The sequence below is a fragment of the Nocardiopsis codii genome (assembly GCF_036327455.1).
Taxonomy (GTDB): Bacteria; Actinomycetota; Actinomycetes; order Streptosporangiales; family Streptosporangiaceae; genus Nocardiopsis; species Nocardiopsis codii.
The window spans coordinates 1-55,230 of sequence record NZ_JAUZMY010000019.1 but is presented as its reverse complement, the minus strand read 5'-3'; the positions used below and the strand labels follow the sequence as shown (position 1 = coordinate 55,230).

The following is a 55,230-nucleotide window of genomic DNA, read 5'->3' as shown; positions in this document are numbered from 1 at the left end:
GGTCGGCGACATTCCACCAGCCGGATGCAGCGCGCCTCCGGCATGCTCGCAACACGTACGGGGAAGCGGCGACCAATGACGGCGAAGAAGAGCAAGAAGGGTCCGACCAAGGGCAGCGGCGGCAAGGGCCGCAGGTCCCTGGAGGGCAAGAGCGGCACCCTGCCCGCGGAGCAGCGGCACTGGTACGACGGCAAGCAGCGCCAGCGTTCCGCCCAGCGCGGCCAGGGGCCCGGCGGCCAGGACGGATCGCGCTCGGAGCGCCGGCCGGACGGCTCCGACCTGCTGGTCGGGCGCAACCCGGTGGTGGAGGCCCTGCGTGCCGGGATGCCCGCCACCCGCCTGTTCCTGGCCAACAGCCTCGACCCCGACGAGCGGGTCAACGAGGCCGCCAAGATGGCCGGTGCGCGCGGCATCGACATCGTCGAGGTCACCAAGACCGAGCTCGACCGGCGCTGTGAGAGCAACGGGCAGCCGGGCGCGGCCCACCAGGGGCTCGTCCTCCAGGTGCGCCCGTACCAGTACTGGGCCCCTGAGGGCCTGCTGGACGCCGCCAAGGGTTCCGACACCCCGCCGCTCATCGTCGCCCTGGACGGGGTCACCGACCCGCACAACCTGGGCGCCATCGCCCGGTCCGCCGCCGCGTTCAACGCGCACGGCCTGGTCATCCCGGAGCGGCGCTCGGCCAGCGTCAACATGACCGCGTGGAAGACCTCCGCGGGCACCCTCGCCCGGCTCCCCGTCGCTCAGGCCACCAACCTGACCCGGGCGCTGGAGGGCTTCAAGAAGGCCGGTCTGTTCGTCGTCGGCCTCGACGCCGACGGCGACGCCCAGATCCCCGACCTGGACCTGGCCACCGGGCCGCTGGTCATCGTGGTCGGCTCCGAGGGCAAGGGCCTGTCCCGCCTGGTGCGCGAGGCCTGCGACGTCGTGGCGAGCATCCCGATCGGCAACGCGGAGTCGCTGAACGCGTCCGTGGCCGCCGGCGTCTCCCTCTACGCGGTGTCCCGCCGCCGCGCCGAGGCGCTCTGACCCGAGAAGCGCACGACACAGGGCCCCCGATCGTTCCGGTCGGGGGCCCTGCGCGTCCAGGGCCGTCGGCGCCCGCGCGTGCGCCCACTGTCCCGCACCCGCTCGCGGGGCACGCCACCGGTCAGACCGCGAGGCTGCCCAGGTACCCGTTGGGGTCGAGCACGTACTTGCTCGCCGCCCCCTTGTCGAAGGACCGGTAGCCCTCCGGGGCGTTGTCCAGCGGGATCGCCACGGCGTTGACGGCGTCGGCGATGTGCACACGGTCGTTCAGGATCGCCGCCATCAGCTCCCGGTGGTACTTCATGACCGGGCACTGGCCGGTGAAGAACGCGTGCGACCTGGACCAGCCCAGTCCGAACCGGATCGACAGCGAACCCACCTTCGCGGCCTCGTCGGAGGCGCCGGGGTCACCGGTCACGTACAGGCCGGGGATGCCGATCGACCCGCCGGCCTTCGTCACCTCCATCGCGGTGTTGAGGACGCTGGCGGGAGCCTCCCGGCCGGAGTCCGCACCGGTCCCGTGGGCCTCGAAGCCGACCGCGTCCACCGCGCAGTCCACCACGGGGGCTCCGAGGATCTGGTCGATCTGGTCCCCCAGGTCGCCCTCCGCGACGTTGATCGTCTCGCACCCGAAGCCTCGGGCCTGGGCCAGCCGCTCCTCGTTCAGGTCGCCGACGATCACCACCGCGGCCCCGAGGAGGAGCGCCGACGCCGCCGCGGCCAGCCCCACGGGCCCGGCGCCCGCGACGTACACCGACGAACCCACGCCGACGCCCGCGCTGACGCAGCCGTGGTAGCCGGTCGGGAAGATGTCCGAGAGCATCGTCAGGTCGAGGATCTTCGCCATCGCCTGGTCCCGGTCGGGGAACCTCAGCAGGTTCCAGTCGGCGTAGGGCACCAGCGCGTACTGCGCCTGCCCTCCGACCCAGCCGCCCATGTCGACGTAGCCGTACGCCGAACCGGGGCGGTCCGGGTTGACGTTGAGACAGATCTCCGTCCGCCGCGCCTTGCAGTTCACGCAGCGGCCGCACGAGATGTTGAACGGAACCGAGACGAGGTCGCCGACCTTGACGTACTCGACGCCCGGTCCCGTCTCGACGACCTCGCCGGTGATCTCGTGGCCGAGGACCAGACCCTGCGGAGCGGTCGTGCGACCCCGCACCATGTGCTGGTCGCTTCCGCAGATGTTGGTCGCGACGACCTTCAGGATCGCCGCGTGGGGGAGTTGTCGTCCGACGTTGGCGGGGTTGACGCCGGGGCCGTCCCTGAGGACGAAGTCCGGATAGGCGATGTCCGATACCTCGACCCTGCCGGGGCCCTGGTACACGACGCCTTTGTTGCCAGCCATGTCCTACCCACCTCTCCGCCCCGCGTGAGGGGCATGTTCCCCCTGTCGTTTCCGGAGAAGGCGCAGGCTAATCGGACATATGCCTCGACAGGTACCTTTTTGCCCGAGTGCTTGCGGGGCCCCGGGGAGTGGGGGCGGGTGTCCGGCCCGTCGCCACGGGTGACCAGGTGGGGACGGTGGGATCCGCGCCGCGGGACTTCGCGGTCGCGACCCATCCGAGTACGCCAGGCGCCCTCCGAACCGGTACCATTCGGGTGGACACACCCGGGGCCGGCGGTTCCGGGGGGTCGGCCGACGTAGCTCAATTGGCAGAGCAATCGCCTTGTAAGCGATAGGTTAGGGGTTCAAGTCCCCTCGTCGGCTCTTTTCGTGCCCGAACGGGGCATCCCCGGGCGCGCTCCCGCGGACGGCCGGGGAACCCGCGGGGTCACACGTCGAGGGCGGTCTGTCCCGGGGTCTGGCGGTCGCGCTCGCCCCGGCCGCGTCCCAGGCACCGGCGGCACGTGACGGGACCCGACGAGGCGGTCAGCCTGAGCGGGTCGACGGCCGCGTGGCAGGCGATCGCGGGCACCGCCACCCCGGCCCACATGTGCGTGGCGAGCTTGTGCACCACGTCGCCGCGTCCGATCCGGACGCCGGAGGCGTCGGCGAGCTCCTCGCGGCGCCGCCGGAGCGTGGCGGCCAGGTGCTCGACGTCGGGTTCGGGGGCACGCGGCTGGTCAGGGTCGGTCATGACTCCAGGATCGCCCACGGCCGACACTGCCGGCGACGTCCCGGCCCTCACCCGGCCGTCGGAGCGCCCCGGGGGGAGTCGGCACACCCGGGCGAGGACCGGACGAGCTCGTCGGGAGCGGGTCCGGTCGCGGATCCGACGCGGTCGCGGACGCGGCGGCCCTACCGTTCCAGAAGGGCGATCACGGCCTCGATCGCCGCCCTCTGCCCGTCCAGGGAAGAGCCGTCGGGCAGCCTGGCGCACCCCATCCAGAGCCCGTCGATCACCACCAGCAGCAGTTCGGCGACGGCCTCCAGATCCTTGCCCGGGGCCAGTTCGCCCTGGTCGCGTGCGTACTCCAGGAGCTGGACGAAGCGCGTGCGGGTCTCGTCGTCCAGGGCGGAGAGCGTCTCCGCGAACAGGGGATCGATGGCGGCGTGCGCGTAGAAGGCGGCCCAGATGCGGGTCCGTGCCAGCCCCCGCTCGTCCGTGGGCAGCAGCCCCAGGAGCACCTGGCGGAGGGCCTCCACGGAGGTGAGGTGCCCCGGTCCGATCCGGACGTGTCCGAAGCGGTCCGCGACCTCGTCCACGGCCACCTGGAAGGCGAAGCCGAGCAGCTCGTCCTTGGTGCCGAACTCCCGCTGGACCGCGCCCGCCGACATCCGCGCCTCGGCGGCGACGGTCCGCACGCTGACCCCTTCGAGCCCGTCCCGGGCGGCGATCCGGTGCAGCGCCTCCGCGATCTCCCGGCGCCTGCTCTCTCTGTCCACTGCTTTCGGCACCCGTTCATTCTGGCACACCGGGCGAGCGAATGATACGGTCGTATCGATACGACCGTATTTAGGAGTGTCGAGATGACAGCAGCCGCGTCGCCCCGCCCCCGCATCCTCCTCCTCACCGCGTCCGTACTGTTCACCCTCCCCTCCCTGGCCGCGTTGGGGCTGATCCTCCTGCCGCCCCCCTCCTGGCCGGCATGGCAGTACGCGCTCCTCGCCCTCGAGTTCTCGGTCCTGTTCGCCCTGCTGTCGCTGCTCGGGCTGGTGCTGGCCCTGTCGGCCCGGCGCGGGGGGCGCGGCCGGGGACCTCTGCTCCTCGCCGGCGCGAACGCCCTCCTGCTCGTCCTGGCACTGGTACCACCCGCCTCCCTCTGGGCGACCGCCCGTGCGGAGGGAGCGCGGCTCGACCCGCTTCAGTACACAGCCGGCCTCGCCACGACCACCGACCGGGAACCGGTCACCGTGGAGTACGCGAGGGTCGGCGGCGAACGCCTCCACCTCGACGTGTGGCAGCCCTCCGACCGGGACGCCGGGGACGCCCCTCACCCGGTGGTGGTCAACGTGCACGGCGGTGCGGAGGAACTGCCCCAGAGCCTGCTGCCCCGCTGGGACACATGGCTCGCCGACAGCGGGGGGTCGCGGGTGGTGTTCGACGTGGACTACCGGCACTTCCCCGACGGGAACTGGTCGGCCTCCCTGGCCGACGTGCGCTGCGCCCTCGGCTGGGTGCGCGAGCACGCGGCCGCGTACGGTGGCGACCCCGACCGGATCGCCCTCGCCGGCCAGTCCGCGGGGGGACTCCTCGTCCTGTTGGCCGCACACGCCGAGGGGCCGGATCCCAGTTGCGACACCACGGTCCCCGAGGTCGACGCGGTCGTCGCCTGGTACTCGGCGACCGACGGCACGGCCGGCGCCCCGCCGGTCCCCTGGCGCCAGCGGCACTCCCCGGTGGGCGACGAGCTGTTGGAGTCGAGCGAGCGGATGGTCGGCGGCACACCGCAGGAGTACCCCCGGGAGTACGAGGCGATGTCCCCGATCCTCCACGTGGACTCCGACAGCCCGCCGACCCTCCTGATCACCGCGGGTCACGACCTCTTCGTCGACCCCGAGGACAACCGCCGCATGGCCGCCCGCCTCACGGAGGCGGGAGTCCCGAACCACCACCTGAGCCTGCCGTGGACGGAGCACATGTTCGACCTCAACTGGGGTGGCCTGGCGAGCCAGGTGGCCCGCCACAGCATCGAAGAATTCCTGGCCGACCACCTGTAGGCGGCTCCCTGCCGGAGGCCTGAGCGCAAACCCCGCGTTGCCGTGTCGTCACGAGGGCCGGAGGGGAGGCGGAGCCGACCGCACGGTTCATGCGCCTCCGGGCCGGTCCGCGTCGACGGCGGGAGGGCACCCGTCGCGGGTGAGGACATCCCCGCCGTGTCCGCCCCCGACCGCGCCGGTCGCCTCAGCCCCGTGAGTGCAGGCCCTCGTTGCGGGCGACCATCTCCCGCCACCCCGGTAGGCTCTCCGGCGCGACGCCGACCTCGCCGACGTACTCGGCGGACGGGCGGACGAGCTTGCCGAGCCGCTTCTGCTCCACCACGTGGGCGCTCCAGCCCGCCATGCGCGCACAGGTGAACAGCGGGGTGAACATGGCGCTCGGGATCCGCGCGAAGTCCAGGACCACCGCCGCCCAGTACTCCACGTTGGTGGCGAGCACGCGGTCGGGCTTGCGCTCCGCGAGCTGGGCCAGGGCCTCCTCCTCCAGGGCCCTGGCCACCTCGTAGTGGGGCGCGCCGAGTTCCCTGGCGGTCCGGCGCAGGATGCGCGCACGGGGGTCCTCCGCCCGGTAGACGGGGTGGCCGAAGCCCATGAGGCGCTCGCCGCGGTCGAGCAGCCCCTTGACGTAGCCGTGGGCGTCGCCGGAGCGCTCGACCTCCTTCACCATGTTCAGCGCCCGGGACGGCGCGCCCCCGTGGAGGGGGCCGGACATGGCGCCCACCGCGGCGGAGATGGTGGCGGGGACGTCCGCCCCCGTGCTGGAGACGACCCGGCTGGTGAACGTGGAGGCGTTCATGCCGTGTTCGGCGGCGGAGATCCAGTAGGTGTCGACGGCCTTGACGTGCTTGGGATCGGGGTCGCCGCGCCACTCGACCATGAAGCGCTCCACGACGCTGTCGCAGCGGTCGATCTCGTCCCGGGGGACGCTCGGCCTGTCCTGTCCTCGGGCTGCCTGGGCGACGAAGGAGAGCATGACGGCCGTGGTCGTCGCCAGGTCGTCCCGGGCCTGGTCGAGGTCGACGTCGATCAGCTGGCGGAGGCCGAGCAGCGGGGCGATCCCCACGATCGCCGACTGCACGTCGACGCGCACGTCACCCGTGTGGACGTCCAGGGCCAGCGGCTCGGCGGGCTGGAGGGGGCGGGTGAAGTCCCCGTCCACGAGCAGCGCCCACACGTCCCCGTAGGACGCGGTGCCGATCAGCGACTCGACGTCGGTGCCCCGGTAGCGGAGGACGCCGCCCTCACGGTCCGGCTCGGCGATCTCGGTGTCGAAGGCCACGACGTCGGCCAGTCCGGGCTTGCCTTTGATCATCACTCATCCGTTCGGTCGTCGGCCTCGGGGGAGCGGGCGCCGCAGCAGGACTGCCCGCTCGTCCCGGGCGCCGCTCATCCTCGGCGTCCGGGTTCCTCCGCGACGAGGCCGGAGAAGGTGTGCGTCTCCGGGCGTCCCGGCCGGTCCCGCCCCCTGTCGACGTGTTCCGCGTTCGCGATCCCGGGACTCCGATTATCCCGACGAACGTGCTCCGAGCTCGCATTTCGCCCCTTCCGTGGGTCGGTGTCCCGAGGAGGGGGTCGTCCCCCGCAGCACGCGGAAGGCCCCGCGTCCGGCGGACGCGGGGCCGTGCGGGGTCCCGGTCAGTCGAGGACGGCGTACGCCTCGACCTCGACGAGCACGTCGGGCTCGAACAGGTAGTCGACGCCGATGAGCGACACGGGGGGAAACGGTTGCGGGATGCCCAGTTCGGCGGCGACGTTCCCGACGCCCGCCATGAAGGCGTCCATCTTCTCGGGGCTCCAGTGCGTGACGAAGAAGCGGAGGCGTACGACGTCGGCGAAGGTCGCTCCGGCGCCGGCCAGGCCGCGCGCGGTGTTGCGCAGGGCCTGCTCGACCTGGCCGGTCAGGTCGCCCGTCGCGACGGGGTTCGCCTCGGCGTCGCGCGCGATCTGCCCGGCGACGTGCACGTGGCGGGCGCCGGTGCTGATCGAGACGTGGTTGTAGGGCACGGGCTGCATCATGCCCTCGGGGCTGAACAGCTGCACGCTCATCGGATGTCCCTCCGGTTGTCCCTGGGTGGTATCCAAGGTCTACTAGGTACACAAAGGGAACTTCAACGAGACCAGGTGTCATGCAGGAAACCGGCCTTGCCGCATCCGAACGCCCCAGGATCACCGCGCCGCACCGCGAACTGCTCGACCAGGTGCTCGACAAGTGGTCGCTCCAGGTGCTCGAGGAGCTCTGCGAGCAGCCACAGCGCTTCAACGAGCTGCGCAGGGCGATCCCCGTCGTGACGCAGAAGTCGCTGACGGCGGCGCTGCGCCGCCTCGAACGCAACGGGATGGTCGAACGTGTCGTCACGAGCACGCGGCCCCTCGCCGTCCAGTACCGCATCACGCCGCTCGGCACGACGCTCCAGGGGCTGCTCGACGCGCTCCTGTGCTGGACCACCGTCAACATGGCCGATGTCGAGCGGGCACGCGAGCGGTACGACGACGAGGTGTAGCGGGGCGGCGGACGGTTCGGGCGGGGACCGTGTCCCGGGGCCGCCGTGCGGCCGTCCTCAGAGCTGGCCGGTGGACTCCCGCCAGGCCCGCTCCTTCTGGATCCACTCGTTGTCCTGCGGGAACTCGTCGATCGTGCTGACGCGGCGGATCTCGTTCCTGACACCCGGTCCGGTGAGCGGCATCCGCAGGGCCCACTCGACCGCTTCCTCCTTGGAGGCCACGTCGAGGATGTAGAACCCGCTGAACCGCTGCTCGGCACTGCCGTAGGGGCCGTCGGTGACCACGGGCGGATCGGAGGAGTAGTCGACGACCGCGCCCTCGGAGGCGTCGGCGAGCCCTTCCGCGGCGAGCAGCACCCCGGCGCTGATCAGCTCCTCGTTGTACCGGCCGATGGTGGAGAGCAGCTCGTCGAAGCCGATCTCCTCCATCCTGGCGAAGGCCTCTTCGGTGGCGCGCATGACCAGCATGTACTTCATGGCACTGTCTCCCTGGGCGGGTGCTCCGGGGGCCTGCGCGGCCCCTCTCCACCCTAGGACGGGCGGTGCCTCGGCGGGCTGTCCGCCGTCCCGGCGCGTCGCCCCGGAACGCCGCAGGGGCCCGCGCGACGTCGCGCGGGCCCCTGCGTTCCCCGCTGCCCCGTCCCCGAACCGGGCGGGGCCGCGGGACGGGGTCAGCCGGAGAGGGTGGTGCGCCCGTCGGCGTCGACGCGGACGCTCTGGTCGGTCCAGGCGCGCGCCTGGTCGCTGATCGTGAAGCCGAGGCCGGGCCGGCCGGGCACGAGCATGCGGCCGTCCTCGATCTCCAGCCGCTCGTCGAACAGCGGCTGGAGCCAGTCGAAGTGCTCCACCCACGGGTCGATCTCGTAGGCGGCGGCGAGGTGGAGGTGGATCTCCATCGCGAAGTGCGGAGCCATCCGGATCCCGGCCTGCTGGCCGCGGGCCATGATCTTCAGGAACGGCGTGATCCCGCCGACGCGTGCCGCGTCCGGCTGCATGAAGTCCACGGCCCCGGCCCGGATCAGCTCCTCGTGCTCGGCGGCGCTGGTCAGCATCTCGCCGGTCGCGATCGGCGTCGCCAGCTCCCGGGCGAGGTCCGCGTGGCCGGTGGCGTCGTACGCGTCGAGGGGCTCCTCGATCCAGATCAGGTCGAACTCCTCCAGGACCCGGCCCATCCGCACGGCGGTGCTGCGGTTCCACTGCTGGTTGGCGTCCACCATCAGCGGGAAGTCGCCGAGCTCCTCGCGGACGGCGGCGACCCGGGCCAGGTCGGCCCGCCAGTCGGGCTGCCCGACCTTGATCTTGATGCCGCCGATCCCGCTGGCCCGTGCGGCGCGGGTGTTCTCCAGCACCTGGTCGAGCGGTGTGGACAGGAACCCGCCGGAGGTGTTGTAGCAGTCCACCGCGTCGCGGTGGGCGCCGAGCAGCTTGGCCAGCGGCAGCCCCGCCCGCTTCGCCTTGAGGTCCCACAGGGCGATGTCGATCGCCGCGATCGCCTGGGTGGCGAGTCCGCTGCGGCCGACCGAGGCGCCCGCCCACACCAGCTTCGTCCAGATCCGCTGGATGTCGCTGGGGTCCTCGCCGATCAGCTCCGGGGCGATCTCCTGGGCGTGCGCGTACTGGCCGAAGCCGCCCGCGCGCTTGGAGTAGGTGTAGCCGACACCCTCCAGCCCCTCCTCGGTACGGATCTCGGCGAACAGCATCGACACCGACGTGAGCGGCTTCTGCCGCCCGGTCAGCACCTTGGCGTCGCTGATCGGGGAGGCCAGGGGCAGGTCGACGCGGGAGAGCGTGACCTCACTGATCCTGTCCGCGCCCGCGGCGGCCCGTGTGGGGGCGGGGCTGGGGCGCCGGCTCGTCTCGCTGTCGGATGCGGGCTGGGCGGTCATCGTGTCTCCAGGGTGTGGGTGTGCGGGCGGGCTGCCGCGGCGGGGAGCCGGGGCGCGGACACGCCCCGACCGTAGCGGGCCGGGGTCGCGCGGGACGGCGACAGGGGGCGCGGAAGGCCCCGGGGGAGCGCGGCGTTCACCGGACCATCGCCGGCCTCTTGGGATCGAAGGTCCACCCCGGGACGAGGTAACGCATCGCCGCGGCGTCGTCCCGCGCCCCGAGCCCGTGTTCGAGGTAGAGCTCGTGCGCGGCGGCGAGGGCGTCCCGGTCGAGCTCCACGCCGAGGCCCGGGGCGGTGGGGACCTCGATGGCGCCGTCCGCGATCCGGAGCGGGTCACGGGTCAGCGCCTGTCCGTCCTGCCAGATCCAGTGCGTGTCCAGGGCGGTGATCGACCCCGGTGCGGCGGCGCCCACCTGGGTGAACATCGCCAGGGAGATGTCGAAGTGGTTGTTGGAGTGCGAACCCCAGGTGAGTCCGAAGTCGTCGCACAGCTGGGCCACGCGCACCGACCCGCGCATGGTCCAGAAGTGCGGGTCCGCGAGCGGGATGTCCACCGCGTGCGAGCGCACGCTGTGGGCGAGCTGCCGCCAGTCCGTGGCGACCATGTTGGTCGCCGTCGGCAGACCCGTGGCCCGGCGGAACTCCGCCATGACCTCCCGGCCCGAGTACACCCCCTCGGCCCCGCACGGGTCCTCGGCGTAGGCGAGCACCCCGTCCAGCCCCGAGCAGAGCCGGACGGCGTCCTCCAGCAGCCAGCCCCCGTTGGGGTCCAGGGTGATCCGGGCGTCGGGGAAGCGGTCGGCGAGGGCCCGCACCGTGTCCACCTCCTCCTCCCCGGAGAGGACCCCGCCCTTGAGCTTGAAGTCGCGGAAGCCGTACCGCTCGCGTGCCGCCTCGGCCAGGGCGACCACCGCGTCGGGGGTGAGGGCGGGTTCGCGCCGGAGGCGTTCCCAGTCGTCCGCGGGGTCGGCCTCCGCCAGGTAGGGAAGCGGTGTCCGGGACCGGTCGCCGACGTAGAAGAGGTAGCCGAGCATGGGGACGCGGTCCCGTTGGCGGCCCTCCCCCAGGAGGTCGCAGACGGGCACCCCCAGGTGCTGGCCGAGCAGGTCCAGGAGGGCGGACTCGACGGCCGTGACGGCGTGGACGGTGGTGCGCAGGTCGAAGGTCTGCTCGCCGCGTCCCCCCGCGTCCCGTCCGGCGAAGGCCTCGGCGACCTCGCGGAGCACCTGGTTGTACTGCGCCACCGAACGGCCTACCACCAGGTCGGCGGCGTCGGCGATGGTGCGCCGGATCGGTTCGCCGCCCGGCACCTCGCCGACGCCGGTCCGGCCCTCGCTGTCGGTCAGGATCGCGATGTTGCGGGTGAAGAAGGGCCCGTGGGCGCCGCTGAGGTTGAGCAGCATGCTGTCGTGCCCGGCCACGGGCACCACCTCGACGCTCACGACGGTCGGTGTCCGGGAGCTCATGCTCGGTCCTCCGCGGGTGCCACGGTGCCGTCCACGCGGCGGTTCAGTCCCCACGGGTTGGCCTCCTGGAGGGCGGGCGGGAGGAACGCGTCGGGCACGGACTGGTAGGCGACCGGCCGCAGGAACCGGTGGACGGCGAGGCTCCCGACGGAGGTGCCGCGCGGGTCCGACGTGGCCGGGAAGGGGCCGCCGTGCACCATCGCGTGGGTCACCTCGACCCCGGTGGGCCAGCCGCCGAAGAGGATCCGGCCGACCTTGCGCTCCAGGACGGGGAGCAGCCGCCGCACGACGACGGCGTCGTCCTCGGACCCGGGGCCGGCGTGCAGGGTGGCGGTGAGCTGCCCCTCCAGCGCCTCCAGCGCCTCGGCGAGCGCGTCCGCCAGGGCCTCGGCCGACTGCCCGTCCGCGGGGTAGCGGACCAGCAGGCCGACCGCGCCGAAGACCTCCTGCTGGAGGCGGGGGCGGGTGGTGAACGACTTCAGACCGGTGGCGAGCAGCATCGGAGCGAGCGCGTTCGGCCCCGGGCCTGCGGACCCGGTGGCGACCGTGTCGACGTCGGGCTCGGCCGCGAGGGAGTCCGCGCCCGCCGTGCGGGCGGAGGCGATGGGGCCGGTGAGCATGGTCTGCCCGGTGGCCTCGGAGACCAGCCGCTCGGCGGCGGCGAAGAAGCGGTCGCCGTCGGGTGTGGCGGGGACGAGGACGAGTCCCGGGTTGGTGCAGAACTGGCCCGCGCCGAGGGTCAGCGAGCCCACGTACGCCCGTGCCAGGTCCTCGGCGGCGTCGCCGGTGAGCGCGCCCGGCAGGATGACCACCGGGTTGGAGGAGGACATCTCCGCGAACACCGGGACGGGCTCCGGACGCGCTGCGGCGGTGCGCATGAGCGCGAGGCCCCCGGCGCGGGAGCCCGTGAACGCCACGGCCTTGACACGCGGGTCGGCGGCGAGGGTCTGCCCGATCTCGTTGCCGCCGCCGAACAGCAGGGAGAACACGCCTCCGGGGAGGCCGCTGTCCGCGACCGCCCTGGCGACGGCCTGGCCGACCAGCTCCGCGGTGCCGGGGTGGGCGTTGTGGGCCTTCACCACGACCGGGCAGCCCGCCGCGAGCGCCGAGGCGGTGTCACCGCCCGCGGTGGAGAAGGCGAGGGGGAAGTTGCTGGCGCCGAAGACCACCACGGGGCCCAGCGGGACCTGTGCCTGACGCAGGTCGGGGCGGGGGGCGGGCAGCCGGTCGGGAAGGGCGGGGTCGATCCTGGCCTGGAGGGCGTCGCCCTGCTCCACCACGTCGGCGAACATCCGCAGCTGGCCGACGGTCCGGCCGCGCTCGCCCTCCAGCCGCGCCTCGGGAAGGCCGGTCTCGCGCACGGCGCGCGCGGTCAGTTCCGCGCCGATCTCGTCGATGTTGTCCGCGATCCGGCGGAGGAAGGCGCCCCGTTCCGCCGGGCTCTGGGACCGGAAGGCGTCGAAGGCGGCCTCCGCCGCCCGCGTCGCGGCCTCGATCTGGGCGGCGTCGACCAGGCCGAAGGCCGGACCGACCTCCTCACCGGTGGCGGGGTCGGTGGCGAGGAGGGAACCGGTGGTTCCCTCGACCGGTTCCCCGGCCACGAGTGATCTTCCTTCGACGGGCACTGCGGTACCTCCTGGTGTGGGTGCGGCTGGCTCTGGGCTGGGTCCGGGCTCAGGAGACCTTGGCGATGAGGGCGGCCAGCTCGTCGGTCTCGGCGGGGCTGAGGTCGCTCAGGGGCGGGCGGACCCGGCCGCCGTCGCGGCCGACCGCGTTCAGCCCGGCCTTGACGATGGACACGGCGTAACCGCGCGTCCGGTCGCGGATGTCGAGGTAGGGGATCACGAAGTCGTTGAGCTTCTGGTAGACCGCGGTGCGGTCCTGGGCCCGGACCGACTCGAAGAACCCGAGCGCGAACTCGGGGAGGAAGTTGTACAGCGCCGAGGAGTAGGTGCTCACCCCGAGCTGGAGCAGCGGCAGTGCGAAGGTCTCGGCGGTGGGCAGCCCCCCGACGTAGATGAGCCGGTCGCCGACACGGGCGTAGATCCGGGTCATCAGCTCGACGTTCCCGACGCCGTCCTTGAGGCCGATGAGGTTCGGGTTCCGCTCGGCGAGGACCGCGACGCTCTCGTCGGTGAACACCGCGTTCGCGCGGCTGTAGACGATGACGCCCAGGTCGGTGGCCGCGCAGACCGCGCTGACGTGCTCGACCAGCCCCGCCTGCCCGGCCTCGGTGAGGTAGGGGGGAAGCAGCAGGACCCCGTCGGCCCCGGCCTCCTGGGCGGCCCTGGCCTGCGCCGACGCCGTCGCAGTCCCGCCGGTCGCGGGTGCGAGCACGGGCACCGCACCGGCGACCTCGTCGACCGCGGCGCGCACCACGCGGTCGATCTCCGGTGAGGTCAGCGAGAAGCCCTCGCCCGTGCCGCCGGCCGCGAACAGGCCGGCCACGCCGAACCCCGACTGCCAGGCGAGGTGCTCCCGGTAGCGGGTCTCGTCGAACGCGAGGTCCTGGTCGAAGTGGGTGACGGGGAACGAGAGGAGGCCGGACTTGAGCCGGGTCGCCAGCTCACCGGGGTGCATCAGAGTCACACGTCATCCTTAGGTCGGCAGGTCTGGGGTCTCCCTGACAGGGGCCCGGGCTGTGTTGCCGTTACCGTACGGAGAAGCGATCGATGCTGTCCAAGAGTTGTTGTGCATTAACTGATACCGGGAGGGTATTACGGCGACGCGGCCCCCTGTGCGGGCCAGGCTTCCAGGGCCCGCAGCACGGCGGGGTTGCGGGATTCCCGCAACCACAGCAGGTGGAGTTCGACCGGGTCGCCCGACAGGCCCGCGATCTCCAGGTACGTGACGCCGTCGATGCCCAGGCCGGTCGCCGACTGGGGCACGAACGCGACCCCCCGCCCCGCCGCGACCAGCCACACCATCGTCAGGACCTGGCTGACCGTGTGCACCACGTTCTGGTGGGAGATGGGGACCAGGCGGACCACGAGGTCGTAGAAGTAGCGGGCCCTGGTCGGCGAGTGCATGATCAGCGGGACGTCGACCAGCTCCTCCGCCGTCACGGGGCCTCCGCGCCGCGCCAGGGGGTGGGCGTCCGGCACGGCGACCAGCATCCGCTCCCGGTGCTGGACCCGGGAGCCGAACAGCTCGGTGTCGAAGGGCGGCCGGGCCAGCCCCAGGTCCACCTCCTCGTTGAGGAGCGCGGACACCTGCTCGCGGGTGACCATCTCGAACAGCTCGATCTTGATCTCCGGCAGGACCTCCTCCAGCCGGTTCAGGAGGCCGCCGAGGGGGCCGTAGGAGGACGCCGCGGTGAATCCGATCCGCAGGGTGCCGCTCGCCCCGGCGGAGATCCGCCTCGCGAGGTCGGGCGCGCTGTCCGCCAGGGTGAGCAGTCGGCGGGCCTCGATGAGGAACGCCTCGCCCGCCGCGGTCAGGGAGACCCGACGCCGGTCGCGCTCCAGGAGTTGCACGCCGACCGTGCGTTCGAGCTTCTGGATCTGGCGGCTCAGAGGGGGTTGCGTCATCGAGAGTCGCTCGGCAGCCCGCCCGAAGTGCAGTTCCTCGGCGACGGCGACGAAGCCGCGCAGCTGGTCGAAGGAGAACATGATGCCCGAAAGGTATCATCTTATGCCGTATTTGCCTTGGACATGCATGGATAAATCCTCCTAGGCTGCCAGTCACTCACGAACGTGACGGCACTCACAGTGCACGGAGTGGCGGACGACCGCCAGATCGAAGGAGTTCGCATGACCCAGGCGCCAGGGAAGAAAATCGCACGTCCAGGGGCTGTGCTCGGGCTCACGGCGGCTCTGTCCCTGTCGGTCGCCGCGTGCGGGGGGAACCTGTCCGGAGGCGGAGCCGGGGGCGAGTTCCCCAGCGGGCCGATCACGATCGCCGTCGGCCAGGACCCGGGCGGCAGCACCGACCTGATCGCCCGTGCCCTGGCGGAGGGCCTCACCGACGACCTCGGCGTCGCCACCCCCGTGGTCAACACCCCCGGCGCCAACGGCGCCCTGGCCGCGAACGAGGTCGCCGGCCAGGAGCCGGACGGCCAGAACCTCCTGGTCATCAACGCCTCGCTGACCGCGATCACCCCCCTCGCGGTGTCCGAGGACGAGGCCGTCGACATCAACGGCTTCGAGGTGGTCACCGGGATCTCCCGCGACGACTACGTACTGGTCTCGTCCCCCGCCTCCGGCCTGGAGACGCTGGCGGACCTGGAGGACGCCGAGGGCAACCTGAAGTTCGGCACCACCGGAGTCGGCACGGGCAGCCAGCTCGCCCAGGAGCTGCTCTTCAACCAGGCCGGGGTCTCCGGGACCGCCGTCCCCTTCAACAGCGGGGCTCCGACGCTCACCGCCGTCCTCGGCGACCAGGTGGACGTCGCCGCGATCCAGCTCGGTGAGGCGATCGGGCAGATCGAGGCGGGCGAGCTGAACGCCCTCCTCACCTTCTCCGCGGAGCGCAACGAGTTCCTGGAGGACACCCCCACCGCCGTCGAGGAGGGATACGAGGTCGAGGTCGCCCAGTACCGCGCGGTCGTCGCCCCCGAGGGCACCCCCGACGACGTCCTGGAACGCCTGCGCGAGGCGTGCGAGACCGCGTTCGCCACCGAGCAGTACCAGTCGTTCAACGAGGACAACCTCCTCACCCCGCACGAGATCGCCGGCGACCAGGTGATCGAGGAGTGGACGGCGTCCCTGGAGTCGTACCGGTCCATGACGGAGGAGTACGGCATCGACCTCGGCGGGTCGCAGTGATCACCTCCTGGCGCAGGCGCCAGGAGAGCGAGGAGACCCGGGAGGAGACCGCCGCCGTGCCGGGACGGCCGGAGGGGACCGGGCGCCCCGAGGGCACCGGAACCCCCGGCGGGCCGGGCGACGACGAGGCGGTGACCGGTGAGCCGACCGGCCCCGGTCCCGGCGAACCCGACACGGCCGAGGAGCCCGCCCCGCCCCCCGCGGGACCGGTGACCAACCTCGTGGTCGCCCTCGTGATCGTCGCCCTCGGCGCCGCCGGACTGGTCGGCTCCTGGTCGCTCGGTCTGGGCGGCGCCTCGGCGCCCTCCGCGGGGATGTGGCCCTTCCTGGTCAGCGCGGCGATCACCTGCCTCGGCGCCGCCCTGCTGTTCCAGGCGAAGCGGACCGGCGACGCCGAGACGTTCTCGTCGTCCAGCTGGCTGGTCCTGGGCGGCCTTGCCACCATGGCGGCCTTCGCCTCCCTGATCGGGGTGATCGGCTTCGAGATCCCGGCCGCGCTGCTGGCCTTCGTGTGGCTGCGGTTCATCGGCCGCGAGTCGTGGCTGCTGTCCACCCTGACCAGCCTCGGCATCGTGGTCGCCTTCTACCTGCTCTTCGTCGCTGTCCTGGCAGTGCCGATCCCCCATCTCTTCTAGGAGCGACGATGGATTTCCTGACCCCCGTGGTCGACGGGTTCGGCGTCGTCCTCGAACCGACCAACCTCCTCTACTGCCTCCTCGGCGTCGTGGTCGGAATGCTGGTCGGCGTGCTCCCCGGACTCGGCCCGGCGGCCACCATCGCGATCCTGCTGCCGCTCACCTTCGGGGTCGAGCCGGTGACCGCGATCATCATGCTCGCGGGCATCTTCTACGGAGCCCAGTACGGCGGCACCATCACCTCGGTGCTGCTCCGGCTCCCCGGCGAGGCCTCCTCGGTGGTGACCGTCTTCGACGGCCACGCGCTGGCCCGCAAGGGCAAGGCCGGCACCGCGCTCGGGATCGCGGCGATCGGGTCGTTCGTGGGCGGCACGGTGTCGATCGTGGCCCTGTCGCTCCTCGCACCGGTGGTCGCGGGGTTCGCCCTGGACTTCGGCCCCCCGGAGTACACGGCGCTCGCCCTGCTCGGAATCCTGCTGGTCGCCACGGTCAGCAACGGCGGGCGCACGAAGGCGATCATCGCCGCGTGCCTCGGACTCCTGCTGGCCACGGTCGGCCGTGACATGTTCACCGGCGCCGAGCGGTTCACCTTCGATTCCCTGTCTCTGGCCGACGGACTCGACTTCGTCCCGATCGCGATGGGCATCTTCGGGCTCGGCGAGATCCTCTACAACCTGGAGGAGCGGAGGAAGGGCGCGACGGCCCCGGCCAAGGTCGCCAACGTGTGGCCCTCCCGCGCCGACCTCCGCCAGTCCTCCGGGGCGATCGGCCGCGGCTCCGTGCTCGGCTTCTTCCTCGGCATCCTCCCCGGCGGCGGCGCCACGCTGTCCTCCCTCGCGGCGTACGCGCTGGAGAAGCGCCGGTCCAAGACGCCCGAGCGCTTCGGCCAGGGCGCGGTCGAGGGCGTCGCCGCGCCGGAGACGGCGAACAACGCGGCCGCGACCTCGTCCTTCATCCCGCTGCTCACGCTCGGGATCCCCGCCAACGCGACGATGGCGATGATCTTCGGCGCGCTCATGATCCAGGGGGTGACCCCCGGTCCGCAGCTGGTCACCGAGGAGCCCGACCTGTTCTGGGGCGTGGTGAACTCGATGTACATCGGGAACATCCTGCTGCTGATCATGAGCATCCCGCTGGTCGGGCTGTTCGTGCGGATCCTGCGGGTCCGCGGGACGATCCTCGCCCCGATCACCGTGCTGATCACGCTGGTGGGCGTCTACACGGTCCGCAACAGCGTCTTCGACATCGCCCTCGTGGTGGTGTTCGGCCTCATCGGCTACCTGATGAAGAAGTTCGGCTTCGAGCCCGGTCCGCTGGTGCTCGCGTTCGTCCTCGGGTCGCTGCTGGAGACCTCCCTGCGCCGGTCGCTCCTCGTCTTCGAGGGGGACCCGACCGGGTTCCTCACGCGGCCGATCTCCGGCACGCTGTTCCTGCTGCTGGCCGTCGTCATCCTCCTGCCGCTCGTGCAGAAGCTGTTCAGGGGACGGCGCGGAGCCGCCCGGGCGGAACGCGAGAAGACCGACGCCTGACCCGTCGGCCCCCGCGGGCGCCCGGACGGCCCGGGGTCAGGCCGCGGGCTCGGTGTCGACCACCGAGTCGGGGCACTCGGCCGCGGCGGCCGTGAGGGTGTCCGCCTCGGCCTGGTCGACGGTGAGGGACCAGCGCGTCTTCACCGTGGTCCACTCGGTGACGTACCTGCACAGGGCGGCCTCCGACGGGGGCAGCCACTGGGCGGGGTCCTTGTCGGCCTTGGCACGGTTCTCCCTCGCGGTGACCGCGACCAGGGCGACCTCCTCGCCGAGGTCGTTGGCGTAGTCGCGGCGCCGGGCGGTGGTCCACTCCGAGGCGCCGGAGTCCCAGGCCTCCGCGAGGGGCACCATGTGGTCGATGTCGAGCCCGCGCGCCTCGGTGTGGACGCGGTCGTCGTAGTAGCTCAGCCATTCGCCCCCGGTGAGGCGGCACCGCTCATCGGCCTCGGGGGCGACGGTGGCCTCGGCGATCAGGACCTCCATGCGTGTGTTGCAGCCGTCCCCGTCCTCGTCGATCCAGTGGGGGAACAGCGACCGGTCGTAGCCCTCCCTGCTCTCGGCGGCGACCGGCAGGGCCGCGACGGCGTCGGCGAGGGGAACGGGGGCTGTCGCGTGGGCGGTGGCCGGCGCGATGACGAGGACGGCGAGGCTGAGAGCGCCGACTGTTGCGGTGAGAGCTGACGGGCGCAAGGGCTTCCTTCACGTCGGTTGCTGTGTGTGAAGGGTCTGCGCCGTACGGTGTCCACGGAAACGCCGCCCTCCGGCAGGGGGTCCGACGGCGGGGTGCAGACCCGTGGAAGACGGGGCAAGGGGTGCGTTGTGCGCGGCGTATCGGTCATGCTCGTGGTGCGACCGTGGTGAGTCCGATATTCGAGGCCGTGGAGGGGGCGCACACGGGCGCGTGTGACACGGAGCCGGAGGGAGCGGGATGGGCGCGCGGGAGCACAGGTTCGACGTGGTCGTGGTCGGCGGGGGACAGGCAGGGCTCGCGGCCGGGTACTTCCTGAGGCGCGCGAAGGCCGACTTCGTGATCCTGGACGCCGACACCCGGCCGGGAGGGTCCTGGAACGAGTACTGGGGGTCGCTGCGGCTGTTCTCCCCGGCCGCGCACAGCATGCTGCCCGGCTGGTGGATGCCGGAGGAGGAGGGGCGGGAGTACCCGTCGGCCCGGCACGTGGCCCGGTACCTGTCCGAGTACGAGGACCGCTACGGCCTGCCGGTGCGCCGCCCGGTGACCGTCACGGGGGTGGAGCGCGCCCCCGGCGGGCTGGCGGTCCGCGCCGGCCCGCGGACCTGGCACGCCAGGCACGTCATCAGCGCGACCGGGACCTGGAGGGCCCCGTACACCCCCGACGTCCCGGGCCGGGAGGCCTTCGGCGGCACGCAGGCGCACACCGCGGACTACCGGGGCCCCGCCGACTTCGCCGGGCTGCGGGTGGTGGTCGTCGGCGGCGGCAACTCGGCCGCCCAGATCCTCGCCGAACTGTCCGAGGCGGCCTCGACCACGTGGGTCACCTCGCGCCCGCCCCGGTTCCTGCCCGACGACGTGGACGGCCGGGCCCTGTTCGCCATCGCCACCCGCCGACACCGGGCCCTCCGTGACGGCCGGGAGGCCGAGGGCGTCGGCGACCTCGGCGACATCGTCGACATCGTCGCGGTGCCGCGCGTCCGCGAGGCCCGCGAACGCGGCGCGCTCGAGGCGGAGCCGATGTTCGACCGCATCACCCGCACGGGCGTGGCCTGGGCCGACGGCACGACCCTGGACTGCGACGCGATCCTGTGGTGCACCGGCTTCCGCCCCGTGCTCGACCACCTGGCCCCGCTGGTGCCGTCGGCCGGGGAGGGGCGGATCGCCCTGGAGGGGACCCGGTCCGTGGACGAGCCGCGCCTGACCCTGCTGGGCTACGGCGACTGGACCGGAGCCGCCTCGGCCACCCTCATCGGCGCCGGACGCACGGCCAAGGCCGCCGTCGCCGGGATCACGGCCGACCTGGCGGCCGGAGGGCGGTAGCGCCCGACGGCGCGGCCCGCCGCGGCCCGGAAGGAGGCCGGGACGCGACCTACGCGTCGGCGACCTCGGGCAGCGCCGAGGCGAGCAGGTCCACCGCGCGGCGGGGCTCCGAGAACCCCTGGCCGAACGCGTACGCCACCGTGAAGCCGACCCCCCGCAGGTCCAGCAGCTGCCCGACCAGGTCGCCCCGCGTCGCGTCGGGTGTGAAGGAGAACGTGGTGGTCTTCTCGACGGCGTCGTAGTCGCGGCCCACCGCGTCGCAGTGCCCCCTGAGGACGTCGAGCTTGTGCCGCGCCTGGGGGCCGCCGAAGACGTTGCAGGCGTCCGCGTACTGGGCGACCATCCGCAGGGTCTTCCGCTCGCCCGTACCGCCGACCATCAGGTACGGGTGCGGGACGGAGAGGTTCTGCGGCGAGTTCAGGGTGCGGTCCAGCTGGTAGTGCTCACTCTGGTAGGCGCCGTCACCGTCGTCCCACATCTGGAGGCAGATCTGGAGCGTCTCCTCCAGGCGTGTGAACCGTTCCGCGGTCGGGGGGAAGGGGATGCCGAGCCCGCGCGCCTCGTCCTCGTACCAGGCGGCCCCGATCCCCAGTCCGGCCCTGCCTCCGGACAGTGCGTCCAGCGTGCTGACCTGCTTGGCCAGGACTCCGGGCTCGCGGTACACGACGGCCGTGACCAGGGTGTGCAGCAGCACCCGCTCGGTGTGCGCGGCCAGGAACCCGAGGGTGGTGTACGCCTCCAGCATGGCGTTCTCGCGGGCGCCGGTGGCGTCGCCCATCTGCCAGAGGTGGTCCATCACGGTGATGCGTGCGATCCCCGACGCCTCGGCGTGGCGGGCGGTGGCGGCGAGCTTCCCGGCGATGGCGGGCGTGCCGCCCTCCCAGGTGAAGTCGGCGATGTGCAGACCGAGTTCCATGTGTCCTCCTCGACGCGGGCCCGGCGGCGTCCGGACCCGTGCCCAGTGTGCTCCCGCGGCCCCGGCCGTACCAGGGTGTGACACGGCCGGGACGTGTGTCGTCCCGGCCGTCCGTCACCCCGGGCGCCGTGCGAGCCCGTCGTGGGGGCGGCCGTCCGCGATCGGGACGGAGGCCAGGACCTGGTCGGGGACGTGGAACGCCGCGACCAGGTCCTGCGCGCGCGGTGCGAGGGCCGTGATCAGGTCCTCCACGAGGTCGGGCAGAGCGGTGACCTGTCCGGCCGACATGTATCCCTCGGCGAGGAGGTCGCCGGTGTGGGGGGACAGCCGCTCCAGGGCGAAGAGCCGGAACAGGTCCGTGAGCTCGGGCGGGGCGGCCTCCCCGTCCGGGCCGCCCAGGAACTCCTGGGCGGCACGCCGCTGCGCGTGCGCGTCGACGGCCCCCAGCGCGTGGGAGGTCGCCCGGTTCCAGCGGCCCAGCGGGTTGCCGGAGGGGGCCTGCCGCAACCGGTGCCGGGCCCGTGAGAGGTGGAGGTGCTCCACGGCGGTCAGCAGCTCGACGAGGAACGCGGGGTCGGCCAGGTCGCGCCCGGCGGGTGCGGCCGGGGGAGGCGTCAGCGGGTGGTCGAGCAGCATCTGCGCGCCCGCCTTGACCCAGACGGCGACGTTGTCGCCCTCGGCGGTCACGAGCCCCTCGATGTCGGCGCGCAGGTCGGCGAGGCGGTTCGCGGGGAAGAGGCCGCGTGCCCCGGCGCGCTCCCGGCACTCCGTCGTCACCTCCCGGGCACGCCAGGTGGTCCACCCCTTGGTGATCGCGGCGAGGCGTTCGGCGTGCTCCGCGCCCTCCCGGTGGGCCCGGCACGTCGCCCGGTGGAGCAGGGTCATGGCGTAGGCGGTGGCGATCGCGCCCACGATCGGGCCGTGGTGGCTGCGCATCGCGAACACCGGGACCCGCGCTCCGCCGTGCGGGGCGGTGATCTCACGGGCGAGGCCGTGGGCGACGGCGATCGCGACCGCGGCCCTGGCGGCGCCGCCCGCCGCGGCGCTCATGCACAGCTTGCCGACGGTGACCCGGTCGATGGCGCGGAGGAACCTCTGTCGCCGGTTGCGCGTGTCGCTCTCGAAGGCGTCGCCCTCGAAGCGCCCGTGGTCGCCGGAGAGCAGGGAGCCCGCGGGCAGGGGGACCCCGTCGAACGAGGTCAGGCAGTGGTCGACGGGGCTGCCCGACTTGTCGTCCAGGGGCTCGACGGTGATGCCGGGCAGGGGGCCCGCGGCACCGGTCAGCGGGACGAGGAACAGGAAGACCCCGTGGTCCTCCCCGTCGGCGACCAGTCGCGCGGCCACCACCGCGGACTTGGGTCCTCCCGGAGAGCCGGTGTTGGGCATGAACTTGCGGGCCCCGGGACCGGGGGTGCTCAGGACGAACCCGCCGGTCCCCGGAACCCGGGTGGCGGTGGTGCGGAGTGCGGCCGCGTCGTTGCCGTGGTCGAGCTCGGTGCAGAGGAACGTGCCGATCCGGGGCATGCCCTCGAAGTCGGCCAGGGCGTCGTGGTCGTGGTCGAGCAGGCTCCCGAGGAAGAGGTTGTAGTGGATCCCCGCGACGGTGGTCAGCCCGCCGTCCACGGAGGACGTCCACTCGTGGAGGGCCGCCAGGCGCTCCGGGCAGGAGGCCAGGTCGCGCGCCGACTCGAAGGAGGCGTCGACCAGCCGGAGCCGCTCGTAGGAGAGCTCGGTGCGCTCCTGCGGGCCGAGTCCCTGTACGGGGCCGAACGCGGGGGTGGACATCAGGGCCCGCCACGGGGCGTGGACCCGGTCGAACTCCGGGCCCGAGCCGTAGAGGGCGTCGGTCAGTCGCGCGCGCAGCTCCTTGTCGGGCTCGTGGGAGGTGGAGGAGGGATCGTCCGCCGGGATCGAGGGGGCGGGGAGACCATCATGGTTCATGACTATGAGTATCCATGCATACTCATAGAGCAATGAGGAGATTGCAGATGTGGCACGTGTGACCTGTGGCACTGGAGGGGAAGTGGGGGGTTCGGGGCGTGCGGAGTGCGGTGTGGGGCGGGTTCCGGAGTGCGGGCCGGGGCCGGTGGTCCCGGCCTGCGCCGATCGCGCGGTGGTGATCGCGACCCGTCGGGCGCGACCACGCGCAGTGTCGCGTCGATGATCGGCGTCAGCGTCGGAATCGCCCCGTTCCGGCACCCGGCGGGCCTTGGGTAGGGTGTGGGCCGTGCCGGCACCGGCACCCGAGAGTGGGGAGCAGCCCTGGTGAGGATCTCCTCCGTCGTTTCCTTCGCGGTCTTCGTGCTCGTGTTCGTCCTCTCCCGGGAGACGACGCGCCGCGCCCTCGCGGAGTGGGTCGAGCTGGAGGGCGTCGTCCTCTGGGGCGCCTCCTTCGCCGCCTCGCTGGCCCTCGCGGCGCTGGCCTCCGGCGCCGTGCTCCACATCGCCCGGCTCCTCCGGCGGGACTGACCGGCGGACCGGACGCGCCGCCCGGCCGCGGAGGCGGGCGCCGGGCCCGGCCTGTCGCCACGAACGTCGCGGGACAGGGGCCGCCGCAGGAGTCCGGCGCCGAGCGGTACCGGGGCCGGTGGACGGGGTAGTCCCCCGGACATGGGCAAGAAGGCACAGGACTACAGCCAGGAGTACACCGACCCGGAGCTGCGGGAACAGCTCAAGGAGCGGATCAAGGCATCGGACCGGGGCGGGGCGGCCGGGAAGTGGTCGGCGCGCAAGAGCCAGCTGCTCACCCGGGAGTACGAAAGCCAGGGGGGCGGATACCGGCATCCCGACCGGTTGAGCCATGAACAGCGCGACCTTCGGCGCTGGACCGAACAGGAGTGGCAGACGGCCTCCGGCGACACGCGTGCCCGCGATGCCGGGGGGACGGACCGCTACCTGCCGCGCCGCGCCTGGGAGCAGCTCAGCCCGCGGGAGCGGGAGGACGCACGGCGCAGCAAGCGCCGGGACGACCGGCGCGGCCTCGGCCACTCGTCGAACCCGCCGGCGGCCAGAGCGGCCCGCAAGTCCGTCGAGCTGGACCAGATGCCCGCCGCCGAGGCCGCCAGGTCCGCACGGAAGCTGTCGTCGGACCAGGCCCGCCGTGCCGCGGAGCACGAACGCGAGCACAAGGCCCGTAAGACCGTGTTGCGAGCACTCGCCAGGCGTACCGGGGACTGACCTGGAACACGGGTACGGGTTCCCGGCAACGGAGGGCCGTGACGCCCGGGCGGCCGTCGACGGAGGCGACACTAGGCTGGTGCGCCGAGACGTCGGATGAGCGGAACGGTCGGGGAACACGGGCATGGAACCGGATCTGGGGACGAAGCTGGGGCGCAGGGTGGCGGACGCCGCGACGGGCGCCGTCGCACGGCGCGGGGCGGTGTCCGTGCTGGACGCGTTCACCTCCCTCGGATGGGTCACGGACAAGGCCCTCGACACCTGGCGGCAGGGGCGCGCCGACTCCCTCGGCGCACTCGTCCAGGCGCCCGCCGAGCGGCAGCGCGACGCCGTCGAACTCCTGCGCGCGTGGGCCGAGCGGCGGGACATGACGTGCGAGGAGGGCGAGTACCTCGCCGCGTCCCGCGAACGGCGGGACCTGCGGTTCACCCCTGACGGGGACCCCCGGTGGGAGAGGGCCTTCCGCGCCCACTGGGTGTCGCCCACCGCGACCGGGGCGCAGCGCAGGCGCGAGGAGAAGCGGCGCACCAAGGCCCCCGACCTCGTCGTACTGGAGTCGACGGGACCGTGGGAGTGCGCCTCCTGCGCAGAACCCGGAACGGACCTGCTGTGCATGGAGGACGACGCGCCGCACTGCCTGACCTGCACCGACATGGACCATCTCGTCCTCCTGCCCGCGGGCGACGCGGCGCTCACCCGCAGGGCCAAGAAGGAGAGCGGGCTCTCGGCGGTCGTCATGCGCTGGGTTCCCTCCCGCCGCAAGTACCGGAGGACGGGCCTCCTCGTGGAGGAACCCGCCCTGGAGGCGGCCGAGGCCCAGTGCCTCGCCGACGAGGACGTCAGGGAGCGCCGCCGGGAACGGGACGCGGTGCGCCGGGCGGCCCAGGACGTGGTGTTCCAGGGGCGCTTCGCCGAGGAGATCACCCTCCGGTTCCCGGGGTGCCCGGACGGGCGCGCCCAGCGGATCGCGGAGCACGCGGGAACACGCGGCAGCGGAAGGGTGGGGCGTTCGGCGGCGGGCCGTGCCCTGGACCCCGGAGCCGTGCGACGCGCGGTCGTCGCGTCGATCCGGCACGAGGACACCGACTACGACGAGATGCTGATGGCGGGGGTGCCCCGGGAGGAGGCCAGGTCCCGCATCGCGGACCGCATCGACCAGGTGCTGGCGGAGTGGTCCTGACCCGCCCGCCGAGGACCTCCGCCCCGCTCCGGGCGGGGCGCCCGCCTTATCCCGTTGCCGGAGCCGCCCGCGCAGGTCTAGCGTCTTCACCATGAGAGCTGTGAGTGAGAAGGAGATCCGTGCGTCGTTCGTCAACTGCTCCAAGGGGGAGGCGACGAGGCTGGCCCTGCCGCGCGACCTCGCCACGCGCCCGTGGGAGGACCTGGACTTCCTCGGTTGGCGGGACCACACCGCGCACGAGCGCGCCTACCTGGTCACCGAGCGGAACGAGGGCCTCGTGGGGCTGGCGTTCCGGTTGCCGAGCGTGCGGACGGGCCTGCGCCGCAGCATGTGCTCGGTGTGCCTGACCACGCACCCCGGCCAGGGGGTGACCCTGATGGCCGCGCCGCGGGCGGGGAAGGCGGGGAGGGAGGGCAACACGGTGGGCCTGCACATGTGTACGGACTTCGCGTGCTCGCTGTACGTGCGCGGGAGGAAGGAGCCGGAGACCGGCGGACGGTTCGAGGAGTCCCTCACCGTGGACGAGCAGATCGAGCGGGCCGTGACCAACCTCGCGGGTTTCCTGGACCGCGTGACCGCGTGACCGCGTGACCGAGTGAGGGTGTGACGGAGTCCCCGGGGGGCTGGCCGAGGGCGTGACCGGGGGCGGTGCGCCCGCGCGGCGGGCACCGTCCGTGCACGCGGCGGGGGTCCGCACCGCTGTGCCCGGCCGACCTGCCGTGGCACGTGCCCGTGGAGGCGGACGGGCGGAAAACCGCCCAGACCCCTCCAGGGTCCCCGCCGGACCGGCGCCGACCTGCCGACGCGGCCCTCCGCAACCGCGCACCGGCCCGCACGGGTGGCACCCTGGGCCCATGAGGAGCATGCGCGCGATCAGCCAGGACACCCTCGGCGGCCCGGAGGTGCTGCGGGAGGTCGAACTGGAACGCCCCGAGGCGGCGATGAACCAGATCCTCGTCCGGGTGCACGCCGCCGGGGTCAACCCGACCGACTGGAAGCACCGCAGAACCGGGCTGTTCCTGGGCGAGCCCCCGTTCGTCCTCGGCTGGGACGCCTCGGGTGTGGTCGAGGGGGTCGGAGCGGGGGTGACCCTGTTCAAGCCCGGTGACGAGGTGTTCGGGATGGTCCCCTACCCGTACGGCGCCGGGACCCACGCCGAGTACGTGGTGGGACCGGCGCGGGCCTTCACCCGCAAGCCGGAGGGGATCGACCACGTGCAGGCGGGCGCGCTTCCGCTCGCCGGGCTCACCGCCTGGCAGGCCCTGGTGGACACCGCCGGGGTGTCCGAGGGACAGCGCGTGCTGGTGCACGCCGCCGCCGGGGGAGTGGGGCACCTGGCCGTGCAGATCGCGAAGGCCCGCGGAGCCCACGTCATCGGCACCGCCAGCGGGCACAAGCACGAGTTCCTGCACAGCCTGGGGGCCGACGAGGCCATCGACCACTGGACCACCGACCTCGCCGACTCGGTGCGGGACGTGGACGTCGTCCTGGACGCCATCGGCAGCGACGAGCAGGTGACCCGCTCCGTCCCGACACTGCGCTCGGGCGGTGTGCTGGTCACTCTGTGGCCGGTGTTCAACGCGCCGGACGCCCGCCGGGAGGCGGCGGCGCGCGGCATCCGGCTGGAGGGCATCGGGGTGGAGGCCGACCACCAGGGGATGCGCGAGATCGCGGCCCTGGCGGCCGGGGGGAAGCTGCGGGCGGCGATCGCGGGGGTGTTCCCCCTGGAGGAGGCGGCGCGGGCGCACGAGGTGGGCGAGAGCGGCAGGGCGACCGGAAAGCTCGTGCTCACCGTGGACTGAGCTCCCCGGAGGGGCCCGCGGCGGCGGGCGCCCCGCCCGCCGCCGCACCCGGACCGCCGTCAGTCCATGGGTTGCCGGGGCTCCACGACGGTGTGCGGCCCGGGGTAGATCAACCGCTCCTCGCCGTCCGGGAACCGCACCAGGTACGGGGGGCCGTCCTCGGCCCCGCGCACCTCGACGATCTCCCCGGTGTGCTGTCCCTCGCCGCTGGCGACACCGTGCGTGTGCACGAGGTCGCCGATGGAAGCCCGCATGTCCTCCCCCGTTCCGGCCGGGTCGGACCGGCCTCGAACGGTGCCTACCCGGGAGTCCGGCCCGGTGAAACGGGCCGGTTCGGAGCGCCCTCCCGACACCCCCCGCGCCCGCGGGGCGCGGATGGTTCAGCGCTCGATGAGACGGCCGTCGTACCCCGCGCGCACGAGCGCCTCGAAGGCCGCGCGCACGTCGTCCGGCACCGGCTGGGGGATCGAGAAACCGCGCGCCGGGTACTCGATCACCCGCTGCGTGTCGCCCACGACCATGTCCACCACCAGCTTCTCGTCGCCGATGTCCGCGACGTACTCCTCCAGGGAGAGCGGCGCGGAGGAGCAGACGGGCTCGACCGAGGGCCACAGCCTGCGGACGGTCGCGTACGCCCGCCGCTCCATGTAGGGCTTGCAGACCACCAGCACGGTCTTCGGTGCCAGTCCGCTCCGGGCGACGAGGTCACGCGTGAACGCGAAGTTCTCCCCGGTGTTGGTGGAGTGCGGCTCCATCAGGACGGCGGCCTCGGGGACGCCCAGGGAGAGCACGTGCTCGCGGTAGTGGACGGCCTCCCCGCGCGGGAACCGGGCGAGGGTCGAGGGGCTGTTGCCACCGCTGAGGACGAGCACGGGGAACAGGTCCCGGTGGTACAGCTCCGCCGCGTGCGAGGCCACCCCGAGGTTGGTGCTGCCCAGGGCAACGGCGATGTCGGCGGCGCGCAGCTCGTGTCCCATCAGGTGGTGCTCCCACAGCAGTTCGGCGTTGCGGCGGTCGGTCTCGTGCATGGGCGCCTCCGGGGGCTAGGTACAAGTGCGTAGACGGGCCCCGACGAACCACAGATGTGGCGCGGGGCCCTGCTTCCTAGCGTGGTGCACCGGCGATCCGGAGAGAAGAGAGGGGACGCGGTGCTCACGGTACGAGACCTGACCAAGCGCTACGGAGGCGGGAACGCGGTGGACGGGCTGACGTTCACGGCCGAACCCGGACGGGTGACCGGATTCCTTGGGCCCAACGGCGCCGGGAAGTCCACCACGATGCGGCTGCTCCTGGGCCTGGCCCGGCCCACGTCGGGGGAGGCCCTGGTCAACGGCCGGGCGTACGAACGGCTGGCGCGTCCCGCGCGCGAGGTCGGCGCCCTGCTGTCACCGGACGCGGCGCACCCCGGGCGCACCGCCCGCGCGCACCTGACCGCGAAGGCGGTGGGCGCGGGCATTCCCCGGCGCCGCGTGGACGAGGTCCTGGCCGAGGCCGGGCTCGCGGAGGCCGGCCGCAAGCGGGTCGGCGGGTTCTCGCTCGGCATGCGGCAGCGGCTGGGCGTCGCCGACGCCCTGCTGGGGGACCCGGGCGTGCTCCTGTTCGACGAACCGGTGAACGGGCTCGACCTGGACGGCGTGCGCTGGATGCGCGACCTGGTGCGCGGGCTCGCGGACGAGGGACGCACGGTGTTCGTCTCCAGCCACCTGATGAGCGAGATGGAGATGGTCGCCGACCACCTGGTGGTCGTGGGCCGCGGGCGGCTGATCACGGACGCGCCGCTCGGCGACGTGATCGCGGCGTGGTCGCGCAAGCACGTCCTGGTGCACACCCCGGACCCCGGGCGGCTGCGGGAGCGGTTGGAGCGGGCGGACCCGCGGGTGCGGGTCGAGGACGCTTCGCAGGACGACGGGGCCGGGGGCCATCGGGGCGGGGGCACAGGCCTTCGCGTGTTCGGCCTCGGTGCGGAGGAGGTCGGCGACCACGCGCACTCGGTGGGTGCGCGCGTCCACGGCCTGCGGGTCCTGGAGGCCTCCCTGGAGGAGGCGTACCTGGAGCTCACCGGTGACGCCGTCGAGTACGGCTCCCGCGCCGGACGCGCAGGGGAGCGCACGGCGGCGGACGCCGACGCGGGGGCGTCCGCCGCCGCGGAGGGGACGGCGGACTGATGCCGACGGGACGGCCGCGGGACAGGGACGGGACAGGGACGGGGACCGGTGGGATGCGCGGGTGGGACGGGATGAGCGGAACGCACACGGGCGGACGGGCACGGAGGACGGGGCCCGAGGGGCGCGGAAGCGGCACGGCACGCCCGGGGCGCGCCGCCCGGACGGGTGTCGCTGGGGGCGCCTCGGCGACCGGGGCCTCAGGATCCCCGCGGACCCCCCGGGAGGCGGGAGCGCCCCGGGCCGGGGCCGACCTGCTCAGGGAGACCGGCGCAGAGTGGATCCGCCAGTCGTCGCTGCGGTCCACGTGGTGGGTGGTCGCGGTGGCGATGGCGGGCATGGCCGTGTTCGCGGCCATGATGGGGTACACCGAGCTGTCCAGGATCCTGGAGAACCCGGACGAGGCGGACCCCGCCGCGTTCATGCGGCTCACCTCGCAGGGCCACTACTACCTGGTGCAGTTCGCGGTGCTGGTCCTGGCGGCGCTCGCGTCGACCGGCGAGTTCGGCAACCGCAGTGTCACGAGCACCCTGCTGTGGCGGCCGAACCGGGGGGTGGTGCTGGCGGCCCGCACGGTGGTGTCCGCCGGGCTGGCCTTCGCGGTGGGCGTGCTGTCCACCGTGGTGGGGGTGGCGGTGCTGGCCGGGTTCGTGGCCCCGTACGCGGGTGTCGACGTTCCGGAGGCTGCGGTGAGGGCACTGAGCGCGGGCCTGTGCATGGCGCTGTTCGCGGTGCTGTTCGTGGGGGTGGGCACGGCGCTGCGGAGTATGCCGGGCACGTTCACCCTGGGGTTCCTGTTGCTGTTGGGGCTGCCGATGGTCATGCAGCTGTCGGAGGTGCAGGTGATCGGTGACGCCGCGGCGCTGATGCCGGGCCTGGCCGGGATCGAGTTCTACGCGGGCGGTGACGTGGGGTTCTACACGGCGCCCCACGACGGGCCGGTGAACCTCCTGGCGGTGGTGGGCTGGGCCGTCGCCGCGCAGGTCGTGGCGCACACCGAGCTGCGCGTCCGCGACGTCTAGTTCCCCCTGGCCGTAACCGTTGCCGGTGTGACATGAGGGCCCCTGACCCCGGTGATCTTGTACTTGTAGCCGATTTCGGGCGCCCAACCTCGCTATAAGTACAAGATCACGGGGAAGGGCGGGGGCTCGCTCCCGCCTCGCTCCTGCCCCGGGCCCGCTCCTGCCCCGGGCCGCGCGGGCCCGGGGCGGGGGCGGCTCAGGGCTGTTCCACGAACTCCACCGCCGGGAAGTCGGCGGAGGGCCCGTCGAGCAGTGGGACGTCCTCGCCGCGCAGGTGGGCGTCGAAGAACGCCGTGATGTAGGCCCGCTGCGTCCGCACCGACTCCTCGGGGTCGATCGAGCCGATTCCGTCCCCGGTCGCCTCGTGCCACGCGTTCGAGTCCGGGCGGTGGACCTCGGCGACCGCGGGGAGGATCCACTGGTGGTCCGTGTAGCCCATGTGCTCGGCGTCGGCCGTGTACAGCTCCAGGACGGGGGCGGACGACGCCCGGACGAACCGCCGGAACGCCTCGTTGTGCTCGCTGTTGTGCGGCAGCCGCCGGATCCCCGCCAGGCCGGCGCCGAGGATCGCGAACGGCCGGTCCGCTCCCTCCAGGGTGGAGTCGGCCCACACCCCGTCGCCCGTGTGGAACGAGAGGGAGCCGTCCAGGTCGATGCCCGCGTCGATCCGGTCGTCCACCAGCATCGCCTCGGCCGTGGTGAGCCCCCCGGCGGAGTGGCCGAACATGCCCACGGCGTCCGTGTCGAGGGCCGCGCCCAGGCCGGCGGGCAGGGCGCGGCCGTCCACGTCGGGGTTGCCTCCCCCGGCGAGCTCGGCCACCCGGTCGAGGACGAAACGGGTGTCCTCCGTCCGGACCGCGATGGCCTCCCGGTAGGTCGCGGTCTCCGCGTCGGGGACGCGCGTGCGGATGACGCGCCCGTCCGGGAGGTCGACGGCGGGCGTCTCGTAGGTGTGGTCCACGGACACCACCACGTAGCCGCGGGAGGCGAGCTCCTCGGCGTTCGAGGTGTTGAGGAACCGGGTCGTCCTGAACCCGGGGGAGAAGAGCACGACGGGGAACGGGCCCGCGTCGGCCGCGGCGTCCGCGTCCAGCAGGGCGTTGGCCCGGGAGTTCTCGAAGTCCACGGTGTCGCGGTGGAGTCCGAGCTGCTCCAGTTGGCTCCGCAGCGGTCCGCTGGGCGACCCGGTCATGTAGGGGGCCCGCTCCTCCCCGGCGTCCACGGCCGGATACCAGACGCTCACCGCCAGGTCCCGGTCGTCGGAGGCCTCCACCCACGGGTGCCCCCGGCCCGGGTCGAGGAGGTGCAGGTCGGTACGGCCGACCGTGTGCGGGCCGGTGGGCTCGGGAGGGGCGAGGAGCACGCTTCCCGGGTCGGTGGCGGCGGTGATGGAGGCGGGGGCGGAGAACGCCGCGGCGAGGACGAGCGCGGCGGACCCGTAGGCGAGCGCCCGCTTCGTCCCTGCGGAGGTGTTTCTGGTCATGTGCGGCATCGTCGCCCGTCCGGACGCGTGCGCACATCGCCTGGACGGCAGCGTCGGGGTAGGCACAAAGGGGTAGGAGGGCGCGGTCCGGCGGGCCCTCACCGTCCGGTCCGGCGGTCCCGCCACGGCCGTACCCGCACCGGCCGTGCCCGCACCGGTCGCACCCCCACCGGCCGTGCCCGCCGGGTGGCCGCGGGGCAGGCGCGGCGTCCCGGGGACACGGCCCCGCGGAGGGCGAGGCCGCCCGCGGGACGGGCGGGAGGGTGTCAGCGCCCCCGGACCAGCCCGGCCTCGTGGGCGAGGACGGCGGCCTGGACCCGGTTGCGGACGCCGAGACCCGCGAGGATCGCCCCCACGTGCACCTTCACCGTGCCCGGAGCGATGGCGAGGCGGCGGGCGACCTCGTCGTTCGAGCAGCCCTCGCCGACCAGCGCCAGCACCTCGCGCTCGCGCGCGGTGAGACGCCCGACCCGCTCCCGTGCGGCCGACGCCCGGGACAGGCGGGGACCGGAGGCGTCGAGTTCGTCGAGCACCCTCCGGGCCACCTCCGGCGACAGGTACGCCCCGCCGTCCGCGACCGCTCGCAACCCCGCCACCAGCTGCTGCGGGTCGCCGCTCTTGAGGACGAACCCGTCGGCGCCCCCCGCCAGGGCGCGGCTGATGTAGGCGTCCTCGGAGAAGGTGGTGAGGATGACGACCGCCGTCCCGGGGTGCTCCGCGGCGATCGCCTCCGCCGCCGCGAGCCCGTCCGTACCGGGCATCTGCACGTCGAGCAGGGCGATGTCGGGACGGTGCTCCGCGACCAGCGCCACGGCTGCCGCACCGTCGGCGGCCTCGCCCACCACCTCGATGCCGGGCACCGAGGACAGGATCGCGCGGATGCCCGCGCGCATCATCGCCTCGTCGTCGGCGAGGACGATCCTCAGCACCGGTCCCGTCCCGCCCGCGTCGCGGTCACCGCCTGTCGCGTTCACCCGGACACCCTACTGGCGGCGGCTCCCTCACTCGGAGCGCCGGACCTCGTCCTTGGCGACCAGGACGCCGTCCGCGAAGCACAGCCGGTAGACCGGCGGCAGCCCGTTCTCGTAGCGCACCAAATAGTAGGAGCACTCGGAGCCGGCCGGGTCGGGGGGCCGGTCGCCGACCGACCGCGGGGGATACGCGAAGCGGGGCAGCTCCCGTTCGACCAGGGACCGGTCGTCGCCGACGGAAATCCGCTCGTACCGCTCCGGAGGCAGGACGCTGCTCGTCCCGATCCACCACAGCAGGGCGCCCCCCGCCAGGACCACCCCGGCCCCCAATGAGGCGGGGACGGCCACGGCGTCCACCAGCCTCCGGCGGGCGCGCTCCCGGACCTCGGTGTGGGCGCGCCTCGTCTCCGACGTCCCGGACGCGGGGCCGGCCGGGGATGCCTCGGAACCGCCCGCCTCGGAACCCCGGTCGGGAGGGGCGTCCGGGACGCTCGCCCGGACGGAGAACCCCCGGCCGGGCGCGCCCTCCGGGGCCGGCCCGGTGTCGAGGCCCCCGCCGAGCCCCTCCACGAGGGAGCGCAGCCCGGGCAGGCCGGAACCGTCCGCCCCCCGTCCGGCGGGGAGCGCGGACCGGCCGTCCGGCGCTCCCGTGTCGAGGACGGACACCCGGGTCAGATCCCCCTCCCGGACGATCCGGACGGTCACCTCGGCGCCCGGCGCGTACTTGGCCGCGTTGGTGAGCGACTCCTGGACGACCCTGTGCACGGCCGCACCGCCCGGGGTCGCCGGGTCCGGGTCGGGGCCCTCCCGCAGGAGCCGGACCGACATGCCCGCGTCGGCGGCGCGCCGCACCAGGGCGGCCACCGGTTCCGCGGTCCCACCGCCGTCGCCCTCGCGCAGCACGCCGATGACCTCCCGCAGGCGGAGGTTGGCCTCGTGCGCGGCCGTGCGCAGTTCCCCGGCCGCGCTCCGCCGGTCCGAGCCGTCGGGCGCGGACATCTCCAGGGCCGCGGCGCGCACCGCGATCAGTGCGAGGTCGTGCCCGAGGGAGTCGTGCATCCGCGTGGCGATCCGGGCGCGCTCCCGCAGGCGGGCGCGGTCGGCGTCGGCGGCGCGGGCCCTCTCCATCCGTTCGGCGATCGCCCAGCCGTCCTGCGACAGACGGCCGTGCAGCAGCCGGTAGCGGCCCAGCAGCAGCGGCGTGAGCGTCGTCAGGGCGATGGCCAGCGCTCCGCCCAGCCAGTCCACGAAACCGGACAGGAAGGTCCGTGTGTCGTGGCCCGACACGAGGCCCAGCGTCACGGACACGGCCAGGGTGAACGCGCACGCCACCGCCGCCATGACCGTCACCGGGCGCACCCGCGCGGAGCGCAGGCCGGCCAGGAACCCGAGCGGCAGCAGCGCCAGCCACGGCGTGATGACGAAGGTCTCCACCAGCAGGGACGCGGACGCCGCCATCTGGAGGACCGACGCGGAGAGCATGACGCCCAGGGCGGTCAGCGGGTGCGAACGGGACAGGAGCGCGGCCGAGGCCAGGGCCAGGACCAGTACCGACGCCTCGAACAGAGGGGGCCGGTCACGGGAACCGAACAGCTCCACGACGGTGGACACCCCGAGGAGCGTCCACAGGGCGGCCCCGGCGGCCGGGCGCACCCACCGGAGCGCGGTCTCGCGTGTGCCTTGCCGCATGCGCACAGGCTAGCCGGACGGGGCCGCCCGGGCCCCGGCCGTCCGACCTCCGGGACCCGGAGACCGGACGGTCGGGGCCGGCCGGTGAGTGTTTCTCAGGAGACTCCCGGGTCGGCGAGCGGCCGTCCGGGCAGTCTCTCGCAGGACGATCTGCGACGTTCGGCCCGGTCGTGCCCCCCGGGCGCGGAGGCGCGGCGGGAGGAGGTCCGGCGGACGCGAGCCCGGAAGGATGCAAAAAACACGACCTAACCGCAGCCCCCCGCCGTGTCGGTGTCGAGGTCGGCCAGGGGCGGGGACAGGTCCGGGACGGGCACCCGGGCGAGGGACGGCGGATCCGCCGCCCGCGCGTCCCGCTCCAGTTCGAGCGCGTCGCCGACCGCGTCCAGGCGGTCCAGCCCCCAGAAGCGGTGCCGCCCCACCCGGAAGTACGGCACCCCGAACACGTCGTCCTGGTACAGGTCGTGCAGTGACCTGAGCCCCTCCTCGCGCAGGTCCGGGTCGTGGGCGGCGGACGCGGCCGTGTCCCCGTCCAGCCCGACCGACGCGGCCAGGTCCTTGACCAGGGCCGGGTCGCACACGTTCTCGCCGCGCTCCCACCTGGCCTCGGTGACCGCGCGGTAGAACGCGCGCTCCCTGCCCTCCCGGCGCGCGTACAGCCACGCCAGGTGCGGGACCTCCCACCACGGGTCCACGTCGACCGGCCACGACATCCTGTACCCGAACGAGGAGGCCAACCGCTTGGTGTCGTACAGGATGTACAGGTGTTTGGCCTTGCTCATCGGCGTGTACAGGAACTCACCGCCCTCGGCGCGCAGCCGCGACAGCAGGTCGGCGTCGGGTTCCCAGAACGGCCGGTACTCGACGGTGTCCACCGCCTCCGGGTACAGCTCCTCCAGCCGGCGCAGCGCCATCCACGAGAACGGGCTGCGGAAGGCGAAGTAGAGTCTCGGCGGCTTCCTCACGCCACGGCCTCCCCGTCTCCGTGCGGTCCCGCCGGAGCGGACGGGCCCGGCAGGCGGTGTCCTCGGACGACCGCAGCCCCCGCCGCACCGTCGGACGAGACCGAGGTCAGCACGGCCACCCGGCCGTCCAGGCCCGGGTCGGACCGGTGGTGCGCCAGCAGCGCGGCCAGCTGGAACGGGCCGGAGGCGCTGTTGCACTCGCCGACCAGCCGCTTGACGCGGACCCGGACCGGCCCGTCGCCCAGGGCGGCCCGGACGCCCGCGTCCTCGGCCCCGTCGAGCCCGGCGACGCCGTGCTCGCCCGTGGCCACGCCCCACACCTCGTCGGCGTCCACGCCCGCCAGGCGCAGGGCCCGCACGATGCCCGCCTCCAGGGTGCGGGCGGTGTCCTCGGGGGCGCCGGTGCCGAACGCCGACGCGAGCACCTCCGCCTCCGGCGTCCGCCCCCGGGCGCGGACCCGGTCGGCGTCCTCGACGACGAACACCGCCGCCCCCTCGCCCAGCGGCACGTCGTACCCGTCGGTCAGGGCGCGGTGACCCCACGCCATGTGCGGACTGAACTCCTCGACGGCCCCGGCGAGGAGCACGTCCACGTGCCCGCTCCCGATGAGGTTCGCGCCGTAGCGCAGCACGTTGAGCCCGGCCATCTGGCCGCCCGCGACGGTCGCGTTCACGCCGCGCAGGCCGTGCCAGATGGCGCTGCGCCCCGCGGGGCAGTTGATCGTCGCGCTGGGGAACATCACCGGGTTGACCAGGTAGGGGCGCTCCTCGACGAGGGTGTCCCGGCTGAACTCGCTGGTGGTGCGGATGCTGCCCGCCGTCGTGCCCAGCACGAGCCCCACGCGCCCGCCGGTGTCGTCGTCCACGGCCGCGTCGGTGGACTCCAGCGCCAGCTTGGTCGCCACCAGCGCCAGGGCGGTGCTGCGGTCGAGGTGGCGGGTGCCCTTGCGGCCGAGGTGGTCCGCGGCCCGGAAGTCCGGGATGGCGTGCGCCCGGTCCGAGGGCAGCGGGGCGTCGAACATCCCGCTGACGTCGGCGCCGCCGGCCCGCCCCGCCCGCACGGCCTCGGTGAACCCGGCCGCCCCGGTGCCGACCGGCGACACCGCGGACCAGCCGGTGACGGCCAGGACCGGAGCCCCGGCCCGTGTGCTGCTCATGAGACCCTCCCGAAGACGGTGATGGCGTTGTTGCCGCCGAACGCGAACCCGTTGTTCTGCACGATCCGCACATCGGCCGGGCGCGCCTCGTTGGGCACCGGGTCGATCCCGCCGAGGGCCGGGTCGTGGGTGGAGAAGTTGGTCGTGGGCGGCAGGAACCCCTCCCGCATACCGATCAGCGAGGCGATGGCGCCGAACGCGCTGGACGCGCCCATGGTGTGCCCGAGCATCGACTTGACGGAGCTGATCGGCGGCGGTGAGTCCCCGAACACGTCCAGGACCGCCGTCGCCTCCGCGAGGTCGTTGGCGGGGGTGCCGGTGCCGTGGGCGCAGATGTAGTCCACGTCCCCCGGCTTGATCCCGGCGTTGGCGTGCGCGCGGCGCATGCACTCGGCGATGCCCGCCGGGTTGGGGGACACCATGTGGTCGGCGTCGCAGTTGAGCCCGTAGCCCAGGACCTCGGCGTAGACGCGCGCACCGCGCGCCAGCGCACCGTCGAGGCTCTCCAGGACCAGCGCCGCCCCGCCCTCGGCGGTGATGATGCCGGAGCGGTCGCGGTCGAAGGGGGAGCTCACGTCCTCCGCGACCGCGCCCAGCCGGAAGAACCCGGCGTGGGCCCAGCGCAGCACCGAGTCGGCGCCGCCCGCCAGCATGTAGTCGGCCGCGCCGGAGCGGACCAGGTCGTAGGCGTACCCGATGGCGTAGTTGCCCGCCGAGCACGCCGTGGCCAGGGTCATGGCCTCCCCGGTCAGGCCCAGCTCCCGGTTGACCGCGTAGGCCAGCCGGGACGCGGGGACCTGCCGCGGCAGGTGGGGGCTGAGGCTCTCCCAGCCCCCGGCGACCTCTTCCTCGGTGAGCCGTTCGATGATCTGCGACTCCCCGCTGGTGGTGCCCATGACCGAACCGGACTCGGCACGCGACAGCGTGTCCGGGTCGAGCCCGGCGTCGGCGACCGCGAGCCGTGCGGCGGCCGCCGCGAACAGGCTGGAGCGGCCCCACTCGGCGGTGTCGAGCCGCTCCACCAGCTCCTCCGGCGCGAAGTCGCGCACCTCGCCCGCGTTGCGGTGCGGGAACCCCGAGGCGTCGAAGGAGGTGATGGGGGAGACGCCGGACCGTCCGGCGCGCACGGAGGCGCCGAACGCGGCGGCCCCCGTCCCCACGTTGGACACGGGCCCCAGGCCCGTCACGACGACCCGGCGCATCAGGCGTTCCCCTCCGTGTACTGGGAGACGACGCGGTACACGCCGTCGAGGCTGCCCATGTTGGGCAGTTCGGTCTGGGGGACGGCGACCCGGAGGGTCTTCTCGATCCGGGCCAGGACCTCGATGGCCTGGAGCGAGTCGGCCTCGTGCTCCTCGGAGAACAGGCCGGTCTCGGTGATCTCCTCGGGCTCGACCTCCAGGACGTCGGCGACGATCTCGCGCAGTTCGTCGATGAGGGCGGTGTCGGTGGTGGACATGTCGTTTCTCCTTGGTGTGGTTGCGGTCCGCGGTGGCCGCGACGTGGTCGGAACGCGTTCGGGTCCGGTGGGGGAGCGTGGGCGGCGCGGCCCGGGGCGCGCGCCGGGGTGTGTCAGATGACGACGCCGCCGTCCACCTGGACGATCTGGCCGGTGATGTAGGAGGCCCGGTCGGAGGCCAGGAACGACACCAGGTCGGCGACGTCCTCGGCGCTGCCCAGGCGGCGGAGGGGGACCTTGGCCAGGGCGCTGGCGCGCACCTTCTCGCTCAGGCCCCGCGTCATGTCGGTCTCGATGAAGCCGGGGGCGACGGCGTTGACGCGGATGCCGTAGCGGGCGACCTCCTTGGCCATGGCCTTGCTGAGTCCGTTGATCCCGGCCTTGGCGGCGGAGTAGTTGCCCTGCCCGGCGTTGCCGTAGACCCCCATGACGGAGGAGATGTTGACGACGCAGCCGCGGCGGTTCTTGATGAAGTCGAAGACGGTGCTGCGGCAGAGGTTGAAGGTGCCGGTGAGGTTGGTGTCGATGACCGCGCTCCAGGCGGCGGCGTCCATCATCGCCACCGGGGCGTCGCGGAGGATGCCCGCCGAGTTGACGAGGAGTTCCGGGTCGCCGAGCGCGGCCTTGGCGTCGGCCACGAACCGCTGTACCGCCTCCAGGTCGGCGACGTCGCAGGCGGCGCTGTAGCAGGCGGCGCCCGTCGCGCGGATCTTCTCCGCGGTGCTCGCGGCGGCGTCCCCGGCGCTGTGGTAGCAGAACGCGATGTCGTAGCCGTCGTTGGCGAGGCGCAGGGCGACGGCGCGGCCGATGCCCCGGGAGCCTCCGGTCACGATCGCCACTGGTCTGTCCGTCATGTCAGGTCCTTCCGGTTCGCTGGGGGCTGCGGGTGGTGCGGGGGGGGGCGTGCCAGGGGAGGTGCGGTGGTTCCGGGCGCTCGGCCAAGAGGCGCGCGGAACCCGTCGGGGTCAGGAGGGCCGGGCGGGGCCCGGTGCGGGGGCGGGCGCCGCGGGGGCCGGGGCCTCCGCCGCGGTGGGGGCGACGGGGTGCGGGGTCCGGTCGCGGCGGATGAACAGGGCCGCCACCGCTCCGGCGGCGGTGACCACCGCGCCCGCCAGGACGGCGGGGCGCATCGCCTCGACGAAGGCGGCGTCGGTCTCCGCGCCGACCGGGTGGAACACCACGAACACGGTGCTGATCGCGGCGATGCCCAGGGCTCCGCCGAACTCGCGGACGGTGTTGTTCACGCCGGAGGCGGTGCCGTGCCGGTCCTCGCTCACCGAGGCGATCACCACCACGGGGTTCGCGGCGAACACCACGCCCATGCCGACCCCCGCGACCACCAGGGCCGGGAGCATCGACGCGTACGCCATGTCGGCCGTGGCGGCCAGGGCGAGCCAGGCCAGGGCGGCGGCCTGCATGGCGCAGCCGAGCGCCTGGAGGCGCCCGCCGCCGACCCGGTCGATGAGCAGGCTCACCACGGGGACGACCACCATGGGCGCCGCCGTCCACGGCAGCGTCCGCAGGCCCGCCTCGAACGGCGCGTACCCGAGCGGCCCCTGCATGTACTGGGCGAGCAGGAACACGGACCCGAACACCCCGAAGTACATCGCCAGCGACACCACCAGGCTCAGCGCGAACGGGCCGTTCCGGAACAGGCCGAGCGGGACGAGCGGCGTGGGCGTGCGGCGCTGCCACAGGACGAAGCCCGCCACCAGCGCGACCGCGCCCGCCAGGGCCGCGACGGTGAGGGGGGAGGACCACCCGGCCTCGGCCGCGTTCACGACGCCCCACACCGCAGCCACCAGGCCGCCGGTGACCAGGAGTGCTCCCGGGACGTCGAACACCCCGGCCCCGCCGCGGCTCTCGCCGACGGTCCACAGCACGGCCGGCAGGACCAGGAGGCCCACGGGCACGTTGATCCAGAACACCCAGTGCCAGCTCAGGGTCTCGGTGACCACGCCGCCCACCAGCGGTCCGAGCGCGATCCCCAGGCCGTTGATCCCGCCCCACGCGCCCACGGCGGCGTTGCGGTGCGCGGCCGGGACCGCCGCGGCGGTCAGCGTCAGCGACAGCGGGAGGATCGCCGCCGCGCCCGCCCCCTGGGCCACCCGGGCGGCCATCAGCTCGCCCAGGGACGACGCCGTCGCGCACCAGGCCGAGGCGAGGGTGAACAGCAGCACCGCGACGACGAACACCCGGCGGCGGCCGAAGCGGTCGCCCAGCGCGGACGCGGTCATGAGGAGCCCGGCGAAGGCCAGGACGTAGGCGTTGACCACCCACTGGAGCTGCGACTGGCCGCCGCCGAACTCCGCCCGGACCTGGGGCAGGGCGTGGGTGACGATCAGGTTGTCCAGCGCGACCATGAACATCGGCGCCGCGATCGCGGCGACCGCGGCCGCACCTCCCGTCCTGCGCGTCATCGGAACGTCCTCGGGGTCGTGGGGGAGAGGGCCCGGGCCGGGACCGGCTCGGTGTCGAGGGCGGCGGTCGCCAGGGCGACCTCCTCGGTGATCGCCCCGACCACCGCGTCGCGGGCGGCGTTCAGGTAGAAGTGGGAGCCGGGGAAGCAGCGCAGCCCCTGGAAGCGCGGGGCGAGCTCGGCCCACCCCCGCACCTGTCCGGGGCCCGCCACCGGGTCGGACTCCCCGGCGAACACGGTCACCGGCGCCGGTTGCCGAGCGGGGGGACCGGCAGCCCGCCATGCCCGCACCAGGGCCAGGTCCGCGCGCATGCGCGGCTCGAACAGGGCCCACAGCGCGTCGTCGGCCAGGACCTGGTCGGGCATCCCGCTCAGAGCGCCCACCCGGGCGCGCAGCTCGGCGGACGGCAGCAGGTGGGGGTCGCCGTCGGGGGCCGCCCCGGGCGCCGGGTAGCCGGACATCCCCAGCCACGCGGCGCGCGCGGTGCCCGCCTCCGCCAGCACCCGGACCAGCTCGTACCCGACGGCCGCGCCCATGCTGTGCCCGAACACCCCGAAGGGGACGTCCGTCAGCGGTCCGACGGCCTCGGCCACGCGGTCGACCAGCGGCGCCATCCCGGCCGCGAAGGGCTCGTGCAGCAGCCGGCCGCGACCGGGGGCCTCGACGGCGCACACGTCCCAGCGGCCCGGGAAGCGGCGGCCCCACCCCCGGAAGGCGGTGTGGGCGCCGCCGGCGTGGTGCAGCAGGAACAGCCGGAACTCCGGCGACTCGACCCTCCGGGTCCGTACCAGGGGGGAGGCGTGCGTGGTGCCCTGTGCGCTCATCGGCCCGTGACCACCACGGCCCGGGCCCGCGCCAGGACGCGCTCCCCGCCGCACAGGGCGGTGAGCACGACCCGGGTACGGGCACCGTCCAGGACGGCGTCGACGCGGCCCGAGACCACCAGTTCCACGCCCTCGCCGGGCGGCACGACCACGGGCCGCGCGAACCGGGTCTCGTACTCGGCGACCTGTGCCGCGGGGCCGAACCAGTCGGTGACGGCGGTCGCGGCGAGGCCCATCGTGAGCATGCCGTGGGCGATGACACCGGGCAGGCCCAGGGCTCCGGCGACGCGCTCGTCGTAGTGGATGGGGTTGAAGTCGCCCGAGGCGCCCGCGTAGCGGACCAGGTCGGCGCGGGTCAGGGTGAAGCGCCGCTCGGGGAGCTCCGTGCCCGGCGTGCCGGTGGCGGCGGTCGCGGAGGACGTGGCGGGGCGGGGTGCGGTGGGAGTCGTCATGGGGTGTCCGCCCAGGTGATCAGGGTGGTGGTCGCGGTGCACACGTCCTCGCCCCCGGCCGTGCGGATGTCGCTGCGCAGCGCCACCAGGTCGTTGGCGCCCAGGGTCTCCACCCGGGTGACGTGGACCTCGACGGTCAGCACGTCGCCGGAGCGGACGGGGCGGGTGTGCCGGAAGGACTGGTCGCGGTGGATGACCCGGGAGAAGTCGAAGCCCAGGTCCGGGTCGAGCACCGCCGCCTCCTGCGCCTTCATGGCCAGGACGATGGGGAAGGTCGGCGGTGCGTCGTCGCCCTCCGTGGCGCCGACCGCGGCACGGAACTCGCGGATCTTCTCGCGGCCCACCTCGTAGGTGTCCGGGGACCGGTAGACCCGGCCCACCAGCGCGCTGTTCAGACCCATGCCGTTCCTCCTCTCCTGTCGTGGTGTCGGGCACCGGCGTCCCGGGCGGGGACCGCCGGGCCGGTCGGGGACGCGCCCCGGGTCCGGGTACCGCCGGAGCGCATCAGGACCCACCGCCCTCGCGGAGGACCAGCGCGCCGATGTTGCCGTCGTGGCCCACGGCGGTGACCAGTGCCAGGCGCGGGCGCTCCGACGGTTCGTTGCGCCACGCCGCGAGCAGTCCCGCGACCTGCATGGCGCCGGCCGCGCTGTAGCACTGGCCCACGGCCCGCGTCACGTCGCGGACGGGCGGGGTGCCGCCCAGGGCCAGGGAGATCCCCCGCAGCTCGGGGCGCTCCACGCCCACCAGGCCGGTGGACCCGGGGGAGATCTCGGTGACGTCCCCGGGGGCGGCGCCGCTGCGGTCGAGGGCGCGGCGCACGTGCTCGGCGACGGCCCCCGCCCTGTCCCCGCGCGAGGCGGGGTGGAAGCCCACCTCCACGCCCAGGACCTCGGCGGCGATCTCCGCGCCGTCGGCGCGCGCCGCCTCGGAGGTGGTGACCACGAACGCGGCGGCGCCCTCACCGATCGGGGTGCCGTCGGCCAGGGTCCCCGAGGCGTGCCAGCCCCACGCGAGCGGGGCGCTCAGCTCCTCGACGCCGCCGACCACGAGGCGGTCCGCGCGGCCCAGGGACAGCACCATCCGCGCGTGCCGGAACGCGTTCATGCCCGAGGCCTGGCCCGCGGCGAGGGTGACGTTGGCGCCGCGCAGCCCGTTCCAGATCGCGATCTGCCCGGCGCAGCAGTTCAGCACCGTGTTCGGGAAGCGCGACGGGTTGACCAGGTAGGGGCGCTCCTGGAGGAGCGTGTCGCCGGCCAGGTCCATGAGGCTCTGGGTGCTGCCGGTGCTGGTGGTGACGACCACCCCGGTGCGGTCGGTCCCCTCCGTACCGGGGGCGCCGGCCAGGGCGAGCTTGGCCGCCACGAGGCCGAACCCGGTCAGCCGGTCCAGGTTGCGGGTGCCCTTGCGTCCCACGTGGTCGCGCAGCCGGAAGCCCTCCACCGAGCGCACGCCGAGCGGCGGGTAGTCCTCGGCGTCGTCGCCCACCGGGGCGGCGTGGCCGATGCCGCCGGAGGCGAGCAGGCCGCCGAGCGACTCCAGGCCCAGCCCGGCCGCCGACACGACGCCGACGGACGTGATCGCGAGCGGGACGGCGGCGGGGAGCGCGGGCCGGTCCGCGGTGTCCGGCCCGGTCGCCAGGACGGTCATGAGGGCCTCCCGAGGATGGTGATGACGTTGTTGCCGCCGAAGGCGAAGCCGTGGTTCTGCACGATCCGGGGGTCGGCGTCGCGCCCGCGCCCCGGGACCACGTCCAGGTCCGGCCCCAGGGCCGGGTCGACCTCGTCGACGTTCGCGGTGGGCGGCAGGAACCCGTCGTACAGGGCCTTGCAGCACACGACCGCGCCGAACCCGCTGGCCGCGCCCATGGTGTGGCCGATCATCGACTTGATGGAGCTGATCGGCGGCACGCGCTCGCCGAACACCTCGCGGACCGCCTGCACCTCGGTGGCGTCGTTGGTGGGGGTGCCGGTGCCGTGCGCGCACACGTAGTCGACCTGGTCGGGGGTGATCCCCGCGGAGGCGTGCGCGTCGCGGATGCACGCGGCGATGCTCCCCGGGTCCGGGTGCACCATGTGCTTGGCGTCGCAGTTGACCCCGTAGCCCAGGATCTCCGCGTAGACGCGGGCGCCCCGCGCCACCGCCGAGTCCAGCGGCTCAAGGAGCAGGGAGACCCCGCCCTCGCCGGTGAGGATGCCCGCGCGGTTCCTGTCGAAGGGCCGGCACACGTCCGGGGCGAGTGCGCCCAGGGCGTGGAACCCGGCGTGCGTGAAGCGGTTCACGGCGTCGGCGCCGCCCGCGAACATCAGGTCGGCCTCGCCGGTGCGCACCAGGTCGAACGCGTGGCCCAGCGCGTAGTTGCTGGCGGAGCACGCGGTGGGGATGGTCTGGGTGTCCCCTCCCAGGGCCAGCTCTGTGCTGACCGCCGCGGAGATCTGGCTGGCGGGGGCCTGCGCGACCACCCGGGCCGCGAAGTCCTTCATCCGCCCCGACACCCACTGCTCGCCGAGCACGGAGGACACGGTGGCCTCGCCGCTGGTCGTTCCCATGATCACGCCGGACCGGCCGTGCGACACCGACTCCGGATCCAGGCCGGAGTCCTCCAGGGCGAGCCGGGACGCGGCGGCGGCCAGCTGCCCGCTGCGGCCCCAGCGCTCGGGGTCCACCCGGCGCAGGATCGCGCGGGGGTCGAAGTCGCGGACCTCGCCCGCCATCCGGAAGGGGAAGCCGGAGGCGTCGAACGAGGTGATCTCGGCGGTGCCGTTGCGGCCCTCGCGGATGGCCGCGGCGAACGCGTCGGCGCCGATACCGACGCTGCTCACCGCGCCGAGGCCGGTGATGACGACGCGTCTGGTCTCAGGCACGGGCCGCCTCCCCGTACTCGCGGACGGCGGCGGCGAGCAGTTCGAAGTTGAGGAGCTCGGGCAGATCGGACTTGGGAATGACCACGCCGACCTCCTTCTCGATACGCGCCACGACGGTGATCAGGGAGAGGGAGTCCCCCTCGTAGTCCTCCACGAAGTGCCCGGTGGGGGTGAGCTCTCCGTCCTCCAGTTCCAGTTCCTGGCTGACGATCTCGCGGAGTTTCCCGATAATCGCCCCGGAGTCGGCGACGGCCGTCCTCTCGTTCATCGTGGTTCCCTTCGGCTCGGAGGGCCCGCTGCTCGGGCCGGTCTTCCCCCAGCTTGGCGACGGTCCTCCCGGTCGCGCAATAAGACTGCGCCTTTGTACCTCCCTTATTCATCGAAAGTGACATGCGGCCAACTTTGATCGGGAATTGATCGGTGTTCTATGCGGCGGTGCGAGGCTGTCGTCAAAGGTCAATGAATTTGCGAGAGGTGGTGCAATGACTTCCGTCGCGGAAATGGACATCGAAATCCCGGCCGACCTCGGCTTCAGAGCGACCCTCGACCGGACGCTGGTGCACCGGAGCGCAGTCTCGGAGGTCTTCGTCACCGACCTCCGCCCGGTGTCGGACACCGAGGTCGTGGCCGCCGCCCAGCTCCCCCTGAACCACGGCTACTTCAGCGACCATGCGCGGACCCCGGCCGTCTTCGACGTGCTCCTGGTCCTGGAGGCGGGCCGCCAGGCCGCCATCGCCGGAACCCACAGCCACATGGGCGCCCGCGCGGACACGCAGATGATCGTGGACCGGTTCGCCATCGACACCGACCCCGCCGCGCTGGTGTGCGGCGACAGGCCCGGCGAGCTGGTGATCGACAACCGGTTCACCGTCGTGCGCCGCAGGAGGGACCGGGTCCGGGCCGGACGCGTGGAGCAGGTGTTCCGCGTGGACGGGGTCCGGGCCGGCACCCACACCATGGACGTCCTGTTCCTGTCGTCGGGCGAGTACGAGGCCGTCCGCCACGCCCAGCTGGGCGGGCCCGCGCCGCGGACGAGCGACCAGACCAGCGGGCCGGCCGACGTCGCCCCGGGGGCCGTCGGCCGCACCAACCCCCTGAACGTGGTTTTGGGCGGGCTCGGGACCCGTGACGGCGCGTTCACCGCCCAGGTGCGGCCCCGCTGGGACAACCCGTCCCTGTTCGACCACTCCTACGACCACCTGCCCGCGGCGGTCCTCACCGAGGCCGCCCGCCAGCTGGTCCTGGCCGCGCCCGTCCCGGGCGCCCCCGGCGGGCCGGGCGACCGCCGCGTGACCGGTGTCCGCGCCGACTTCACCGGCTTCGCCGAGCTGACCTCCCCGGTGGTGGCCTCCACCCCGGCGGACGGGCCCGCGACCGGTGAGCGCCACGTCCGCTTCGAGCAGGGGGGCGTCCGGATCGCCGACACCACCCTGACCGTCACCGACACGTCGCGCCTCGCGACGGAGGGGACCCCACGATGAGCACACCCCGCGTCACCGCCGTGTGGACCGACTTCGGCGGTGTCCTCACCCCGCCCATCGCCGAGACCATGCAGAAGTTCTGCGCGCGCATGGACATCGACGCGCACTCCCTGCTCACGGTCATCGGCGAGGTCACCGAGGGCTTCGGCACCGACGACTACATGGAGCCGATCGACACCCCGATCGTCACCGAGGCCGAGTGGCTGGCCCGCATCGGCGTCCTCCTGCGGGAGCGGTACGGCGTCGACCGCCGCATCACGACCCTGGCCGACGACTGGTTCGAGGACCGCGAGACCAACCACGCCTGGGTCGCCGAACTCGTCGCCCTGCGCTCCCGGGGCGTGTTCGTCGGCATGCTCTCCAACATGGTCCCCACCTGGGACGCCCACTGGCGCCGCATGGTGGACGCCGACGCCCTCTTCGACGACGTGGTGATGTCCTTCGAGGTCGGCGCGCGCAAGCCCCAGGCCGCGATGTTCGACCTGGCCGCCCGCAGGGCGGGCGTCCCCGCCGAGCGGTGCCTGCTGGTGGACGACAACGAGCGCAACTGCGAGGGCGCCCTCGCGGCCGGGTGGCAGGCCATCCGCTTCGGGGACACCGCGGAGGCCGCAGCCGAGCTGGCACGCCTCGTCGGCGCCCCCGAGGAAGCCGTCCGATGAGCCGCCGCGTCCTCGTCACCGGAGGCAACCGGGGCATCGGCCTGGCGGTCGCGCGCATGTTCGCCGACCAGGGGGACAAGGTCGTCGTCACCCACCGGGGAGACACCCCGCCCGACGGGCTCGACGGCGTGCGCTGCGACGTCCGCGACCCCGACTCCGTCGAGGAGGCGGTCGAGCGGGTCAGGCGCGACCACGGGCCCGTCGAGATCCTCGTCTCCAACGCGGGGATCACCCGGGACGGGCTCCTGCTCGGCATGAGCGACGCCGAGTTCACGGAGGTCCTCGACACCAACCTGGTGGGCGCCCTGCGCGTCACCCGCGCCGTCCTCACCGACATGGTGCGGGCCAGGTGGGGGCGGCTCATCTACGTCTCCTCCCTCACCGGGCTCGTGGGAGCCCCCGGCCAGGCCAACTACGCCGCGTCCAAGGCCGGGCTCATCGGCCTCGCCCACTCGGTCGCCCGCGAGGTCGGCAAGCGCGGCATCACCGCGAACGTCGTCTCCCCGGGCCTCATCGACACCGACATGACCTCCGACCTCGCCGGTCCCCGCAGGGAGACCCTGCTCGGCCGCACCGCGCTGGGCCGCGCCGGCACCGCCGCGGAGGTCGCCGCCGCCGTGCGCTTCCTCGCCGCCGACGACGCGGGTTACGTGACCGCGGCGAACATCCCCGTCAACGGCGGCGCCGAGGTCGGCTGACCGGCGCACCACCGCCCCCGGCGGCGGGCCGGACCCGAACCACCGACGGAACGACAGACCGGCGGCCGACACACCGCCGACCCGACACAGCGAAGGAAGACACCCATGTCCCAGTCCGAGACCACCCTCGACATCGCCCACAAGATGGGCGACATCTTCAACGAGCTCGACGCCGGGGTCGCCCACGAGTACGTGGCCGCGGAGTTCGTCGACCACGAGGCCCCTCCCGGCACCCCCGGCGGCCCCGACGGCTACCTCGGCACCGCGAAGTGGATGAACAGCGTCTTCGCCGACGCCAGGTGGGACCGGATCGACAGCTTCGCCGACGGCGACAAGGCCGTCATCCACCTGCGCTTCACCGGCCGCCACGTCCGCGAGTTCCTGGGGATCGAGGCCACCGGCGCGAACGTGGCCTTCGAGCACATGCACATCTACCGGGTCCAGGACGGCAAGGTCGTCGAGCACTGGGGCTGCCGCCAGGACCTGTTCCTCATGCTCCAGATCGGCGCCGTCCAGCTCGACCTGCGCCCCTTCACCCCGGACGCGGAGCCCGTCTCCTCCTGACCGCCCCGCCCGCCCGTCCCGTACCGGGCCGACAACGAAGGAGGGCACGCCGTGCCCAGGATCGCCTACGTCTTCCCCGGCCAGGGATCACAGGAGCCCGGCATGGGCGCCCCCTGGGCGCACACCCCCTCCTGGGGCCTCGTGGACCGCGCGTCGCGGGTCAGCGGCAGGGACGTCGCCGGCCTGCTGCTCCACGCGGACGCCGACACGCTCCGCCGCACCGACAACGCCCAGCTCGCCACGTTCGTCCTTGCCTGCGTCGCCCACGCCGAGGTACGCGACGCCCTGCCCTCGGCAGCCCCGGTCGCCGTCGCCGGGCACAGCCTCGGCGAGTACACGGCCCTGGTCGCGTCGGGCGCGCTCACCTTCGACGACGGGGTCCGCCTGGTCGCCGCGCGGGGTGAGGCCATGCGCGAGGCCACCGCGCTGACCCCCGGCACCATGGGCGTCGTCCTCGGCCTGGACGTCGGCGCCGTCCAGCGCATCACCGGCGGCCTGCGCCGCGACGGCGCGCGCGTGTGGGTCGCCAACCTCAACTCGCCCCGCCAGAGCGTCCTGTCGGGCACCCCGGAGGGCGTCGCCCTCGGAGCGGAGGCCGCCCTCGCCGAGGGCGCCACCGGGGTCGTGGACATCCCCGTCGGCGGCGCCTTCCACAGCCCGCTGATGGAACCCGCCGTCGCCCGCCTGCGCGCCGCCCTCGCCCGCGCCGACCTGAGGACGGCCGACGTGCCCGTGGTCGCCAACGTGGACGCCCGCGCCCACACCGCCCCGGACCTGTGGCCCGGGCTCATGCTCGACCAGCTCACCAGCCCGGTGCGCTGGCTCGACGGGGTGCGGACCCTCACCGGCTCCCTGGGCGCCGACCTCCTGGTCGAGCTCGGTCCCGGGCGCGTCCTCACCGGATTCACCCGACGCATCAGTCCCCGCACCGACCGCGTCTGCGTCTCCGTGCCCGACCACGTGCCCGCCCTGGCGGCGGCCGTGGGCGCGGCGCGGGAGGACGGCGCCCCGGTCCACGCCGCCCACGGGGCGGCCTGACCCGCCTGCTACCGGGCCCCAGCGGCGGTCCGGTCGGCACCACGAAGGAGGAGCAGTGTTCGCAGGAGTCGGCAGGATCGCGGTCCGGCACAGGTGGTGGGTCGTGGCCTTCGCGGCCCTCCTCACCGTGGTCGGCGGCGTGTGGGGGACCGGTGCCCTGAGCGCCCTCACCGGCGGCGCCGGGTTCGACGACCCGGCGAGCGAGTCGGTGCGCGCCGACGAGATCCTCGCCGGGGAGCTGGGCCGCAACGCGGTCGACGTCGTCGTGCTCTACGAGAGCGACGACCTGGCCGTCGACGACCCCGGCTTCGGCGACGAGGTCGAGGCCGCGCTCGCGGGCGTGCCCCGGGACGGGATCGAGCGGCTCGACTCGCACTTCTCCACCGGCTCCGACGCGTACGTGTCCGAGGACGGCCGCGCCACCTACGCCACGGTCCAGTTCGACACCTCCGACGACCAGGAGCGGGTCGAACTGCTCGGCCGGGTCGCCGACGACTTCGAGGTGGACGGGCTCGACGTCAGCTTCGGCGGCGTCACCGCGATGACCGAACAGGTCAACGCGCTCACCGGCTCCGACATCGCCCGCGCCGAGATGCTGTCGCTGCCGGTCCTGGTGGTCGTGATGGTGCTGATCTTCCGCAGCCCCGTCGCGGCCCTGCTGCCGCTGGCCGTCGGCACCGTCACCGCGCTCGGATCGTTCGTCGTCCTGCGGGTGCTCACCTACTCCGTGGACATCGCCGGCTCCGTCATCAACGTCATCACGATCCTCGGCCTGGGCCTGGCCATCGACTACGCCCTGTTCATGGTCAGCCGGTTCCGTGAGGAGCTCGCCGCGGGGTCCGACGTGGAGGAGGCGGTCCGCCGCACCACCGCCACCGCCGGGCGCACCGTCGCCTTCTCCGGGCTGGCGCTGGCCATCTGCTTCACCGGCCTCATCCTCTTCCCCGCCCGCTTCCTCAGCTCCATGGGGTACGCGGGCGTGGCCGTGGTCGCGTTCGCCGTGCTCAGCTCGGTCACCCTGCTGCCCCCTCTGCTCTCCCTCGTGGGCCGCCGCGTCGACAAGTGGCGCATCCCCTGGCCCCGGGAGAGGAACCGCGGCACACAGGACCGCTGGTACCGGGTCGCGCACGCCGTCATGCGGCGGCCCGCCGCCGTCACCCTCCTCATCGTGGCGCTGCTGCTCGGACTGGGCGCGCCGTTCCTCACCGCGAACTGGGCCCGCCCCGGCGACTGGGTGCTGCCCGCCGACGCCGACGCCCGGGTGGTCACCACCGCGCTGGCGGAACGGTTCGGGGCCGACCCGAGCAGGATCATGACGGTCGCCGTCACCCTGCCCGGTCCGGCCGACACCGCCGGGGACGAGCTGGACGCGTACGCGCGGCGGCTGGGAGGCGTGGACGGCGTCACCGGCTCCGAGGTCACCGGGACGGCGGGCGAGCAGGCCAGGGTCACCCTCGCCTACGCCATGGACCCCATGGCCCCCGAGGCCCGCACGATGGTCGAGGACCTGCGCGCCGTCGAGCCGCCCGAGGACGCGGAGGCTCTGGTCACCGGCATGCCCGCGTCGCGGGTGGACATCGTCGACATGATCGGTGAGCGGGCGCCCTGGATGCTCCTGTTCGTCGGCCTGGTCTCCTACCTGGTGCTGTTCCTGGCCTTCGGGTCGGTGCTGCTGCCGCTCAAGTCGATCGCGATGAACCTGCTGTCGCTGTCGGCGGCGTTCGGTGCGATCACCCTCGTCTTCCAGCACGGATTCCTGGCGGGGCTGTTCGGGTTCGAGGCCGTGGGGGTGGTCGACGCGAACTTCCCCGTGCTGATCGTGGCGATCGCGTTCGGGCTCGCCATGGACTACGAGGTGTTCCTGCTGTCCCGGGTCCGGGAGCAGTGGGAGCGCGGCGTCGGGGAGACCGAGGCCGTCGCCGTCGGGCTCCAGCGGACCGGTCGGATCATCACCGGTGTGGCGCTGCTGATGATCATCGTCGTCTCGGGGTTCGTCACCTCGTCGATCGTGTTCATGAAGATGATCGGCGTCGGCCTGGTCATCGCCATCGCCGTGGACGCCACCGTCGTGCGCGGCCTGCTCGTACCCGCCACGATGCGGCTGATGGGCCCCTGGGCCTGGTGGGCGCCCGCCCCGCTGGCCCGCCTGTGGAACCGGTACGGGTTCCGTGAGGACGCGGGTCCCGGCCCCTCGCCGGCGCCGCCGGACACCGGGGACGCGCCCGCCGGCCCCGCCGCCGACCGGACCGGGGAGCCGGTCCGATGACGGGCTCCCCCGCACCCGCGAGCGGGTTCCCGTGGACGGCGGCGGCGGGCGCCGCGGCCGTCGCGCTCACCGCCGCGCTGTTCGCCGACTGGGACACCCTCGTCGGCCCGCTCGCCGGGGCGGCCACCGGCTGGGGCTTCCCGATGCCCGGCGCGGTCACCACCCCCTGGCCGGACCTGGCGGCCCTGGTCGCGGTGCTCGTCGCGGCGCTGCACCCGCTGCTGCGCCGCGACGCCCGGACCGACACCCTGCCCGGCGCCTGGTCGGTCCCGGTGACGGCGTTCGCCGCAGCCGGTCTGGCGGGCGCCGTGGCCGGCCTGCTGACCGGCGGGTCCGCCGGAGGGGCCGCCGCGACGGTCTGGCACCTGCTCGCCCAGACCGGGCAGGGCGGGCTGTTCGGCCTGCTGTTCGGGGCGCCCGCGGCGGTCGCCGTCACGGCCGCCGAACGCCTGACCGCCGCTCGCCCGCGCCCCGCAGGCCGGGAGGCCGCCGCCGTGCGGGCCCCGGACGGCGGAGAACCCGCCGGAACCGGACCCTGCCCGGCGGCGCAACCGCGTCGGCGACGGTCGCCCTACGCGGCGCTCACCGTCGTCCTGCTCCTCCTCCCGGCGGCGGCCATGGGGGCGGGCGCGTACCTGCTCGGCACGGACGCCCCCGGCGACTGCTCCCCGCTCGCCTGCGCCTCGCCCGCCGACGAGCTCCTGCTCAACGGCGAGGTCGGACTGCGCCTCGCGGTCCCCGGCTGGGCGGCGGCCGCCGCCACCGCGGCGGCCCTGCGCGCACTGCCGCCCACCCGCGGGTGGCCCCTGTGGACCCACCTCCTGCTCGCGGTCGGCGGCACCGGACTCGCCGTCGTCCTGCTGTCCGGCCTGGTCGTCGGTTCCGCCGTCTGATCCCGGCCCGGCCGCCCCACCCCCGCACCCACGAGGACAGACGATGCCCGGAAGAAGCCCCGCCCCCAGCAGACGCGCCTTCCTCGGAACCGCCGCGGCGGCCGGGATCGGAGGACTGGCCTGGTTCGCCGCCCGCCCGGCGACCGCCGCGCCGCCCCCGCCCGCGGCCCGCCGCGCCTACGTCGGCGGCTTCACCGCCGGCGAGTACGGCCTGCCCGGGCTCCCCGGCATCGGGATCGGCACCGTCGGCACGGACGGGTCGCTGCGGATCGACGGCTACCACGAGGGCATCGACAACCCCTCCTACCTGGCACAGGGCCCGGGGGGCGACGTCCTGTACTCGGTCAGCCAGACCGACGACGGCCACGTGCACGCCTTCCGGATCGCCGGCGGCGGTCTGGAACCCCTCGGCGCGGCGCCCACGGAGGGCGCCACCCCCGTCCACCTGGCCGCCCACCCCGACGGCCGCTTCCTCATGACCGCCAACTACGACTCCGCGAGTGTCGCCGTCCACGCCCTGGCGGAGGACGGCTCGATCGGCGCCCTGCTGGACCTGGTCGAACACCGGGGGACGGGCCCCGACCCGGAGGAGCAGGCGGCCCCGCACCCGCACATGTGCCTCTTCGTGCCCGGGACCCACGACGTGATCGTCCCCGACAAGGGCAACGACCACGTGTACGTGTACTCCCTCGACCCGGACTCCGGGAGGCTCACCGAGCGCAGCCGCACACTGGTCGCGGAGGGCGCCGGCCCCCGGCACGCCGCGCTGCACCCGTCCGGCCGCCACCTGTACGTGTCCAACGAGCTCGGCTCCACCCTCACCGTCTGCGGCTACGACCCCGGGGGCGCCGCGCTGACGGTGGGGGAGTCGGTCTCGGTCGCCGCCCCCGGCGCCGACCCCCGCAACGCCCCCTCCGGGGTGGTGGTCGACGCCGCCGGAAGGTACGTCGTCACCGCGGACCGGGGCCTGGACACCGTGGTCTCCTACGCGGTCCGCGACGGCGGTGCGTCCCTGGACCTGGTGGAGTCCCAGCCGGTCACCACCAAGGGGCCGGGGACGCGCTGGCCCCGGGGCATCGCCCTCGACCCCTCCGGCCGCTACGTGTACGCGGCCAACCAGGCCGGGCAGTCCGTCACGGTGCACCGCGTGTCGGCCACCGGACGGCTCACCCCCGTGGGCGCGCCGGTCCCGGTGGCCAGCCCCTCGTGCGTCGTGCTGTCAGAGCGCTGAACCCCTGTCGGCGGGGGAGAACTCCCGGTTGAACACCGTCCCCGACGTGTGCTGGCGGGCGATCCGGCGCAGCGCCGCCAGCAGGGGGTCGCCGAACACGGTCCACAGCACCAGCCGTTCGACCAGGGCGTCCTCGTCCGCGTACAGGCCCAGGACCCCGATCTCAGCGCCGGTCATCCGGTCCGCCGCGGCCGCGTAGGCCTCCACGACGACCGCGGTGTCGGCGTCGTCCAGCCAGTGCAGCGTCCTCAGGAGTTTGACCAGGGTGCGCCAGGACGCCGTGTCCTGGTCGACCGTCCACCCGTGCCGGTCGGCGACCCTCCTGGCCAGGGCCAGGGCCTCGTCCTCCGTCGGGTCGACGTCCGCGAGGGAGGCCGGGGGCGTGCCCTCCAGGGTGCGCAGGACCATGCCGAACGTCTCGTGCGGCGTCCTGGTCCCGCCCGCCATGGCGCCCAGCAGGTCGCGCACCTGGTCCGGGTTCAGCCCGCCCACCTCGACCAGCACGCGGACCAGGCGCAGGCGGCGCAGGTCCTCGGGGCTGTAGCCGTGTCTCTCGGAGGGGTGGGAGATCAGCCGCTCCCGTTGGTAGTACTCGACCGTTGCCACGGGCACCGACGCCCGGTCGCTCAGCTCCGAGATGCGCACTGGTGGCTCGCTTTCCGCTCCGAGGGGCGCCGGGCCGGCTCCCGTGGGGGACCGGACCGCACTCCGGTCCCTTGTGTGATTGATCGAACGCGGTCAGTGATGACGCGGGGGAGGGTGGTGTCGCTGTGGTCGTCCCGCGGTCCACTCAACCAGCCTCACAAGCATCCGGACATACCACGAAAGTGGCATCGCGCTCTCAGTTGCCGGAGCCCGGGGACGCTGCGGAGGCTCCCCCCGCGCCGGTCAGGATGGCGTGCTGGAGGCGGCGCAGCTCCTCGGAGGGCTCCAGTCCCAGCTGGTCGTGCAGGGTGTCCCGGGCCGCGCGGAAGGCGCTCAGTGCCTCCCCGCGCCTCCCCGAACGGCTCAGCGCGTCGATGAGCTGGGCGTGGAACCCCTCGTGCAGCGGGTAGACGCTCACGAGGTCGCGGAGCTCGGGCAGGACCTCGCGGTGGAGTCCCAGCCGGAGGGAGGCGTCCACGCGCAGCTCCCGGGCCCGCGTGTAGGTCTCGGTCAGGCGGGCCACGTGTCCGGCCAGGACGCGGCCGGGGCGGAGGTCGGACAGGAGGGGGCCCCGCCACAGGGCGAGCGCCTGCTCGGCGCGGTCCACCACCTCGTCGTGGCGGTGCTCGGCCCACAGGACCTGTGCCTGCCCGACCAGCTGCTGGAAGGCGAACAGGTCCAGCTCCTCCGGCACCAGGTCCATCCGGTACCCGGAGCCCTGGGTCAGCAGGACGCGGCGGGCCGTGTCCGCTCCGCAGGTGCGCTCCAGGGCGCCCCGCAGGTGGTAGACGTGCGTGCGGACCGTCTTGAGGGCCGTCGTCGGGGGGTCGCCGTCCCACAGTTCGTCCATGAGGGTGTCCACGCCCACGGTCTGGTTGGCGCGGACGAGGAGGAGTCCGAGGAGCCGGGCGACCTTGGGGCCGCGGCGGAGCACCTCGCCCCCGGGGGCCTCCAGCTCCAGGGGGCCGAGGATCTTGAAGCGGATCATCGCGTCTCTCCTTCTCGTTCTGGGAGCCGTGATCTGACCAGCGGTCACATGGGAAATCTAGGTCGGCCGGTGAGCGCCGACAAGCGGTTTGGCCGCAAGGTGCCAGGCCTCTACCTCGAAGGAGGTACGGCCGGGGGAGCACGGGCGGACGCGGGGCGGCACGGCGGCGAGGGGCGCGGGGCCGGGGCGCCGGATCGGAGAGGGGCGCCGGGGCGGGGGCGGGGCCGTGGGGCGGGGGCCGGGGCGGAGAGGCGGGGAGAGGTGCGGGAGAGGCGGAGGGGCGCCGCGTGGGGTCTG

At 73.9% G+C, this 55,230-nt stretch carries 55 protein-coding genes and 1 tRNA gene; 23 read left to right on the top strand and 33 right to left on the bottom strand.

What is annotated here, in order from left to right; all coding sequences use genetic code 11:
- Positions 1-75 precede the first annotated feature (75 nt).
- Positions 76-1,029 (top strand): 23S rRNA (guanosine(2251)-2'-O)-methyltransferase RlmB, encoded by a 954-nt coding sequence (gene rlmB / locus Q8791_RS19210; RefSeq protein WP_330093126.1) that lies wholly within the window; start codon positions 76-78, stop codon positions 1,027-1,029.
- A 121-nt stretch (positions 1,030-1,150) separates the two neighbouring features.
- Here rlmB and fdhA read toward each other — a convergent pair whose 3' ends face one another.
- Positions 1,151-2,377 carry a formaldehyde dehydrogenase, glutathione-independent gene (fdhA, locus tag Q8791_RS19205; protein ID WP_330093125.1) on the bottom strand — a complete coding sequence of 409 codons (1,227 nt, stop codon included), beginning with the start codon at positions 2,375-2,377 and terminating at the stop codon, positions 1,151-1,153.
- Between the two features lie 290 nt (positions 2,378-2,667).
- On the opposite strand from fdhA, the gene Q8791_RS19200 reads away from it, so the two are divergent.
- Positions 2,668-2,740, top strand: a tRNA-Thr gene (locus Q8791_RS19200).
- Positions 2,741-2,804: 64 nt separating this feature from the next.
- On the opposite strand, the gene Q8791_RS19195 is transcribed toward Q8791_RS19200, so the two are convergent.
- Positions 2,805-3,110 (bottom strand): hypothetical protein, encoded by a 306-nt coding sequence (locus Q8791_RS19195; protein ID WP_330093124.1) that lies wholly within the window; start codon positions 3,108-3,110, stop codon positions 2,805-2,807.
- A 161-nt stretch (positions 3,111-3,271) separates the two neighbouring features.
- Complete coding sequence (locus tag Q8791_RS19190; protein ID WP_330093123.1) at positions 3,272-3,871, bottom strand: TetR/AcrR family transcriptional regulator; 600 nt, start codon at positions 3,869-3,871, stop codon at positions 3,272-3,274.
- 72 nt (positions 3,872-3,943) lie between these two features.
- On the opposite strand from Q8791_RS19190, the gene Q8791_RS19185 reads away from it, so the two are divergent.
- Positions 3,944-5,134, top strand: a complete 1,191-nt coding sequence (locus Q8791_RS19185; protein ID WP_330093122.1) for an alpha/beta hydrolase — start codon at positions 3,944-3,946, stop codon at positions 5,132-5,134.
- Between the two features lie 184 nt (positions 5,135-5,318).
- On the opposite strand, the gene Q8791_RS19180 is transcribed toward Q8791_RS19185, so the two are convergent.
- Both Q8791_RS19180 and Q8791_RS19175 read right to left on the bottom strand, forming a co-directional pair.
- Positions 5,319-6,446 (bottom strand): citrate synthase 2, encoded by a 1,128-nt coding sequence (locus Q8791_RS19180; protein WP_330093121.1) that lies wholly within the window; start codon positions 6,444-6,446, stop codon positions 5,319-5,321.
- Positions 6,447-6,769: 323 nt separating this feature from the next.
- Positions 6,770-7,180 carry a RidA family protein gene (locus tag Q8791_RS19175; protein ID WP_330093120.1) on the bottom strand — a complete coding sequence of 137 codons (411 nt, stop codon included), beginning with the start codon at positions 7,178-7,180 and terminating at the stop codon, positions 6,770-6,772.
- An 80-nt stretch (positions 7,181-7,260) separates the two neighbouring features.
- Here Q8791_RS19175 and Q8791_RS19170 point away from each other — a divergent pair, with 80 nt between their 5' ends.
- On the top strand, positions 7,261-7,635 hold the full coding sequence (locus Q8791_RS19170; RefSeq protein WP_330093119.1) for a winged helix-turn-helix transcriptional regulator: 375 nt from the start codon (positions 7,261-7,263) through the stop codon (positions 7,633-7,635).
- A gap of 57 nt (positions 7,636-7,692) precedes the next feature.
- On the opposite strand, the gene Q8791_RS19165 is transcribed toward Q8791_RS19170, so the two are convergent.
- From Q8791_RS19165 to Q8791_RS19140, 6 genes are all read right to left on the bottom strand, one after another.
- Positions 7,693-8,112, bottom strand: a complete 420-nt coding sequence (locus tag Q8791_RS19165) for a YciI family protein (RefSeq protein WP_330093118.1) — start codon at positions 8,110-8,112, stop codon at positions 7,693-7,695.
- Positions 8,113-8,306: 194 nt separating this feature from the next.
- Positions 8,307-9,521, bottom strand: coding sequence for an L-talarate/galactarate dehydratase (locus Q8791_RS19160; protein WP_330093117.1), 1,215 nt, complete (start codon positions 9,519-9,521; stop codon positions 8,307-8,309).
- 136 nt (positions 9,522-9,657) lie between these two features.
- The gene (locus tag Q8791_RS19155) at positions 9,658-10,989 is read right to left on the bottom strand and encodes an enolase C-terminal domain-like protein (RefSeq protein ID WP_330093116.1); all 1,332 of its coding nucleotides are present in this window, start codon (positions 10,987-10,989) and stop codon (positions 9,658-9,660) included.
- Positions 10,986-12,590: an aldehyde dehydrogenase (NADP(+)) gene (locus Q8791_RS19150; protein ID WP_330093115.1), complete on the bottom strand. Its 1,605-nt coding sequence runs from the start codon at positions 12,588-12,590 to the stop codon at positions 10,986-10,988. Before Q8791_RS19150 ends, Q8791_RS19155 begins: the two co-directional genes overlap by 4 nt.
- 73 nt (positions 12,591-12,663) lie before the next feature.
- The gene (gene kdgD, locus Q8791_RS19145) at positions 12,664-13,569 is read right to left on the bottom strand and encodes a 5-dehydro-4-deoxyglucarate dehydratase (protein ID WP_330093208.1); all 906 of its coding nucleotides are present in this window, start codon (positions 13,567-13,569) and stop codon (positions 12,664-12,666) included.
- A 137-nt stretch (positions 13,570-13,706) separates the two neighbouring features.
- A complete protein-coding gene (locus Q8791_RS19140) occupies positions 13,707-14,600 on the bottom strand; it encodes a LysR family transcriptional regulator (RefSeq protein WP_330093114.1) in 894 nt (297 codons plus the stop codon).
- A 141-nt stretch (positions 14,601-14,741) separates the two neighbouring features.
- Between Q8791_RS19140 and Q8791_RS19135 the strand changes: the two genes are divergently transcribed.
- The 3 genes from Q8791_RS19135 to Q8791_RS19125 are packed head-to-tail and all read left to right on the top strand — an operon-like array spanning position 14,742 to position 17,919.
- A complete protein-coding gene (locus tag Q8791_RS19135; protein ID WP_330093113.1) occupies positions 14,742-15,755 on the top strand; it encodes a Bug family tripartite tricarboxylate transporter substrate binding protein in 1,014 nt (337 codons plus the stop codon).
- On the top strand, positions 15,752-16,390 hold the full coding sequence (locus Q8791_RS19130) for a tripartite tricarboxylate transporter TctB family protein (protein WP_330093112.1): 639 nt from the start codon (positions 15,752-15,754) through the stop codon (positions 16,388-16,390). Before Q8791_RS19135 ends, Q8791_RS19130 begins: the two co-directional genes overlap by 4 nt.
- Before the next feature lie 8 nt (positions 16,391-16,398).
- Positions 16,399-17,919, top strand: coding sequence for a tripartite tricarboxylate transporter permease (locus Q8791_RS19125; protein ID WP_330093111.1), 1,521 nt, complete (start codon positions 16,399-16,401; stop codon positions 17,917-17,919).
- Positions 17,920-17,955: 36 nt separating this feature from the next.
- Here the strand turns inward: Q8791_RS19125 and Q8791_RS19120 are convergent, their stop codons facing one another.
- On the bottom strand, positions 17,956-18,609 hold the full coding sequence (locus Q8791_RS19120; protein WP_330093110.1) for an HNH endonuclease family protein: 654 nt from the start codon (positions 18,607-18,609) through the stop codon (positions 17,956-17,958).
- A gap of 238 nt (positions 18,610-18,847) precedes the next feature.
- Here Q8791_RS19120 and Q8791_RS19115 point away from each other — a divergent pair, with 238 nt between their 5' ends.
- The gene (locus Q8791_RS19115; protein ID WP_330093109.1) at positions 18,848-19,930 is read left to right on the top strand and encodes an ArsO family NAD(P)H-dependent flavin-containing monooxygenase; all 1,083 of its coding nucleotides are present in this window, start codon (positions 18,848-18,850) and stop codon (positions 19,928-19,930) included.
- 49 nt (positions 19,931-19,979) lie between these two features.
- On the opposite strand, the gene Q8791_RS19110 is transcribed toward Q8791_RS19115, so the two are convergent.
- Positions 19,980-20,846 carry an LLM class F420-dependent oxidoreductase gene (locus Q8791_RS19110; RefSeq protein ID WP_330093108.1) on the bottom strand — a complete coding sequence of 289 codons (867 nt, stop codon included), beginning with the start codon at positions 20,844-20,846 and terminating at the stop codon, positions 19,980-19,982.
- A 114-nt stretch (positions 20,847-20,960) separates the two neighbouring features.
- Entirely contained in the window at positions 20,961-22,787 is a 1,827-nt protein-coding gene (locus Q8791_RS19105; protein ID WP_330093107.1) for an acyl-CoA dehydrogenase, read from the bottom strand.
- A 324-nt stretch (positions 22,788-23,111) separates the two neighbouring features.
- On the opposite strand from Q8791_RS19105, the gene Q8791_RS19100 reads away from it, so the two are divergent.
- From Q8791_RS19100 to Q8791_RS19080, 5 genes are all read left to right on the top strand, one after another.
- Entirely contained in the window at positions 23,112-23,315 is a 204-nt protein-coding gene (locus Q8791_RS19100) for a hypothetical protein (protein WP_330093106.1), read from the top strand.
- Between the two features lie 141 nt (positions 23,316-23,456).
- On the top strand, positions 23,457-24,023 hold the full coding sequence (locus Q8791_RS19095) for a hypothetical protein (protein WP_330093105.1): 567 nt from the start codon (positions 23,457-23,459) through the stop codon (positions 24,021-24,023).
- Positions 24,024-24,147: 124 nt separating this feature from the next.
- Positions 24,148-25,203, top strand: coding sequence for a DUF2293 domain-containing protein (locus Q8791_RS19090; protein WP_330093104.1), 1,056 nt, complete (start codon positions 24,148-24,150; stop codon positions 25,201-25,203).
- Between the two features lie 91 nt (positions 25,204-25,294).
- A complete protein-coding gene (locus Q8791_RS19085) occupies positions 25,295-25,786 on the top strand; it encodes an FBP domain-containing protein (protein ID WP_330093103.1) in 492 nt (163 codons plus the stop codon).
- 280 nt (positions 25,787-26,066) lie between these two features.
- Positions 26,067-27,005: an NADP-dependent oxidoreductase gene (locus tag Q8791_RS19080; protein WP_330093207.1), complete on the top strand. Its 939-nt coding sequence runs from the start codon at positions 26,067-26,069 to the stop codon at positions 27,003-27,005.
- 59 nt (positions 27,006-27,064) lie between these two features.
- On the opposite strand, the gene Q8791_RS19075 is transcribed toward Q8791_RS19080, so the two are convergent.
- Together Q8791_RS19075 and Q8791_RS19070 are read right to left on the bottom strand one after the other, a co-directional pair.
- Positions 27,065-27,259 (bottom strand): DUF1918 domain-containing protein, encoded by a 195-nt coding sequence (locus Q8791_RS19075; protein WP_330093102.1) that lies wholly within the window; start codon positions 27,257-27,259, stop codon positions 27,065-27,067.
- Between the two features lie 126 nt (positions 27,260-27,385).
- The gene (locus Q8791_RS19070; RefSeq protein WP_330093101.1) at positions 27,386-28,033 is read right to left on the bottom strand and encodes a YdcF family protein; all 648 of its coding nucleotides are present in this window, start codon (positions 28,031-28,033) and stop codon (positions 27,386-27,388) included.
- A gap of 120 nt (positions 28,034-28,153) precedes the next feature.
- On the opposite strand from Q8791_RS19070, the gene Q8791_RS19065 reads away from it, so the two are divergent.
- Both Q8791_RS19065 and Q8791_RS19060 read left to right on the top strand, forming a co-directional pair.
- A complete protein-coding gene (locus Q8791_RS19065) occupies positions 28,154-29,170 on the top strand; it encodes an ATP-binding cassette domain-containing protein (protein ID WP_330093100.1) in 1,017 nt (338 codons plus the stop codon).
- Between the two features lie 71 nt (positions 29,171-29,241).
- Positions 29,242-30,189 carry an ABC transporter permease gene (locus Q8791_RS19060; RefSeq protein ID WP_330093099.1) on the top strand — a complete coding sequence of 316 codons (948 nt, stop codon included), beginning with the start codon at positions 29,242-29,244 and terminating at the stop codon, positions 30,187-30,189.
- Positions 30,190-30,385: 196 nt separating this feature from the next.
- Here Q8791_RS19060 and Q8791_RS19055 read toward each other — a convergent pair whose 3' ends face one another.
- The 15 genes from Q8791_RS19055 to Q8791_RS18985 form a co-directional block, all read right to left on the bottom strand.
- Positions 30,386-31,672: an alpha/beta hydrolase family protein gene (locus tag Q8791_RS19055; RefSeq protein WP_330093098.1), complete on the bottom strand. Its 1,287-nt coding sequence runs from the start codon at positions 31,670-31,672 to the stop codon at positions 30,386-30,388.
- A 266-nt stretch (positions 31,673-31,938) separates the two neighbouring features.
- Entirely contained in the window at positions 31,939-32,601 is a 663-nt protein-coding gene (locus tag Q8791_RS19050) for a response regulator transcription factor (protein ID WP_330093206.1), read from the bottom strand.
- 72 nt (positions 32,602-32,673) lie between these two features.
- Positions 32,674-34,332: a sensor histidine kinase gene (locus tag Q8791_RS19045; RefSeq protein WP_330093097.1), complete on the bottom strand. Its 1,659-nt coding sequence runs from the start codon at positions 34,330-34,332 to the stop codon at positions 32,674-32,676.
- A gap of 245 nt (positions 34,333-34,577) precedes the next feature.
- Positions 34,578-35,294, bottom strand: coding sequence for a 2-hydroxychromene-2-carboxylate isomerase (locus tag Q8791_RS19040; RefSeq protein ID WP_330093096.1), 717 nt, complete (start codon positions 35,292-35,294; stop codon positions 34,578-34,580).
- Positions 35,291-36,451: a beta-ketoacyl synthase N-terminal-like domain-containing protein gene (locus Q8791_RS19035; protein ID WP_330093095.1), complete on the bottom strand. Its 1,161-nt coding sequence runs from the start codon at positions 36,449-36,451 to the stop codon at positions 35,291-35,293. The genes Q8791_RS19040 and Q8791_RS19035 overlap by 4 nt, the downstream gene beginning before the upstream one ends.
- A complete protein-coding gene (locus Q8791_RS19030; protein ID WP_330093094.1) occupies positions 36,448-37,653 on the bottom strand; it encodes a beta-ketoacyl-[acyl-carrier-protein] synthase family protein in 1,206 nt (401 codons plus the stop codon). The genes Q8791_RS19035 and Q8791_RS19030 overlap by 4 nt, the downstream gene beginning before the upstream one ends.
- Complete coding sequence (locus Q8791_RS19025) at positions 37,653-37,910, bottom strand: acyl carrier protein (RefSeq protein ID WP_330093093.1); 258 nt, start codon at positions 37,908-37,910, stop codon at positions 37,653-37,655. Before Q8791_RS19025 ends, Q8791_RS19030 begins: the two co-directional genes overlap by 1 nt.
- A 113-nt stretch (positions 37,911-38,023) precedes the next feature.
- Entirely contained in the window at positions 38,024-38,764 is a 741-nt protein-coding gene (gene fabG / locus Q8791_RS19020; protein WP_330093092.1) for a 3-oxoacyl-[acyl-carrier-protein] reductase, read from the bottom strand.
- A gap of 111 nt (positions 38,765-38,875) precedes the next feature.
- Positions 38,876-40,330, bottom strand: coding sequence for an MFS transporter (locus Q8791_RS19015; protein WP_330093091.1), 1,455 nt, complete (start codon positions 40,328-40,330; stop codon positions 38,876-38,878).
- On the bottom strand, positions 40,327-41,154 hold the full coding sequence (locus Q8791_RS19010) for a thioesterase II family protein (protein WP_330093090.1): 828 nt from the start codon (positions 41,152-41,154) through the stop codon (positions 40,327-40,329). Before Q8791_RS19010 ends, Q8791_RS19015 begins: the two co-directional genes overlap by 4 nt.
- Positions 41,151-41,606: a MaoC/PaaZ C-terminal domain-containing protein gene (locus Q8791_RS19005; protein ID WP_330093089.1), complete on the bottom strand. Its 456-nt coding sequence runs from the start codon at positions 41,604-41,606 to the stop codon at positions 41,151-41,153. The genes Q8791_RS19010 and Q8791_RS19005 overlap by 4 nt, the downstream gene beginning before the upstream one ends.
- On the bottom strand, positions 41,603-42,007 hold the full coding sequence (locus Q8791_RS19000) for an FAS1-like dehydratase domain-containing protein (protein ID WP_330093088.1): 405 nt from the start codon (positions 42,005-42,007) through the stop codon (positions 41,603-41,605). Before Q8791_RS19000 ends, Q8791_RS19005 begins: the two co-directional genes overlap by 4 nt.
- 103 nt (positions 42,008-42,110) lie before the next feature.
- On the bottom strand, positions 42,111-43,256 hold the full coding sequence (locus tag Q8791_RS18995; protein ID WP_330093087.1) for a beta-ketoacyl synthase N-terminal-like domain-containing protein: 1,146 nt from the start codon (positions 43,254-43,256) through the stop codon (positions 42,111-42,113).
- Positions 43,253-44,470 (bottom strand): beta-ketoacyl-[acyl-carrier-protein] synthase family protein, encoded by a 1,218-nt coding sequence (locus tag Q8791_RS18990; RefSeq protein WP_330093086.1) that lies wholly within the window; start codon positions 44,468-44,470, stop codon positions 43,253-43,255. The genes Q8791_RS18995 and Q8791_RS18990 overlap by 4 nt, the downstream gene beginning before the upstream one ends.
- Positions 44,463-44,738, bottom strand: coding sequence for an acyl carrier protein (locus tag Q8791_RS18985; protein ID WP_330093085.1), 276 nt, complete (start codon positions 44,736-44,738; stop codon positions 44,463-44,465). Before Q8791_RS18985 ends, Q8791_RS18990 begins: the two co-directional genes overlap by 8 nt.
- Positions 44,739-44,970: 232 nt before the next feature.
- Here Q8791_RS18985 and Q8791_RS18980 point away from each other — a divergent pair, with 232 nt between their 5' ends.
- The 8 genes from Q8791_RS18980 (at position 44,971) to Q8791_RS18945 (ending at position 53,300) form a co-directional block, all read left to right on the top strand.
- Positions 44,971-45,951: an AfsA-related hotdog domain-containing protein gene (locus Q8791_RS18980; protein ID WP_330093084.1), complete on the top strand. Its 981-nt coding sequence runs from the start codon at positions 44,971-44,973 to the stop codon at positions 45,949-45,951.
- Complete coding sequence (locus Q8791_RS18975; protein ID WP_330093083.1) at positions 45,948-46,610, top strand: HAD family hydrolase; 663 nt, start codon at positions 45,948-45,950, stop codon at positions 46,608-46,610. Before Q8791_RS18980 ends, Q8791_RS18975 begins: the two co-directional genes overlap by 4 nt.
- The gene (fabG, locus tag Q8791_RS18970; RefSeq protein ID WP_330093082.1) at positions 46,607-47,308 is read left to right on the top strand and encodes a 3-oxoacyl-ACP reductase FabG; all 702 of its coding nucleotides are present in this window, start codon (positions 46,607-46,609) and stop codon (positions 47,306-47,308) included. Before Q8791_RS18975 ends, fabG (Q8791_RS18970) begins: the two co-directional genes overlap by 4 nt.
- Before the next feature lie 105 nt (positions 47,309-47,413).
- Positions 47,414-47,872, top strand: a complete 459-nt coding sequence (locus Q8791_RS18965; RefSeq protein ID WP_330093081.1) for an ester cyclase — start codon at positions 47,414-47,416, stop codon at positions 47,870-47,872.
- Positions 47,873-47,923: 51 nt separating this feature from the next.
- Positions 47,924-48,910 carry an ACP S-malonyltransferase gene (locus tag Q8791_RS18960; protein WP_330093080.1) on the top strand — a complete coding sequence of 329 codons (987 nt, stop codon included), beginning with the start codon at positions 47,924-47,926 and terminating at the stop codon, positions 48,908-48,910.
- Between the two features lie 55 nt (positions 48,911-48,965).
- Positions 48,966-51,176, top strand: a complete 2,211-nt coding sequence (locus tag Q8791_RS18955) for an MMPL family transporter (RefSeq protein WP_330093079.1) — start codon at positions 48,966-48,968, stop codon at positions 51,174-51,176.
- Positions 51,173-52,069 carry a hypothetical protein gene (locus Q8791_RS18950; RefSeq protein WP_330093078.1) on the top strand — a complete coding sequence of 299 codons (897 nt, stop codon included), beginning with the start codon at positions 51,173-51,175 and terminating at the stop codon, positions 52,067-52,069. Before Q8791_RS18955 ends, Q8791_RS18950 begins: the two co-directional genes overlap by 4 nt.
- 43 nt (positions 52,070-52,112) lie before the next feature.
- Positions 52,113-53,300, top strand: a complete 1,188-nt coding sequence (locus Q8791_RS18945) for a lactonase family protein (RefSeq protein ID WP_330093077.1) — start codon at positions 52,113-52,115, stop codon at positions 53,298-53,300.
- On the opposite strand, the gene Q8791_RS18940 is transcribed toward Q8791_RS18945, so the two are convergent.
- Entirely contained in the window at positions 53,289-53,945 is a 657-nt protein-coding gene (locus Q8791_RS18940) for a MerR family transcriptional regulator (protein WP_330093076.1), read from the bottom strand. The two genes, Q8791_RS18945 and Q8791_RS18940, sit on opposite strands and share 12 nt — an antisense overlap.
- Positions 53,946-54,141: 196 nt before the next feature.
- The gene (locus tag Q8791_RS18935; protein WP_330093075.1) at positions 54,142-54,933 is read right to left on the bottom strand and encodes an AfsR/SARP family transcriptional regulator; all 792 of its coding nucleotides are present in this window, start codon (positions 54,931-54,933) and stop codon (positions 54,142-54,144) included.
- Between the last annotated feature and the right edge of the window lie 297 nt (positions 54,934-55,230).

Bases quoted from the DNA above. Each gene is read 5' to 3' on its own strand.
- Q8791_RS19045 (WP_330093097.1), bottom strand. From the start codon at position 34,332: ATGCGGCAAGGCACACGCGAGACCGCGCTCCGGTGGGTGCGCCCGGCC.
- Q8791_RS19055 (WP_330093098.1), bottom strand. From the start codon at position 31,672: ATGACCAGAAACACCTCCGCAGGGACGAAGCGGGCGCTCGCCTACGGG.
- Q8791_RS19030 (WP_330093094.1), bottom strand. From the start codon at position 37,653: ATGCGCCGGGTCGTCGTGACGGGCCTGGGGCCCGTGTCCAACGTGGGG.
- Q8791_RS18935 (WP_330093075.1), bottom strand. From the start codon at position 54,933: ATGATCCGCTTCAAGATCCTCGGCCCCCTGGAGCTGGAGGCCCCCGGG.
- Q8791_RS19060 (WP_330093099.1), top strand. From the start codon at position 29,242: ATGAGCGGAACGCACACGGGCGGACGGGCACGGAGGACGGGGCCCGAG.
- Q8791_RS19170 (WP_330093119.1), top strand. From the start codon at position 7,261: ATGCAGGAAACCGGCCTTGCCGCATCCGAACGCCCCAGGATCACCGCG.
- Q8791_RS19110 (WP_330093108.1), bottom strand. From the start codon at position 20,846: ATGGAACTCGGTCTGCACATCGCCGACTTCACCTGGGAGGGCGGCACG.
- Q8791_RS18985 (WP_330093085.1), bottom strand. From the start codon at position 44,738: ATGAACGAGAGGACGGCCGTCGCCGACTCCGGGGCGATTATCGGGAAA.
- Q8791_RS18995 (WP_330093087.1), bottom strand. From the start codon at position 43,256: ATGACCGTCCTGGCGACCGGGCCGGACACCGCGGACCGGCCCGCGCTC.
- Q8791_RS19185 (WP_330093122.1), top strand. From the start codon at position 3,944: ATGACAGCAGCCGCGTCGCCCCGCCCCCGCATCCTCCTCCTCACCGCG.
- Q8791_RS19090 (WP_330093104.1), top strand. From the start codon at position 24,148: ATGGAACCGGATCTGGGGACGAAGCTGGGGCGCAGGGTGGCGGACGCC.
- fabG (WP_330093082.1), top strand. From the start codon at position 46,607: ATGAGCCGCCGCGTCCTCGTCACCGGAGGCAACCGGGGCATCGGCCTG.
- Q8791_RS19105 (WP_330093107.1), bottom strand. From the start codon at position 22,787: ATGAACCATGATGGTCTCCCCGCCCCCTCGATCCCGGCGGACGATCCC.
- Q8791_RS19035 (WP_330093095.1), bottom strand. From the start codon at position 36,451: ATGAGCAGCACACGGGCCGGGGCTCCGGTCCTGGCCGTCACCGGCTGG.
- Q8791_RS19025 (WP_330093093.1), bottom strand. From the start codon at position 37,910: ATGTCCACCACCGACACCGCCCTCATCGACGAACTGCGCGAGATCGTC.
- Q8791_RS19085 (WP_330093103.1), top strand. From the start codon at position 25,295: ATGAGAGCTGTGAGTGAGAAGGAGATCCGTGCGTCGTTCGTCAACTGC.
- Q8791_RS19125 (WP_330093111.1), top strand. From the start codon at position 16,399: ATGGATTTCCTGACCCCCGTGGTCGACGGGTTCGGCGTCGTCCTCGAA.
- Q8791_RS19175 (WP_330093120.1), bottom strand. From the start codon at position 7,180: ATGAGCGTGCAGCTGTTCAGCCCCGAGGGCATGATGCAGCCCGTGCCC.
- Q8791_RS19180 (WP_330093121.1), bottom strand. From the start codon at position 6,446: ATGATCAAAGGCAAGCCCGGACTGGCCGACGTCGTGGCCTTCGACACC.
- fdhA (WP_330093125.1), bottom strand. From the start codon at position 2,377: ATGGCTGGCAACAAAGGCGTCGTGTACCAGGGCCCCGGCAGGGTCGAG.
- Q8791_RS19000 (WP_330093088.1), bottom strand. From the start codon at position 42,007: ATGGGTCTGAACAGCGCGCTGGTGGGCCGGGTCTACCGGTCCCCGGAC.
- fabG (WP_330093092.1), bottom strand. From the start codon at position 38,764: ATGACGGACAGACCAGTGGCGATCGTGACCGGAGGCTCCCGGGGCATC.
- Q8791_RS19015 (WP_330093091.1), bottom strand. From the start codon at position 40,330: ATGACGCGCAGGACGGGAGGTGCGGCCGCGGTCGCCGCGATCGCGGCG.
- Q8791_RS19095 (WP_330093105.1), top strand. From the start codon at position 23,457: ATGGGCAAGAAGGCACAGGACTACAGCCAGGAGTACACCGACCCGGAG.
- rlmB (WP_330093126.1), top strand. From the start codon at position 76: ATGACGGCGAAGAAGAGCAAGAAGGGTCCGACCAAGGGCAGCGGCGGC.
- Q8791_RS18965 (WP_330093081.1), top strand. From the start codon at position 47,414: ATGTCCCAGTCCGAGACCACCCTCGACATCGCCCACAAGATGGGCGAC.
- Q8791_RS19140 (WP_330093114.1), bottom strand. From the start codon at position 14,600: ATGTTCTCCTTCGACCAGCTGCGCGGCTTCGTCGCCGTCGCCGAGGAA.
- Q8791_RS18975 (WP_330093083.1), top strand. From the start codon at position 45,948: ATGAGCACACCCCGCGTCACCGCCGTGTGGACCGACTTCGGCGGTGTC.
- Q8791_RS19115 (WP_330093109.1), top strand. From the start codon at position 18,848: ATGGGCGCGCGGGAGCACAGGTTCGACGTGGTCGTGGTCGGCGGGGGA.
- kdgD (WP_330093208.1), bottom strand. From the start codon at position 13,569: ATGCACCCCGGTGAGCTGGCGACCCGGCTCAAGTCCGGCCTCCTCTCG.
- Q8791_RS19075 (WP_330093102.1), bottom strand. From the start codon at position 27,259: ATGCGGGCTTCCATCGGCGACCTCGTGCACACGCACGGTGTCGCCAGC.
- Q8791_RS19070 (WP_330093101.1), bottom strand. From the start codon at position 28,033: ATGCACGAGACCGACCGCCGCAACGCCGAACTGCTGTGGGAGCACCAC.
- Q8791_RS19080 (WP_330093207.1), top strand. From the start codon at position 26,067: ATGCGCGCGATCAGCCAGGACACCCTCGGCGGCCCGGAGGTGCTGCGG.
- Q8791_RS18980 (WP_330093084.1), top strand. From the start codon at position 44,971: ATGGACATCGAAATCCCGGCCGACCTCGGCTTCAGAGCGACCCTCGAC.
- Q8791_RS18950 (WP_330093078.1), top strand. From the start codon at position 51,173: ATGACGGGCTCCCCCGCACCCGCGAGCGGGTTCCCGTGGACGGCGGCG.
- Q8791_RS19135 (WP_330093113.1), top strand. From the start codon at position 14,742: ATGACCCAGGCGCCAGGGAAGAAAATCGCACGTCCAGGGGCTGTGCTC.
- Q8791_RS19195 (WP_330093124.1), bottom strand. From the start codon at position 3,110: ATGACCGACCCTGACCAGCCGCGTGCCCCCGAACCCGACGTCGAGCAC.
- Q8791_RS19160 (WP_330093117.1), bottom strand. From the start codon at position 9,521: ATGACCGCCCAGCCCGCATCCGACAGCGAGACGAGCCGGCGCCCCAGC.
- Q8791_RS19155 (WP_330093116.1), bottom strand. From the start codon at position 10,989: ATGAGCTCCCGGACACCGACCGTCGTGAGCGTCGAGGTGGTGCCCGTG.
- Q8791_RS19165 (WP_330093118.1), bottom strand. From the start codon at position 8,112: ATGAAGTACATGCTGGTCATGCGCGCCACCGAAGAGGCCTTCGCCAGG.
- Q8791_RS19005 (WP_330093089.1), bottom strand. From the start codon at position 41,606: ATGACGACTCCCACCGCACCCCGCCCCGCCACGTCCTCCGCGACCGCC.
- Q8791_RS19010 (WP_330093090.1), bottom strand. From the start codon at position 41,154: ATGAGCGCACAGGGCACCACGCACGCCTCCCCCCTGGTACGGACCCGG.
- Q8791_RS18945 (WP_330093077.1), top strand. From the start codon at position 52,113: ATGCCCGGAAGAAGCCCCGCCCCCAGCAGACGCGCCTTCCTCGGAACC.